The organism is Streptomyces sp. NPDC020422 (genome assembly GCF_044386705.1).
Lineage (GTDB): Bacteria > Actinomycetota > Actinomycetes > Streptomycetales > Streptomycetaceae > Streptomyces.
This window is the reverse complement of record NZ_JBIRVJ010000001.1, coordinates 332,370-389,501: the sequence shown is the minus strand read 5'-3', so window position 1 is coordinate 389,501 and position 57,132 is coordinate 332,370. Positions and strand designations below refer to the sequence as shown.

Below are 57,132 nucleotides of genomic sequence, written 5' to 3'. Positions count from 1 at the left end.
CTCTACGTCACCGACTGGTTCCACAAGCACGTCGTCGACTGGGTCCAGGAGGAGGACCGCAACGGCAACTCGCCGACGCGGCGCACCGAGTACCAGTTCATCGGCGACCCGGCGTGGGCCTTCGACGACGAGACCGAGATGATGCGGCCGAAGACCCGCACCTGGTCGCAGTGGCGTGGTTACGAGCGGGTCCGCACCTACATCGGCGTGGCGCCCGACCGGCGCTCGCAGACGGAGACGCTGTTCTTCCGCGGCCTCGACGGCGACCGTGCGACGCCCTCCGGCGGCACCAAGTCGGTCAAGGTGCGGGACTCCGAGGGCAACGAGATCCCGGACCACCGCCTCTTCGCCGGCCAGACCCGCGAGGTCCTGGCGTACGACGGCGAGGGCGGCCCGCTGGAGGCGGCCACCACCTACACCCCGTGGCTGCACGGCCCCACCGCGACCCGCCTGCGCAAGGGCGCGGTCCCGGAGGAGGACATCGAGCCGCAGGAGTCGTACGTCCAGCAGACCTCGGACGTCGCCTCCCGCATCCTCCTCTCCGACGGCCGCGGCTGGCGCCGTACGGCGATGCACACGGACTACGACGACCGCGGCTTCGCCCAGTCGGTCTCGAACCGCGGCGACATCGCCGACCCGTCGGACGACAGCTGCACCCGCTACGAGTACGACGAGGACCCGGCGCGCTGGATCCTCGCGCGGCAGAAGCGGGTGGAGTCGGTCGCGAAGGCGTGCGACGCGGCGAACGTCGCGCGTCCCGAGGACGTGACGTCGGACGTGCGGATGCACTATGACGCGGCGGGGAATGTGCAGTCGACGGAGTCGCTTTCGGGCTACTCGGGCGGCACGCCGCAGTACACGACGGACGGCAGCGCCGAGTACGACGCGTACGGGCGGCCGACGGCGACGACGGACGTGTTCGGCAAGGTGACGCGGACGGCTTACACGCCGGCTTCGGGCCAGATCGTCTCGAAGGTCGTCACGACGAACCCTCTGGGGCATACCGACACCACCGAGACGGACCAGGGCCGCGGTTCGGTCCTCGCCCAGACGGACGCCAACGGACGCCGTCAGGTGATGCGGTACGACGCTCTCGGTCGCCTTCTCAAGGTCTGGTCCCCGGACCGCGACCCGCTGACTAAATCGCCCGACGGCGAGTTCTCGTACGACGTCCGCACCGACGGCCCGGTGGTCATCACCAACAAGGCCCTGCTGGACGACGGTACCTACCGCACCAGCTACGACATCTACGACGCGAGCCTGCGCATCCGCCAGACCCAGATGGAGGCGCTGGGCGGTGGCCGGGTCATCTCGGACACCTTCTACAACAGCCTCGGCCAGGTCTGGAAGTCCAACGGCGCCTACTACACGGACGGCGCTGCCTCCGGTGTCCAGTGGGCTCCGAAGGACAACGAGGTCCCGTCCTCGACGATGACCACGTACGACGGTTCCGGCCGCGCGACCGCGCAGATCTCCCGCAAGTTCGGCGTGGAGACCTCACGGACCACGACCACGTACGGCGGCGACAACATCACCGTCGACCCGCCGAAGGGCGAGACCCCGACCCGGGCCTTCCTGGACGGCGCGGGCCGCAAGACGGAGCTGCGCTTCTTCAAGGCGGACTCGCCGACGGGGGCGTACGACACGACGCGGTACACGTACAACCGGCGCGGGATGCTGGAGTCGGTCGTCAGCCAGGCGGGCGACCGGTGGTCCTTTGAGTACGACATCCGCGGTCGCCAGACGAAGCAGACGGACCCCGACAAGGGAACGTCGACGGCGAAGTACGGCCAGGGCGACCGGTTGGAGTCCGTCACCGACGCCCGCGGCAAGACCATCGCGCCCGAGTACGACGTGCTGGGCCGGGTCGTCGCCACGCACGAAGGCTCGGTGACGGGTCCGACGCTGACGTCGACCACGTACGACACCCTGCCAGGGGCGATCGGGCTGCCAGTCACCTCCACCCGCTACGTGGGCGGTAATGCCTACAAGCAGGAGATCACGGGCTACGACACCGAGTACCGTCCGACTGGGTCGAAGATCACCATCCCGGCCTCGGAGGGTGCGCTCGCCGGCACTTACAGCTTCTCCACCGGCTACCGGCCGAACACCGGTCTCACCGCCTGGACGATGCAGCCGGCGGTGGGTGGCCTGCCCAGCGAGATCACCACGCAGACGTATAACCACTTCGAACTGCCCACCATCATGGGCGTCGGAGGGAAGACGTTCGTCGGCAAGGTCGACTACTCACCCATGGGCGACGTGCTGCGCACAGAGTCGGGACCGGCAGGCTCCCAGGTCTACCAGACGAACTACTACGACGAGCAGACCCGCGACCTTCTGCGGACCGTCAACGACCGCGAGGTGTCCCCGAGCCGGATCAACGACACGACGTTCGAGCGTGACGACGTCGGCAACATCCTGAAGATCACGGACAAGGAGGGGGCTGAGGCCACCGCCGACGTCCAGTGCTTCACGTACGACTACCTGCGCCGGATGAACGAGGCGTGGACCGCCACGGACGACTGCGCCGCGAAGCCCGGATCCGCAGGACCCGGCTCCGCCCCCTCTGTGGGAGGCCCGAACCCGTACTGGACCTCGTACAGCTTCGACGCGGCCGGCAACCGTACGAAGGAGATCCAGCACTCTCCCACCGGTGACCTCACCAAGGACGTCACCCGCCTCTTCACCTACGGCGTTCCGGGTCAGGCCCGCGCCAACCAGCTGACCAAGGTCGACACTTCCGGGCCGGGAGGCTCGCGCACCGAGTCGTACACGTACGACGAGGCGGGCAACACCCGTACCCGGACGATCCAGGGCGACACCCAGACTCTGGAGTGGGACGTCGCCGGCCAGCTGGCGAAGGTGGTCAAGGGAACCGAGTCGACGGAGTTCGTCTATGACTCGAGCGGCAGCCGTCTGATCAAGCGCGACAAGACGGGCACCACGCTCTACCTGCCGGGCACCGAGGTGAAGCTCACTGCCGCGGGCAAGCTGGAGGCCACGCGCTACTACGCCCATGCCGCGGGACCGACCATGGTCAAGACGGCAAAGGACGGCGTGATCACCACGTCGTACCTGTTGGGCGATCAAAACGGCACTGCCACCACATCGGTGGACGCCTCGACCTCTGCCATCACCCGCCGTAAGTTCACGCCCTTCGGCGAGACTCGGGGTTCCGTCCCGGCCGTATGGCCGGGCAAGAAGGGCTTCGTCGGCGGAGAGACCGACGAGACCACCGGCCTGGTCCACCTGGGCGCGCGCGAGTACGACCCCGCGGCGGGACGGTTCCTGTCAGTCGACCCTGTGGTCGACTACAACGAGCCCAAGCAGATGAACCCGTACGCCTACGCGAACAACTCGCCGGTGACGTACAGCGACCCGAGCGGCCTCTCCATCGCGCCGCCTGTGATGCCTGTCATGGACTTCACGGCGGCAGAAGAGGCCTGGGCCCGCATGGTTCAGGGCAAGAGCGCGCTGGACGTGGCTCTTGAGGTCGCCATGGGCATCCTCAAGGACGTCTCGGGCTACAACGACATCAAGGCGTGCCTCAGCGGTGACATGTGGGCCTGTGGCAGCCTGGCCCTCGACGCGGCACTGCCGTTTGCCGGCCGGGCCAAGCGCATCCTGAAGGCACTCGACCGTGCCTGGGAGGCCTTCAACAGCTGGGCCTCGAAGCTCGCCCTTGCGCGCGACATCATGCGCAAGGTCGAGCGCTACCAGCAGGCCATGGCCAAGTACGCCGAGGATCTGGCCGAATGGAAGCGACAGGTCGAAGAAGCCGCCGAACGCGCGAGAAAGCTGGAGGAAGAGGCCGCGGCGGCCCGCAGAGCCGCCCAGGAGGCCGCAGCCGCAGCCGCCAAGAAGGCCGACGAAGCCGCGGCGACAGCAGCGAAGCAGGGCAAGTCCTCGGCACAGAAGGCGAAGAAGGCGGACGGCGACGGCAAGTCGTCGAAGTCCTCCGAGTCGAAGAAGGCGGACGAGCCGAAGAAGTCGGCCGGCAAGGAGACCGACACCGGATCCGAGCAGGGCACCGCCTGCAACAGCTTCGTGCCCGGCACGAAGGTATTGATGGCGGACGGTTCGGCCAAGGCGATCGAGGACGTCGAAATCGGCGACGAGGTCGTCGCGACGGATGAGGAATCCGGCACCACTGCGCCCCGGCCGGTTGTCGCCCAGATCATCGGAGAGGGCCAGAAGCACCTCGTCGAGATAACGATCGACACCGACGGCACCAAGGGCGACGCCGAGGAGAAGATCACTGCCACCGACGGCCACCCCTTCTGGGCACCAGCCCTGGGCACGTGGCTGAAGGCCACGGACCTGGAGGCCGGCGAGTGGCTCCGGACCTCCTCCGGCACCTGGGTCCAGGTCACCGAGGTCAAGCGCTGGACCCAGCACAAGAAGGTCCGCAACCTCACGGTCGCCAGCGAGCACACGTATTACGTGCTGGCTGGGGCGACGCCGGTCCTGGTCCACAACTGCGGAGGGATGAAGGCCTCCGAGAAGGTCAAGTCCCTGATGGCGGCGGGCAAGACCAGGGAGGCGGCCGATGTTCACTATGAAGACATGGTCAGGGCCAAGACCGGTGGAACGTCCCAGGACATCGACGGGCGCGAGATAGATGTCGTCACCAGCGACGCACTCATTCAGGTGAAGCGGACGTGGAGTGCCGTCAATAAGCCGAAGAACTTCCTCAGCAAATCCACGCGGAAGCAGATCAAGGAGACCATGGCCAGAGCCGAGGCCAGGGGTATGCGATGGGAGTACTGGTTCAAGTACGGCGTACACGACGACGTGCGAAGTTATATTGAAGGAAAGGGCGGAATCGTACGTATCGGACTGGGAGACTGATCTTCGGTGGCACGGTTCTTCAATGTTCGCGGCTTCCTCGACTGCGACTACGATGACCTGCCATCAATCCGGGAAATCATCGACGGGTACCGAACCGAGGGACATCGGTTTCACCTGTCGGACAGCGCGGTCGCGCTGTATCTGGATGGATGGCTGTTCCAGAAGAGGGAGATCAACTGGATCGCCCATGCGTTCTTCGGCGCCTCGATGAAAGCGGGAGGCGTGGACCTCGTATACGACCAGTTGGAAAACATTGCAAGACTCATCCCCGAGGTCAGTGGCGTCTTCTTCGTCGACGACGAGGAAAACGGGCCCACCCTCCGATGGGACGTAGCACAGAGTGAGGTCGTCAAACGCCACACCCCTGTCTCTCCGTCCGATCACCCCTGACGGGCGCAGCCCTGCGCTCTGACTGGTAGCACACACAGAGGCCCCGCCAGGCACGTCCTGGCGGGGCTTCCGCGTGGGGGCGGGACGGGATGGTCCCGTGCGGTCAGACCGCCGGCACCGCGTAAGACAGCAGCGACGCGAAGTTCCCCGCGTACGCGTCGTGCGGCGCGTTGCCCTCGAGGCGGAGCAGGGCCTCGTCGTTCTCGCGGAGCGAGGACTGGTCCAGGTTGTGGGAGCCGGTGAAGGTCCACTTGGTGTCCGGGTGGCCCGCGTAGTTGCCCTCGACCAGCAGGTACTTGGAGTGGACCAGGTAGCCGTCCGCCGTCTTCAGCTGCTTCAGCGTGATGTTGGCGCGGCCCTTCAGCGTGTCGACCTCGTTGCTCTCGGCGAACACGATCTGCACCTGGCAGCCCTGGCCCGCCAGGGAGACGAGGGCGTCGGCGACGGCGTCGCGGTGGAGGGCGAAGGCGGCGACGCGGACGATCGAGCGGTGGGTGGTGGGGGTGCCCACCGTCGTGTTGCCGGTGCAGGAGACGTTGTTCAGGACGTCGACGATCACGTCACCGGTCTGCTGCGGGAAGAAGTAGTACTTCTCCGTGCCGACCTTCGCCGTCGTGTAGTAGTTCGCGTTCTTCACGCCCGCCGCGAGGTCGTTGAAGTAGTTCACGTACGCCGTGTACAGGTCGGCGTTGCCGACCACCGTGTACGCGTTGTTCCAGTACTTGGCCGTGTTCACCGCCGTCTGGTTGGCCGAGGCCTGGATCACCACGTCCTCTCCGACGCCCACCGTGGGCCCGACCCGCGAGAACGTGAAGAACTTGTTGTGGTTGATCGGGTTCACGCCCCCGGTGGCGATGCACGCACCGCCGGCCGTGCAGACGTCCACCCAGGACTGGGCCGTCTTGTCCTTGCCCAGCGCGCCGATCAGGGACTGCGCGGCGGCCGAGTCGCTGTACTTCGCGTCCAGCACGACCCGTACGTTGACGCCCCGCGCGTGCGCGTCCGTCAGGGCGTTCGTGTAGTCCTGGTCGGTCAGGGCGTAGAGGGCCGCGCGGATGAGCCGGCCGGGCTCGGTCGCGTGGATCGCGCCGATGATGTGGTCCTTGACGGCGTTCTGCTCCGCCACCGTGCCCTTGGGGTTGTTGAACACCGCCCCCGTGGTGATCGGCGCGGGGTCCTCCGCCACGGCGGTGCCGGTGCTCGGCAGAAGCATGGCACCGGCGAGCAGGAGGGCCGCGCCTATGCGCCGTTGTGCAGCTGTGAAGATCGGAATCACTCCTCGGTCGGGCACGTCGATGCCCGTCGTCGATGGGTCGGACGAACCCCGCGCCAAGATCCACCGCGCGGGTGCGCGACAGCGTAGACCCCGCCCCCGGGGCCCGGAAACGGGCCCCCGCGGAGGCCCGCGCCTCCCGCCCCGGGGGCGCGACCAGGGCCAAGGGGGGGGGAGCGCAGCGGAGGTGCGTCGCCGGAGCGCGGCCGCGCGAGCTCCCGCCGGACGGGTGTTAACGACGCATAGAACTTTGAAGTGGCATTGGTTTCTAAACATGCTTTACCTGACGACGCAGTCGCCCGCCCCTCCCGGCGGCGGGCGCTCCGACGAACCGAAAGGCATGTCCGTGAAGCCGATGAAGCACAGGCCGCGCGCCTCGGTGGCCCTCGGGGTCGCGGTGGCGGCGATGGCCGTCGCCATGACCCCGGCCACCGCCGGGCCGGCGGGGGCGGCGCCCGAGCCCGCCGTAAAGCTGGTGTTCGACAAGAACCCGAGCGACCCGTCGAACTCCCGGCTGCTGCTGTACCGGAAGACCTCGGCCCGGGGAACGGCGAAGTACCGGCTGGTGGCCGGATACCGGGCGGGATCGGGCACTGGCGTCAAGGACGACTGCGCGACCGGCAAGGGCTGGATGCCGAACGGCGACTGGCGGATCAGGTTCAAGTCCCGTACGTACGACGGGGAACTGGTCAAGGGCTACGCCGTCTACCTGGAGGACATGCCCTGCACCACGGGGAAGCGGAAGAAGCGCACCGAGATGTTCATCCACTCGGAGATGAACCGCGACGGCTCCCAGGGCGGAACGGAGCGGCGCCGATGGGACGGTGACTCCGACTACCGGTCCAACGGCTGCGTCAAGTTGCGTCCCGATCACATCAAGGCGCTCTTCGACCACCTCGCGTCGGGCTGGCCCACCCATCTGCGCGTCGTCGCCTGAGCACCCCGCCCGCGCCGGTAGGCTCGCCCCCGGGACGGTTCCTGCGACGGAGGGGGCGCACCGGTGGCAGAGGGAGGGCGACGCGCCCGTCTGCGCGCCGAGATGTCCGCCGACGTGCGGAGGGCGGCGCGGAACGTCATCGTCGAGAGCGGGGTCGAGACCCTGACCCTCACCGAGGTGGCCCGCCGGGTGGGCGTGACCCCCGCGGCGCTCTACCACCACTTCGAACGCGGGCTGCCGGACATCGTCGCCCATGTCGCGGACGACATCGTCGACGACCTCGTCGACGAGCTGACCGAGGCGGCCGGAGGCTGTCCGCGCGACAACTACGGGATGCGGATGATCGCTCCCAGCCGCGTCCTCAGGTCCTGGGCGATCAGCCGCCGGCGGGAGTTCTCCTTCCTCTTCGGCACCCCCGCCCGCGCCGCCGGGGACGCGCACGCCGTCCTCACCACCCGCTGGGTGCGCCGGCTGGCCGGTGTCTGGGGGCCGGCCTTCGTGGAGCTGTGGGCGGCCCACCGCTATCCGGTGCCCTCCCCCGAGCAGCTGGACCCGCGCCTGCTGCGGCAGATGCGGGATTACGTGGAGGACACCGGCGTGCCCCTCCCCCCGGAGGCCGCGGCGGTCATGCTCGGCTGCTGGCGCTCCCTCTACGGGCAGGTCGCCCTGGAGGCCTTCGGGCACTTCGAGCCGCTCTTCGGCGACCAGGAGCCGATGTTCGAGCTGCTCATGCGCGACATCATGCGCAATCTGGGGCTGAGCCACCAGTACGAGCCGCCGGCCCCCACCCGGCTCTGAGCCCCCTCACTCCGTTCCCCCCTTCCCTCCCCTTCCTGGGCAGGCCGCCCTGAGTCCGGCCTGCCCGGGAACAAGACGTCACCGTCTCGCAGACGAAAGAAGGACCCTCGTGAAGAAGCCCCTCATGAAGAGGACCACCGTGAAGAAGACCCCCGTGAAGAAGTCCCTGCGCCTGACCCTCGGCCTTGCCGCCGTCGCCGTCGCCGTCGCCGGGTCGCTGACGGCCCCCGGGTCCGCGGGCGCGGCCGCGCCCCTGGACCCCTGGTCGTGCACGCCCGGCGCGTTCTGCGTCTACTCGGGCGCCGACGGCACCGGCAAGGCCTGCGGCTGGCAGGTCGACGACCCCGACTGGCGCAAGGGCAGCACCGTCTGCGCCTGGTCGAAGGACACCCGGGTGCGGTCGGCCCGCAACCGGGGGAGCAGCGGCGCGCCGGTGGCCGCCTTCACCCGCGTCGGATACGCGGGCACCAAGGCGTTCTGTCTCGCCTCGGGCCGGAAGATCAACCTGCCCGCCGCCGGTACGTACCTGGCCAGCCACACCTGGGCGTGCTGAGTCGCCCGCCGGTGGTCTACGGCGCCATCTCGTAGGCGCCGGACAGCGCCTCCACCCGCTGCCACACGCGGCCCGTGCGGGCTTCGTCGACGACCGGACGGCGCACGGCGCCGAGCGCCCAGTCCTGCTGCCGTCCGGTCGCCGAGTCCTTGCCGTGCAGCTCGACGGCGTGCGCGGAGAAGTCCCGTACGAGGACGGCGAACAGCTCGTCGAGGACGTCCTCGTCGAGGGTGGTCAGGGCGCTCTGCTCCAGGACCAGCTGCCCGTGCACGACGAGGGCGAAGAGCTGGCCGACGGCGAGGAGCAGGTCGAGGTCGCGGCTCTGCGCCTCGTCGGGGGCGGCCGTGGTGACGAACTCGCAGAGCGCGTCGGCCTGTTCGCGGAAGCGGGCGACGTTGGGCAGGTGGGCGTACGCGTCGAAGGCCGGGCGCCAGTCGTGGAAGCGCACCGAGCCCAGGCCGCGGGCCGGGCCCTGCCGGAAGAGGAAGGTGTCGTCGGCGGCGTCGAGACGGGTCGGGACGGGCTCGTAGCCGACCGGGTCGAGCAGGTGGTTGCGCATGAACTTGAGGATCAGCGCCAGGTTGACGTGGACCGTGCCCTCGAGCTTGGGCAGGCCGCGGATCTCGACGGCGGCCTGGGCGAAGTAGTTGTCCTTCTCGAAGCCCTTGGCGGCGATGACGTCCCACATGAGGTCGATGACCTTCTCGCCCTCGGTGGTCACCTTCATCTTCGTCATCGGGTTGAAGAGGAGGTAGCGGCGGTCGTCGGGGCCGGCCGAGCGGAAGTAGTCGACGGCCCGGTCGCTGAACAGCTTCATGCCGACGAGCCGGACGTACGCGTCGGTCAGCTCGCGCCGCACGTGCGGGAAGGCGGTGACGGGGCGGCCGTAGAGGATGCGGTTCTGCGCGTGGGTGACGGCCTCGTACATCGCGTGCTCGCAGATGCCGATCGAGGCGGTGCACAGGTTGAACTTGCCGACGTTGACCGTGTTGAGGGCGGCGTCGAAGGCGGCGCGGCCGGTGTGCAGGACGTCCTCGGCGGCTACGGGGTAGTCCTCCAGGCGGAACTCGCTGACGAACTTCGAGGAGTCCACGACGTTCTTCACGAGGTGGTACGCGGGGTGCCGGCTGTCGGCGGCGAAGAAGACGTAGCCGTCCGGGCCCTCGACGTCGGTGCGGCGGCCGAAGACGGAGACGAGTCCGGCGGCGTTGCCGTTGCCGATGTAGTACTTGGAGCCGGTGGCGCGGAAGCCGCCCTGGCCGTCGGGCTCCAGGAGCATGTCGGTGGAGTAGATGTCGGCGCCGTGGGACTTCTCGGAGAGACCGAACGCGAACACCTCGCCCTGCGCGAGGAGTTCCGCCGCGCGTGCGCGGGCCTCGGCGTTGTCGCTCTGCCAGACGGGGCCGAGTCCCAGGATGGTGACCTGCCAGGCGTACCAGTAGTCCAGGCCGTAGAAGCCGAGGATCTCGTTGAGGGCGGCGATACGGGCGGTGTCCCAGCGCTTGTCCTGGTGTCCGTCCGCGGCGGCGGACGGCGTCAGGAAGGTCGCGAAGAGGTTCTCCTTCGCGGCGAAGGCGAGGAAGTCGCCGAGCCAGGCCCGGGTCCGGTAGTCCTCGATCAGGCGGCGCTTGCCGCGCTCCTCGAACCAGTCGACGGTGGCGCGCAGCAGGCGGCGGGTCTCCGGGTCGAAGTGTGCGGGGTCGTAGGTGCGCGGGTTGAACAGCAGCGTGTCGGCCATGGTGGGGTCGCCTTTCGGCTGGTGGGTCGAGGGTGGTGGAGGGGGCTGGGGCGGGACGGTCAGTCCGCCGGCCCGAAGCGCCGCAGCGTGGCGAGGACGTCGTCGAGCCAGTCGAGCATCATCCGCTCGTACGCGATGCCGCCGCGCAGCACCGCGTGCTGGAGCTCCCGCTCGGCCTCGCTCACCCCGGCCGCGCGCGCGTCGGCGCCGGTGAAGTCCCGCACCTCGCCCGCGAGGTACCGGGCCAGCCGCTCCTCGTGGGCCTTCCGGTGCCGCAGCACCTCGTCGACGAGGGCGGCCGGGTCGTCGAAGGCCGCACCGCGGATCTTCACCGCGAGGTCGTGCCGGACGCTCTCGGGCTCGATGGGCTCGTGCAGCCACGAGGAGAGCGCGGCCCGCCCGAGATCGGCGACCGAGTACTCCCGCTTGTCGGGACGCCCCTGCTGCGGGACGTCCCGGGCGTCGACCCAGCCGTCGTTCTCCATGCGCTTGAGCACGCGGTAGATCTGCTGGTGGGTGGCGGTCCAGAAGTACCCGATGGACCGCTCGAAACGCCGGGCCAGCTCGTAGCCGGAGCCCGGCTTCTCCAGCAGGGAGACGAGGATCGCGTGTTCGAGCGCCATGGACGGGATCTTGCTATGCAACGGGTTGCATAGCAAGATTCACCGCCCCGGTGAGACGCGGCTCACGAAGCCCCCTCCCCCGTCACACCCCCTCCGGAATCCCCTCCTCGAACCGCAGGTGGCGCGCGGCCGAGCGCTCCAGGACCTCGTTCCCGCGGTCGGTGTCAGGCACGGGCGTCTCCGGTCAGTTCGGTCAGGGGGTACGGCCGACGGGGCTGCCAGCCCAGTTCGTCCACGGCGCGGCGGCCGGAGACGACCTGGCTGAGGGCGAGGGCCTCGGCGAACGGGCCGCCCAGCTCCTCCACGGCGAGGTCGAGGGGCCAGGGTTCGGCGCGGCCGGGGCCGCCGGCGGAGATGTCGGCCGCGGCGGCGAGCGCGGCGACGGGGACCGCCTCGTGGGCGACGCCGTGCAGCAGTGTGCCCTCCTCTGCGCGGTGCAGGGCGAGGACGTAGAGCGCGGCGAGGTCCTCGACGTGGACCATGGGCCAGCGGGTGTCGACCGCGCCGACGTAGCGGCCGGTGCCGTGCGCGCGGGCCCAGCCGGTCATGAGCGCGGGGATGCCGCCGCCGTTGCCGTAGGCGATGCCGGGGCGGATGACGACGGCCCGTACGCCGTCGTCTGCGGCGGCGAGGACCTGCCGTTCGATGCGCGGACGGTAGCCGAGGATGCCGATCGCGTCGGTGGCCGCGTCCTCGTCGACGGCGGTGTCGCCGGTGGCGCCGAGCACCCGGACGCCACTGGTGTAGACGAACGCCCGACCGGTGCCGCGCAGCGGTTGGAGCAGGCCCTGCACGGCGGCGGCGTCGACGGCCTCCTCGCCGGTGGGCGCCGCGATGTGCAGGACGGCGTCGATGTCGTCCGTGACCGCCGCACGCAGCGACGCGGGGTCGGTCAGGTCGCCCACGCGCGCCGGCACGTCGGGGGCGAACCGGGCGGCGTCCTTCACCAGGCGGACCACGTCGTGGCCGGCGAGCGCCAGCCCCTCGACGACGGCGGAGCCGATGTATCCGGTGGCGCCCAGGACGAGGACCCTCACGCTGGTTCCCTTCACTCGCGTACGGTGCCGGGGCGCCGTTGGGGAGGCGCTCCGCGACGGTGCGTAACGAGGTCAGGTCCGCGGGGGTTTCGGGCCTTGTTCCCGCGCGCACGCTCCCTTGACACTGCGCGCACGCCAGCGCTGGACGGCCTGGCCGCGGAACTCGGTCGGGCTCGTGCCGTACGCGGCGCGGAAGGCGCGGCTGAAGACCGCGGCGTTGGGATAGCCCCAGCGGGCGGCGATGGCGTGCACGGGGTGGCCGAGGAGTTCGGGGCGGGCCAGGTCGGCGTGGCACCGTTCGAGACGGCGGCGCCGGATGGAGGCGGCGACGGTCTCGCCCTGACCTGCGAAGAGCAGGTGGAGCCTGCGTACGGAGATGTGGTGGTGGGCGGCGATGGCGGGCGGGGTGAGGTCCGTGTCGCCGAGGTTGTGGTCGATGAAGGCGTTGATCCGCGCGAGCAGGGCCTCCGCCCGTGCCTCCGCGGGGAGTTGGTCGCAGACGTCGAGGTGGGAGGCGAGGCAGGCGGAGAACAGGTCGACGGTGACCTGGTCGAGGCGGGCGCGTTCGTGTGGCGCGCAGTCGGGGCCGTGGGCGGCGACCGTCCTGAGGAACTGGGCGAGGACGGCGCCCATGCCGCTCTCTCCGTCGAGGCGCCTGGCGAGCAGTCGGTCGACCCGGTCGGGGCGCAGCGGCAGGGCCTGCTTGGGCACCTGGAGGACGATCGCGCCGATCGGCTCGGTGCCCTCGGTGGTGCCGGACTCGAAGGGGCGGGAGGTGTCCCACAGCACCATCTGGCCGACCGGCTGCGTGGACTGGGTGCGCTGCTGGGAGAACCAGGTGGTGCCGCGGGTGAGCAGTGCGAGGTGGTACTGCTCGGGGTCGCTCTGCCGGATGAGCGCCGGTGTCCGCCGGGAGCGCAGGGGTGTGTACGAGAAGGTCGCCACCTGGACGCGGCCCAGGTCGAGACCGGCCATCTCCCCCTGGAAGGGGTCGCCGTTCTCCGGTTTGATGGCTATCGGCGCCAGTTCACGTGTGACGAGGTCGGAGAACCACTCGAACCGGTCCTCCTCCGGCAGGCCTGCGGAGCTCGCTCGTGCCCACATCTCGAACACCCCCTTGTTCGCTGTTCTTTCCTGCGCAGTCCTGCGCTGTCCTGCGCGGTCCTGCGCTGCCGGCACCACGCTAGGTCACGAACGGGGGCCGCGCCCCACCGTGCCACGCGAAGTGGCGGCGGAGTGCGGCCCCGGGGGTGGTTCGGGGGGAGGGGTCAGGCGGGCACGACCGGAGTGCCCGTCAGTTCGACCCCGGCGCCCCGCAGTTCGTCGAGCGCCCGGGCGGTGGAGGCGGGAGCGGCGCCCACGGTGTGGTCGAGCAGGACGCGTACGCCGAATCCGGCGTGGACTCCGCCGAGGGCGGTCGCCTTCACGCAGTGGTCGACGGAGACGCCGACCACGTCGAGGGTGTCGACCCCCTCGGCGCGCAGCCAGTCGCCGAGGGCGGTGCCGTCGGCGGTGGCGCCTTCGAAGCCGCTCTTCGAGGCGGAGTGGGCGCCCTTGAAGAAGACCGCGTCGACCGCGCCGGAGAGGACGACGGCCTCGAAGTCCGGGTGGAACTCGCTGCCTTCGCTGCCGGCGAGGCAGTGCACGGGGAAGGAGTCCTCGAAGTCGGGGGTCTGCGAGAAGTGGTCCCCCGGGTCGATGTGGTGGTCGCGGGTGGCGACCACCCGCACATAGCGGTCGCCGTCCTGCTCCTTGACGAGTTCCGCGATCGAACGTGCCAGTTCGTCAGCCCCCTTGACCGGGATCTTCCCTCCCTCGCAGAAGTCCTTCTGCATGTCGACGACGATCAGCGCGCGGCCCGCCATCGGTCCTCCTTGTTCGTGTGGGGGTACGGGTCAGCCGGCGAGCAGGTCGAGCACCTGGAGCTCGTCGACGGAGAGCTCCGGGATGTCCACGTCGTGGCTGAGCGTGGTGGCGGAGCCCACCGCGTGGCGCGGGGCGTCGGCCTCGGCGGCGCCGGCGACGGTGCCGAGGGCGACGCCCGCGAGGGCGAGGGCGGTGAGGGAACGCGCAGTGAGGTTCATGCCCGGTTAACGATCTTTATGACGGTTCGGTCACTACGCAGTGTGCACGATCTGGATCAGGTTGCCGCAGGTGTCGTCGAGCACGGCGATCGTCACGGGGCCCATCTCGGTCGGTTCCTGGGTGAACCGGACGCCGAGCGCCCGCAGCCGCTCGTACTCGCCCCGTACGTCGTCCACGGCGAACGCGGCGGCCGGGATGCCGTCCTCCACGAGCGCCTCCTTGTACGGCTTGACGGCGGGGTGGACGTCCGGTTCGAGGAGCAGTTCGGTGCCGTCGGGGGCCTCCGGCGAGACGACGGTCAGCCAGGCGTACTCGCCGAGGGGGACCTCCGTCTTCTTCTCGAAGCCCAGCACGTCGGTGTAGAAGCGCAGGGCCTTCTCCTGGTCGTCGACGAAGACGCTGGTCAGGTGGATCCGCATGGGGTGCTCTCCGGTTCGGCGTCGAGGGGTGCGGTGGCATCGCCGCGTACGGCACCTGTCTACCAAGGGAGCGGGCCGAAGGCCCCGGACGCGGCCGAGCGGAACACTGTGGTGGAGTCGGTAAGACGCCGTCACCGAATCGTGAAGGTCGCGGGGGATGCTCGGTGCAGTCGAGCGCACGTCGCGCTTTCTCACCTCGGGGGCACCACACCATGAGCACGATCCGAAGAGCCACTCTCGTCGCCGCAGCCGTCTCCACCGCGCTCGTCCTGACGGCCTGTGGGCCCTCCGAGGACGGCGCCGCGGGCGGCGGCGCGGGTCCGGCGACGTCCACGTCGCCCGCGAGCCCCCCGAAGACCGACGCCCCGGCGAAGAGCGCGGCTCCCACGGCGACCGCCACGCCGACGAAGACCGCGGCGCCGATCAAGACCGCCGCCCCGACGAAGACGGCGAAGCCCACGACGGACCCCGACTACGACGTCTTCCCGTGCAGCACGTTCGACGTGACGTTCTCGGCGAGCCTGGCCGAGCCGACGACCGGCAGCTATCTGCTGAAGATCACCAACAAGACCGCCAAGCCGTGCCGGGTGCTGGGCCACCCGATCGTGACCTTCGGCGGCCTGGACGGGACCGCCATCGAGCGGGGCACGGCGCCCTCGCCGGAGGAGTCGATCCGCCTGGAGCCCGGCAAGTCCGCCTACGCGGGGCTCATGGGCGGCCCGCACGACGGCAAGGGGCACACGGTCGAGTCGATCGCGATGACGATGAACACCGAGTCCGACCTGGAGCAGAAGCCGCTCAAGGCCTCGACGCCCGGCCTGTACGTCTCCCCCGACAAGAACTCGGTGGGCGCCTGGTGGGACAACGCCGAGGACGCGCTCAGCATCTAGCCGGCGCGTCCGGTCAGCGCACGCCCCGGGTGCGGAACTGGACGCTGATGCGGGGGCCGACGGCACGGGTGGTCTTGGGGACCGCGTGTTCCCAGGTGCGCTGGCAGGAGCCGCCCATGACCACCAGGTCGCCGTGGCCCAACGGCAGGCGCAGGGCCGTCGGTCCCCCGCCACGGGGCCGGAAGGCGAGGTCGCGGGGGTCTCCGAGGGAGACGATCGCGACCATCGTGTCGTGGGTGGCGGAGCGCCCGGTGCGGTCGCCGTGCCAGGCGACGCTGTCGCGGCCGTCGCGGTACAGGCACAGGCCCGCGGTGACGAAGGGTTCGCCGAGCTCGTGCATGTAGTGGGCGCCGAGGCTCTCGCGGGCCTCGGTGAGGACGGGGTGCGGGAGCGGGGCGCCCTCGCGGTAGTACGCGAGGAGGCGCGGGACGGCGACGACGTTGTCGTACATGGCCCGCTCCTCGGCCTGCCAGGGCACGTGCTCGGCGAGCTGCTCGAACAGGGCGTCGGCCCCGTGGAGCCAGCCGGGCAGGTGGTCGATCCAGGCGCCGGAGGCCAGCTCGGTCCGGCGGACGCCGAGGAGCGGACCGAGTCCGATGTCGTCGCCCTGGTCGAAGAGGGATCCCTGGAGGCCGGCTTTCATGAGTCCAGGGTAGACCCTTATCGAACGCGTGAGCGAATCAGTCGGCGGGGTGGTCGGTGAGGTGGCGGTAGCTGCGCGGATTCGCCGCCAGGAAGTCGGCGAAGGACTGCGGCGGGTGTCCGGTCAGGGTGAGGACGGCGTCGGAGACCGTGTCCATCTCGTCGGTCGCCACCGCCTCGTACGAGGTGACCCAGCCCTCGACCTGCCAGTCGGGGGCGTCGTAGCCGGCCCGGGAGGCGAAGGCCTCGTCGCGGGTCTCCGGGACGTAGCGGACGGGACGGCCCGCGGCCCGGGCGAGGGTCGCGGCGATCTCGGCGAAGGAGAGTGCCTCGGGGCCGGTCATGTCGTACGTGGCGCCGTCGTGCTCCGCGCCGCCGAGGAGGACGGCGGTGGCGGCGTCGGCGATGTCGTCATGTGCGACGGGGGCCACCCGGCCGTCGCCGGCGGGTCCCCGCAGGATCCCGTCGGCGCCGGTCATCGCGGCCAGGTCGGCCTGGTACATGCTGTCGCGCAGGAAGGTGTGGCGGACGCCGGTGGAGTTGATGTGCTGCTCGGTGTACCAGTGGTCGCGGGCGTACGTGAAGGTCGCGTGCGGGGCCGCGCCGAGGTACGACAGGTAGACGACCCGGCGCACCCCGGCGGCCACGGCCGCGTCCACCGCGGTGGCGTGGGTCCTGACCCGGCCCGGCCCCTCGTGGGCCGAGACCAGGAAGAGGGCGGCCACGCCGTCGAGGGCCCCGCGCATCGCGGCGGCGTCGTCGTAGGACGCCGTCCGGGTGTCGGCGACCGGCAGCCGGGAGAGCTTCTCCCGGTCGCGCCCGAGCGCCCGTACCGCGGCCCCCGCCTCGGCGAGGCGCCGGGTCACGCGCCTGCCGATGCGTCCGGTCGCTCCGGTGACCGCGATCAGCTCCGTCATGGGCGTGGCCCCTTTCCGCCGTGCGTCCTTCCGCCGTGTCCTGCCCCCATTCGACCGCGGGCACGGCGGCGGCGCACGCGTTACGCGCGGCCGGCGGTCATGTCCATCAGCCGGGCGAGGACCCGGCCGCCCGAGGCGCTGACGCCGTCGTGCTCCCACTCGTTGGTGACCCAGGCGCGGGCGGCGCCGATCGCCCGGACCGTGCCGAGGGAGATCCCCGCGTCCACGTACATGTCGTCGTGGTAGACCACGGCCGCCAGCGGGACCTCGTTGGCGGCCAGCCGGGCGGGGTCGTACAGCGGGGGCCAGTCGGTGCGCCGGGCGAGGAGCTCGGCGGCCTCGGCGAACGGGCGCAGACCGCTCACCTCCTCGAACATCCAGGGGTGGATGGTCTCGCCGGTCAGGAGCAGCGGGTCGGCGTCCTCGGCGAACTCCGGGAACGCGGCGAGGGCCCGCTCCGCCGCCCAGGCGGTGGGCCCGGTGCCCTGGGCGTAGATCGACTCGTGCAGCACGGCGAAGAGCGGGTTGTCGGTGAAGCCGGTGAGGGCCGCCACCTGGTGCAGGAAGGTGTCGGTCGGGCCACCGTCGCCGGTCTCGTCGAGGGCCTCGTCGAGCAGCCAGTGCAGCCGCTCGAAGCCGTCGCCCATGCCGAGGGCGAGTCCGAGGCTGCGCAGCCGCCGGACGGTGAGCCGGTCGCCGCCGGGCAGGCGCACGTCGGTGGCGGTGAGCAGGTCGGCGAGCTTGCGGAGCCGGGCGGCGTCCTCGGGGTAGCGGGCGTAGAAGTCGAGGACGCGGTCGCGCACCCGCGGGTAGGTGTGGGCGTAGACGTCGTCGGCGGTGGCGGTGAGGCCGGGCAGGCCTCCGGTGATGTGGCAGGAGCGCAGGCCCTCGGGCGCGAGGGAGAGGTAGGTGAGGGTGACGAAGCCGCCGTAGCTCTGCCCGAGGGTGTCCCAGGGGGTGTCGCCGCAGAGCCTGCGGCGGATCAGCTCGGCGTCGCGGACGATGGCGTCGGCCCGGAAGTGGGCGAGGTGGCCCGCGAGCCGCGCCGGGTCGCCGAAGCGTGCGGCGGTGCGGGCGGTGACGGGGGTGGAGCGGCCGGTGCCGCGCTGGTCGAGCAGGAGGACGCGGTGCGTCCTGAGCGCCTGGTCCAGCCAGCCGGGCGAACCCGCGGTGGGGCGGGGGGACTTGCCGCCGGGTCCGCCCTGCAGGTAGAGCAGCCAGGGCAGGGGCTCGGCGGCCCGGGCGGGGTCGACGACCTCGCGGGCGAAGACCCGGAGGGTGGGCCCGCCGGGGGCGTCGTGGTCGAGCGGGACGTCGAAGACGTGGTCGGTGGTCGCGTACGCGGGGTTCATGACGGCGTCCTCCTCACAGGCCCCGGGCGGGCGACAGCGTGTACGTACGGGACGAGGTGTAGAACTCCAGCGCGGCCTGTCCCTGTTCGCGCGGGCCGAAGCTCGATGCCTTGGTGCCGCCGAAGGGGAGGTGGAAGTCGACGCCGGTGGAGGGGGCGTTGAGCCGGACCATGCCGGTGTCGAGGCGGTCGAGGGTGTGCAGCGCGGTGCCGAGGTCGGCGGTGTGGACGGACGTGACCAGGCCGTAGCGGGCCGCGTTGGTGAGGCGAACGGCGTGGTCGAGGTCGCTCGCGGTCAGCAGCGCGGCGACGGGGCCGAAGACCTCCTCGCGGAGCAGCCGGTGTCCGGGCGGGGCCTTCTCGACCAGGGTGGGGGCGGCGTACCAGCCGGGGCCGTCCGGCACGGTGCCGCCGGCGAGGAGGGGCAGGTCGCGCCAGGCGGCGGTGACGTCGGCGCGGGCGCTCTCGTCGATGAGCGGGCCGCAGACGGTGCCCTCGTCGGCCGGGTCGCCCACCGGGACGGCCCGCAGGGCCTCGGCGAGCGCCTCGCGCAGCGGGCCGAGGGCGGTGCCGACGGCGATCACCCGGCTGGTGGCGGTGCACTTCTGCCCCGCGTAGCCGGCGACGGAGGCCGCGATGTGGGCGGCCGCCTGGCCGAAGTCGGCGTCGGGCAGGACGATCGCCGCGTTCAGTCCGCCCATCTCGGCCTGGACGGGGATGCCCCGGGCGGTGGCGGAGCGGACGACGGCACGGCCCACGCTCGACGAGCCGGTGAACGAGACGACGTCGGCGGCGGAGACCAGTGCGCCGCCCTCCGTGGCGCCGCCGGGGACCACGGTGAACACCCCCGCGGGCAGGGCCTGTTCGACGAGCTCCGCGAGGCGCTGGGCGCAGGCGGTGGCCTCGGGTGCGGGCTTGAGGACGACGGCGTTGCCGGCGGCGAGGGCGGGGGCCGCCTTCCAGGTGGGGATGGCGAAGGGGAAGTTCCAGGGGGTGATGAGCCCGGCCACGCCGTGCGGGCGGCGCCGGGTGAGCAGCAGGCCGGGTCCGGCGACCGTCTCGTGGACGGCGCCCGTGGCGGCGAAGGGGGCCTGCGCGTAGTAGCGCCAGATCGCCGCGGTGCGCGCGACCTCGGCGCGGGCCTCGGCGAGCGGCTTGCCGACCTCGCGTACGGCGAGCGCGGCGAGCTCGGCCGCGGCGGCCTCGACGGCGTCGGCGACGGCGCCGAGTGCGGCGGAACGGGTGGCGGCGCCGGCGAGCTGCCACGCGGTCTGGGCGGTGCGGGCGCGTTCGACGGCGTCGGCGGCGGCGAAGGCGCCGGGGGCCGTGAGCCGGACGAGGACGTCGGCGGGGTCGGCGGGGTTGCGGGAGATGACGGTCATGCGGCGAACCTTCCGGGTGGAGAGGGGGTGTGGGGGCCGGCCGTGTTCCACGGTGTTCAAGGGCTTGCGCAGTACAATTTCACATTACTATGTTACGGGTCACATTCCAGCCGCCCTTGGCTGTTCGACTCTCCACTCGGAGTGACCCTGATGGACAAGCACACCCGAAACGCCCTCGCCGCCGCCCTGTTGGCTGCCCTCACCCTCGGTGCGACCGGCTGCTCCGGCGCGGGCGGAGGCGCAGGTGCCGGCGGACACCGCGGCGCCAACCCCGCGACCGGCACCAACGGCCGGATCCTGGGCGGCACACCCGCCAGGGGCGGCACCCTGACCGTGCTGTCCAACCAGGACTTCACCCACCTCGACCCGGCCCGCAACTGGGTCATGGGCGAGATGGACTTCGGCACCCGGCTGCTCTACCGCACCCTGCTCACCTACAAGGCGGAGCCCGGCGCCAAGGGCGGCGAACTGACCCCGGACCTCGCCGAGGACCTCGGCACCTCGTCCAACGGCGCCAAGACCTGGACCTTCCGGCTGAAGAAGGGCCTGAAGTACGAGGACGGCTCCCCCGTCACCGCCCAGGACGTCAAGTACAACGTCGAGCGCTCCTTCTCCCCCGAGCTGCCCGGCGGCCCCGACTACGCCGCCCGCTACCTCGCCGGCGCCGAGGGCTACCAGGGCCCGGCCACGGGCAGGCACCTCGACTCCGTCAAGACGCCCGACGACCACACGATCGTCTTCGAACTGCGCAAGCCCTTCGCCGAGTTCCCCTACGCGACCGTGCTGCCCACCTTCGCCCCGGTGCCCAAGGCCCAGGACAAGGGCCCCCAGTACGACAACCGCCCGTTCTCCTCCGGCCCGTACAAGGTCGAGTCGTACGCCAGGGACAAGCAGCTCGTCCTGGTCCGCAACCCGCACTGGGACCCGGCGACCGACACCGTCCGCAAGGCGTACCCGGACCGGATCGTCGTCACCATGGGCCTCAAGGCCAACCAGATCGACGACCGGCTCGTGGCCGCCTCCGGCGCCGACGCCTCGGCCGTGCCCTGGGACAAGCTCCGCCCCGAGTCCTCCCCCAAGGTGCTCACCCGGCCCGAGGTCAAGGCCCGGCTGCTCGCCGAGTCGACCAGCTGCACCGAGATGGTCCAGATGCACACCGGCCGGGCCCCCTTCGACGACGTCCGGGTGCGCAGGGCCGTGCAGTACGCGCTCGACCGCGAGGCCGTCCTCACCGCCTCCGGCGGCCCCGCGCTCAACGACCCCGCCACCGCCCTCATGCCCGGCTCCCTCTTCACCGGCGGCAAGCAGCCCGACACCCTCGGGATCCCGCTGACCGGCGACGTCGAGAAGGCCAGGCAACTGCTCAAGGAGGCCGGCAAGCCCGAGGGCTTCACCACCCACATCACCGTCTCCAACGGCGACAAGGGCGTCGGCGAGGCCGTCCAGCAGTCCCTCGGCCGGGCCGGCATCAAGGTCGTCATCGACACGGTCGACCCCTCCGCCTTCTACGACACCATCGGCGACACCACCTCGCGCACCGACCTCGTCTACACCGGCTGGTGTCCGGACTACCCCTCCGGCTCCACCTTCCTGCCCTTCGTCTTCGACGGGCGCTTCATCAAGGTGAAGGGCAACTCCGGCAACCACTCGCTCTTCCGCGACCAGGCGACGATGCGGCGGATGGACGAGATCGCCGCGATGACCGACGCCGCCCGCGCCAACAAGGCCTGGCAGGAACTCGACGGGCAGATCCTCGCCAAGGCCCCGACCGCCCCCGCCGTCATCGAGCGCAAGCCGCTCCTGATCGGCCCGAACATCGCCGGGGCCTTCGGCCACACCTCCTTCGGCGGCCAGATCGACTACGCGACGATCGGCCTCAAGGACCCCGCGAAGAGCGGAAGCTGAGCGCCGACGTGACCGCCTCCACCCTCACCGCGACCCCGGACCCGGCGGCCCCGCAGGACCTCCGCGAGGGCGGCCCCTGGCGGCAGGCCCGCGCGGAGCTGCGCCGGCGCACCTCCGCCCTCGTCTCCCTCGTCGTCGTCGCGCTCTTCGCGCTCATGGCACTCGCCGCCCCGCTGCTCAGCGCCCTGGGCGGCTGGCGCCCCGACGAGTTCGACAAGTCGGCCGTCGACCCCTACCTGGGCGGACTGCCCCTCGGACCGCTCGGCGGGATCTCCGCCGAGCACTGGCTCGGCGTCGAACCCGTCACCGGTCGCGACCTGTTCGCCCGGGTCGTGCACGGCGCCCAGGTCTCCCTGCTCATCGCCTTCGCCGCGACGGCGATCGTGGTCCTGGCCGGGGTCGCGGCGGGCGTCGCCGCCGGCTACTTCGGCGGGCGCACCGACACCGTGCTCTCCCGGCTGATGGACCTCACGATGTCCTTCCCGTCCCTCATCTTCATGATCGCGATGATGTCGGTGGCCCGTGACGTCAACCGGATCCTGCTCATGACCCTGGTCATCGGCCTGTTCGGCTGGCCCGGCATCGCGCGGATCGTGCGCGGCCAGACCCTCTCGCTCAAGCACCGCGAGTACGTCGACGCGGCGCGGGTGAGCGGCGCCGGGCACTGGCGGATCCTCACCCGGGACGTGCTGCCGGGCGTCGCCGGGCCGGTCATCGCGTACACCACCCTGATCATCCCCGGGATGATCGCCACCGAGGCGGCGCTCAGCTACCTGGGCGTCGGGGTGCGCCCGCCCACCCCGTCCTGGGGACAGATGATCGCCGAGAGCGTCGCCTTCTACGACACCGACCCGATGTACTTCGTGGTGCCGAGCCTCTGTCTCTTCCTCACCGTCCTCGCCTTCACCCTGCTCGGTGACGCGCTGCGGGACGTGCTCGACCCGCGCGGAGGCCGCTCGTGATCCTCTACGTCGCACGCCGGCTGCTGGGCGTCCTCGGGGTGCTCACCGCCGTCGCCGCCATCACCTTCGTCATCTTCTACGTGCTGCCCTCCGACCCGGCCGCCGCGGCCTGCGGCAAGGCGTGCAGCGCCGAGCGGCTCGCCGCGATCCGCGCGCACATGGGCCTGGACGAGCCGCTGTGGCGCCAGTTCGCCGACTTCGTCACCGGCATCTTCACCGGCCGTACGGTGGGCAGCGGACCGTACGCGCTGCAGTGCGACTTCCCGTGCCTGGGCTACTCGTACGAGAACAGCCAGCCCGTGTGGGACCTGCTGGTGGACCGGCTGCCCGTCTCCACCTCGCTGGCGCTCGGCGCGGCCGTGCTCTGGCTGATCCTCGGGCTCGGCGCGGGGGTGCTCGCCGCGCTGCGCAAGGACACGCTCACCGACCGGGTGCTGATGGTCGGTGCCGTGGCGGCCGCCTCGCTGCCCGTGTACTTCACCTCGGTGATGCTGATCTACGGACTGATCCGGGTGGGCGGGCTGCTGCCCTATCCGCAGTACGTGCCGTTCGGCACGGACCCCGCGTCCTGGGCGACGAACCTGCTGCTGCCCTGGCTGGCCCTGGCGATCCTCTACGCGGCCATGTACGCGCGGCAGAGCCGCGGTTCGATGATCGAGTCCATGGCGGAGCCGTACATCCGCACCGCGCGGGCCAAGGGGCTGCCGCACCGGACCGTGGTCGTCAAACACGGGCTGCGGGCCGGGATGACGCCGATCCTGACCATCTTCGGCATGGACCTCGGCGGGCTGCTCGCGGGCGCCGTCATCACCGAGTCGATCTTCGGCCTGCCGGGGATCGGGCGCCTCTTCTACGGGGCGCTGGCCACCGGAGACCAGCCGGTGATCCTCGGGGTGACGCTGCTCGCGGCCGCCTTCATCGTCGTCGCCAACCTGTGCGTCGACCTGCTGTACGCCGTGGTCGACCCGCGAGTGAGGTACTGATGAGCACCCCCGAACCCCTGCTGTCGGTCGGCGATCTGACGGTCGTCTTCCCGACCCGGCACGGTCCCGTGCGCGCCGTGGACGGGCTCTCCTTCGACGTGCCGCGCGGCCGCACCCTCGGCATCGTCGGCGAGTCCGGCTCCGGCAAGTCCGTGACCTCGCTGGCCGTGATGGGACTGCACACCGGCGCCGAGGTCTCCGGCTCGGTCACACTGGACGGGCAGGAGCTGGTCGGACTCCCGGAGCGCGCCCTGAACCGGCTGCGCGGGCGGCGGATGGCGATGATCTTCCAGGACCCGCTGTCCAGCCTGCACCCGTACTACACGGTCGGCGAGCAGATCGCCGAGCACCACCGGGTGCACTTCGGTTCGCGCCGGGCGGTGGCCCGGCAGCGGGCGGTGGACGCGCTGGCCGAGGTCGGCATCCCGGAGCCGAAGCGCCGGGCGGGCGAGTACCCGCACCAGTTCTCCGGCGGCATGCGGCAGCGCGTGATGATCGCCATGGCGCTGGTCTGCGAGCCCGACCTGCTCATCGCGGACGAGCCGACGACCGCGCTCGACGTCACCGTCCAGGCCCAGATCCTGGAGCTCGTCGCCCGCGTCCAGCAGGACCGGGGCCTGGGCGTCGTCATGATCACCCACGATCTGGGCGTGGTGGCCCGGGTCGCCCACGAGGTGCTCGTCATGTACGGCGGGCGGGCCGCCGAACAGGCCCCGGTGGACGCCCTGTTCGCGTCGCCCGCGCACCCGTACACCCGGGGGCTGCTCGACTCCCTGCCGCGGCTCGACGACCCCGACGACGTGCCGCTGCGGGCGATCCCGGGATCCCCGCCGTCCCTGCTCTCCCCGGCGCCGGGCTGCGCCTTCGCTCCGCGCTGTCCGCGCGCCTCGCTCGGCACGGGCGAGGAGCGGGCCCGCTGCACGGCCGAGCGCCCGGCGCTCACCGGCCCGGTGGACCATCCGGTGGCCTGCCACTTCCCCGCGTACGAAGGCGTCGTCCGATGAGCACACAGCACACACAGCCCGCGCCCCCGCTCCTGTCCGTGCGGGACCTGACCATGACCTTCCCCGGGCGCGGCGTCCGCGCCGCCCGGGTCAGGGCCGTCGACGGGGTGAGCTTCGACCTCGCGGCCGGGGAGACCCTGGGCCTGGTCGGCGAGTCGGGCTGCGGCAAGTCGACGACCGGGCGGATGATCGTGCGGCTCCTGGAACCGACGGCCGGCTCCGTCACGTACGACGGGCGCGACATCAGCCGGCTGCCGCAACGGGCGCTGAAACCGCTGCGGCGCGAGCTGCAGATGGTCTTCCAGGACCCGCACTCCTCGCTCAACCCGCGCCAGACGGTCGCGCGGATCATCTCCGATCCGCTTCTGGTGCACGGGAGTTCGGCGACGGACGCGCGCAAGCGGGCGGTGGAGTTGATGGAGCTCGTGGGGCTCATCCCCGAGCACATCGACCGCTATCCGCACGAGTTCTCCGGTGGTCAGGCGCAGCGGATCGGCATCGCCCGCGCGCTCGCGACGGGTCCCCGGCTCGTCGTGGCGGACGAGCCGGTGTCGGCGCTGGACGTCTCGGTGCAGGCGCAGATCGTCAACCTGATGGAGCGGCTCCAGGCCGAACTGGGCCTCGCCTATCTCTTCATCGCCCACGACCTGTCGGTGGTGAAGCGGGTCTGCGACCGGGTCGCCGTGATGTACCTGGGCCGGATCGTGGAGATCGGCGCGAAGGACCGGGTGTACGAGGCGCCCGCGCACCCGTACACCCGGGCGCTGCTCTCGGCGGTGCCGCTGCCGGATCCGGCGGCCGAACGGAGCCGGGAGCGGATCACCCTGCTCGGCGACCCGCCGAGCCCGGCCGCTCCCCCGCCGGGCTGCACCTTCCATCCGCGCTGCCCGAAGGCGCAGCCGCTCTGCAGGACGGAGGCTCCCCCGCTGCGGCGCGTCACGGCCGGGGAGCAGAGGGAGGTGGCCTGCCACTTCCCGGAGCCGGACGGGGGCGTGCCCGCCGGCGGGTGAACCGGCTTCGCCCGACGCGGAGCCGTGGAGAAGTGGATCCGCGGGGGTACGGGGGCGCAAGGCCGCGGGGCGCAGGGCCGCAGGGCCCACAGGGCCGCAGGGCCGCAGGGCCGCAGGGCCGCGTTCAACGGCTCGGGGTGTCGGCGTCGGCGTCGGCGCCGAGCCCGCGGTCCCGCCGCCCCGCGGCCCGTTCCCCGTCGAGCCGTCGCACGCGGCTCTGTCCGAGGCTGCCGGTGTGCTCCGGGGGGACCGGCAGCGTCGCGGGCCTCGCCTTCCCCCGGCCGCGCCGCCCGCCCGCCCGCCTGCCCCTCTCCCGTGGCCGGATTCAGTTGGTCGCGGGCCGCAGCCGGTCGACGGGGTGGGTCTCCACGTAGGTGCCGACGGCGTCGTCCTTGTAGGCCTTCCACAGGGCGGCACAGCGCGCCGGGTCGAGGTGGACCACGGACTGGCCCTTCACCATGCCCGTCCCCTTCACCGGCGCGTTCATGAAGGTCATGTCACCGGCGCGGACCTCCCGCATGTTCCACACCAGCGTGCGCATCTCGTCGTCGCCGAAGCGCTCGTCGACACTGACGGTCTCGGTGAAGATGTCCAGCGTCTTCTTGAGCTGGAGGGGGTCCTTGAGCGACGCGGAGGTCATCACCTTCTCCAGGACCGTGCGCAGGTAGTTCTGCTGCCGGTGGGTGCGGTCGAAGTCGCCGTTCGGCAGGCTCTTGCGCTCCCCCACGTAGTCCAGGGCCTGCTCGCCGTCCATGTGCCGGCGCTCGCCGTCGGACATCAGGATGTCGACGCCGCCGACGGCGTCGGTGAGCTTGCGGAAGCCGTTCCAGTCGATGACGGCGAAGTGGTCCACGCGCACGTCGGTGAGGCGCTGCACCGTGTCGATGAGCAGCGGCGGCCCGCCCCAGGAGAAGGCCGCGTTGAGCTTGGCGCGGCCCCGGCCCGGGACGTCCACCCAGGAGTCCCGGGGCAGCGAGACGACGTAGGCGGCGGAGTGGTCGGCCGGTATGTGCACCAGCATCATGGCGTCGCTGCGCTGGTCGCCGTACTTCCACAGCGAGCCCTTGGCGTCGCTGCCGGTCGTGGGGACGTCCGAGCGCGAGTCGAGCCCCATGAGGAGGAAGTTCTGGCCGCCCTTGGAGGCGGCGGGTACCGGCGCGTTCGTGGGGAAGGTCCGCGGGATCCGCTGCACCCGGTCCGTGTAGTGCTGGTACGCCCAGTAGCCGACGCCCGCGGTGAGCAGCACCGCCGCGACGAGCAGCGAGAGGGCGGTGAGCAGCACCGTCCTCGCCCTGGGGCGCCGTCGTCTCCGTATCGTGCCCTCGGCCTCCACTGACCCGCTCATCCGGTACGGCTCCCCCTCCGCTGGACCCCTCGACTCGCCCCGCCCGGGGCGTACTTCAGGCCACCAGGATGCCGAAGATCGGCGGGGCGCGGGGCAAGTCACGGGAACCGGGTGGGAGCGGAACGGGGTGGGTGTCGGGCTGTTCCTCCCGGGTGGTGAGCTCTTTCGACCCGGAGCACGAGCTGCCGGCCCCGGCGCGGGAGGGCAAGGGGCCGGGTGGGTCGGGGCGACACGGGACTGCCCGGGGTGCCGTTCCCGACCCCGCAGACGCGCGCGGAGGCGCCCGCGGCCCCTCGGGGGCGGCGGGCGCCTCTGCCTGCGTCGACGAGTCCCGTGGGGCTACGCGCCGCCGCGCCGGACCCGGGCCGCCTTGCGGGCCTCGGCCGTGCGCCGGGCGTCGGCGGACTTGCGGGAGGCGTTCTTGGTGCGGCCGGGCCGCCCGGGGACGGTGCCGATGCCGCGGAACTCGGCACCCCGCCGGTCGCGCTCGCCGGAGCCGGGCGCGCCGCCCTTCGGGGTGCCGGACACGGCCTTGGCGCCGGTGATCCGGCGCAGCTCGGGGTCTCCGGGGCCGGCCTTGGCGGTGCGCGCCCGGACGCCCGCCTCCGCGAGGAGCTTCGCGAGATCGCGGCGCTGGTCGGGCAGGGCCAGGGTGACCACGATGCCGGCGGCTCCGGCCCGTGCCGTGCGCCCGGCGCGGTGCAGGTAGTCCTTGGCGTCGGCGGGCGGGTCGACGTTGACGACGAGGTCGAGGTCGTCGACGTGGATGCCGCGGGCCGCGACGTTGGTCGCCACCAGGACGGTGACCGCTCCGGTCCTGAACCGCTCCAGGGTGTCGGTGCGCTGGGGCTGCGACTTGTCGCCGTGCAGCGCGGCGGCCCGCACCCCGCCGGCGACGAGCTGCCGGGTGAACCGGTCGACGGAGGCCTTGGTGTGCAGGAACATGATCACGCGCCCGTCGCGGGCGGCGATCTCGGCGGCGGTGGCGAACTTCTCGGCCCCGTGGACATGGAGCACGTGGTGCTCCACGGTGGCGGCGCTCGCGCCGTCCTGGTCGGCCGCGTGGACCACGGGGTCCTGGAGGTAGCGCCGGACCAGCGTCTCGACGTCCTGGTCGAGGGTGGCGGAGAAGAGCATCCGCTGTCCGCCGGACGGCACCTGGTCGAGCAGTTCGGTCACCTGGGGAAGGAACCCCATGTCGGCCATCTGGTCGGCCTCGTCCAGCACGGTGATCGCGACCTGGTCGAGCCGGCAGTCCCGGCGTTCGACCAGGTCCCGCAGGCGCCCGGGGGTGGCGACGAGGACCTCGGCACCGGCCTTCAGCTCGGCGGCCTGCCGGCCCGACTGCAGACCGCCGACGACGGTGGCGAGGCGCAGCTTCAGAGCCTGGGCGTACGGGGTGAGCGCCTCGGTCACCTGCTGGGCCAGCTCGCGCGTCGGGACGAGCACCAGGGCGAGCGGCTTCTTGGCGTCGGCGCGCCGGCCGGCGGTGCGGGTGAGCAGCGCGAGACCGAAGGCGAGCGTCTTGCCCGACCCGGTGCGCCCGCGGCCGAGCACGTCGCGGCCCGCGAGGGCGCTGGGCAGGGCGGCGGACTGGATCGGGAACGGGATGGTGACGCCCTGGGCGGTCAGGGTCGACAGCAGCGCCTCGGGCAGAGCCATGTCGGCGAAGCGCTCCGCGGCCGGGAGCGGCGGGGTGCCGGTGGGCTCGGTGAGCCCGGCGAGGCCGGTGGGATCTCCCGTACGGGCGGAGCGGTCCATGGATGCGGTGCCTTCTTCGGTAGGGATGCGGTGCCCTCTTCGGTGGGGTGCCCTGTTCCCTGGGGTGCCAGGGGTCCCACCAAGGAAAACACGGTGGGAGGGGCCGGGCCGAATCGCGGTGGTGCGGGAGGACCTCCCCGGTGCGGGAGGGGCGCCCGCGTCAGCCCGCTGCGGCGTCTCCGCGGCCTCCAGTGCCGCTGCCGGTTCCGCGGGTTCCGTGGAGCCGACGGTGGTGCGGGGCAGCGGGGCGCGGACCCGGGTGCCGCGGCTCCGAGACCTCGGCAGGGCCGTCAGGGAGGTGCCATCGACCGAGGCCCCGAAGTGGGTGGTACGTGAAGCTCCGCGCCGTGCCCCGCAGGGGATGGGCGGCCAGGAGGGACCTCGCTCGCCGTGCTGCTGCCGGTCGTCCTCGTGGGCGTCGGGCAGTATCCGTACGTGCCGACGTCCGCCGACGTCCGCCGACGGCCCGCCCGCCGGTCCGACGGGTGGGCCGGGCCGCGGCGGACGGGGGCACGCCGGAGCTGCTCCTCGCCTTCGGGGTGCTGCCGGTCCCGGTCGTCATCGGCTACCGGGCGTGGAACTGGTGGGCCTCCCGGGGCCGGGGGACGGCGCGTGACGCGGGCTGGTTCGGCCCGGGCCGGGGACCGGACGCGGTCCGGAGCGGCGGGACGGGCCCGGGGAGCCGGTCAGCCGGTCAGCCGGTCAGCCGGTCAGCCGGTCAGCCGGTCACGGTGATCTGCTGGGCCGGGGCGGTGGTGTCGGTCAACTGGTAGGTGGCGCTGAAGGTGGCGGACTGGTTGCCGGTCGGGCAGAGGAAGCCGCCGGTGACGGTCGCGGGGACGGGCGCGTTGGCGATGGCCAGGCTGGAGGGGGCGCCGTTGGTCCAGGTGCCGTTGACGGCGGTCGGGCCGCTCGGCGAGGCGGTGATGGTGCAGCTGGCGAGGCCGCTGGTCTTGAGCACCACGCCGCCCTTCGGGATGGTGAAGCCGCCGGTGACGGGGGCGCCGTTCTGGACGGAGAGCGACCAGGCCCCGTTGGTGGCGTTGCTGGTCACGGTGACGCTCACGCCGGTGATGCTGGTGGTGCAGCTGCCGAAGGTGGGCGGGTTGACGGGCACGGAGACGGGGCCGGCGTCGTTGTGGTTGCCGGGGGCGGCGGGGACGGTGTTGTTCGCTCCGGTCGTCGGCACGGAGGCGGAGACGGTGCAGGTCATGGTGGTCGACCCGGCGACGAAGGTGGCCTTGCCGGTGAGCTTGGCGGCGAAGGAGTGGCCCGCGGGGAGCAGCGTGGTCGAGGCGGCCTGGGTGCCGGTGGCCCCGAACGCGAGGGCGGAGGCGGCGGCGAGGCCGGTGAGCGAGACGAGCAGCTTGGACATGGGGATCTCCTCGGTGTTCGACGGTGGGGTGCGAGGAGGTGCGGATGCGCGAGGTGCGGATGCGTGGGGTGCGTACGCGTGATGCTGGGGGGATCGCGCAAAGTGACTTGAGAGTAGAACCGGCCGGTAGGGGTGTCCAGGCAGGATTTCCGCCACTACTGACGTTCCGTCAGGAACGTTGGCCCGACCCGGTACTTGACACCGACAGGGCCGGGACCGGGTCGGCGCCCCGGGTTGACCCCCGCCCGGACTGGCCCCATGGAATCCACGGTGAAGGCCGACGGCGGTGAACTCCGGGCGGAGGACACGGGAGGCGAGGGACTGCCGATGGTCCTGGTCCACCCGGGTGTGGGCGACTCCACGATCTGGGACCCGGTCCTGCCGGCGCTCGCCGCGCGGCACCGGGTGATCCGCTACGACGCCCGCGGATACGGGCGCTCGCCGGCGCCCTCGACCCCCTACTCGCCGGCCGCCGACCTGTCCGCGGCGCTCGACCATTTCGGCCTCGGGCGCGCGCGGTCCTGGTGGCCTCCAGTATGGGCGGCGCCGCCTCGGTCGGCCTGACGCCGGACGGGCCGGGACGGGTGGCGGGACTCGCGCTGCCCGTCCCCGGGTCACCGGCTACGACGGCATGGACGAGACGGAGCCCTACCTGGCGGTGGAGCGGCCGGCGAAGGCCGGCGACATGGAGGGCATCGCGCGTCCGGGGATGGGCATGCGGGGCCGGGCCGGCGGCGGCACCCCCGAGTCCGCCCCGGTCGTGGCGGCGCACTTCCGGGCCGTGCTGCCCGCCTGGTTCGCCCATGTCGGCCACCGGCGGACCGACCCTCCGGCCTTCGACCGGCTCGGCGAGATCGCGGTGCCGACGGCGCCGGCCCTGGGCGAGCTCGACCGGCCGGAGGTCGTGCGCCGCAACGAGGAGATGGCGGCCAGGATCCCCGGCTGCCGGCTCGCCCGGCGGCCGGCTCGCCCGACTGGCCGCCTGGTCACCTGACCACCTGGCCGCCTGGCCGCCTGGCCGCCTGGGCGCCTGGCCGCCTGGCCGCCTGCGACCACTCTCCGAAGCTGCGGGAGCCGGAGACCGCCACCCGGCTGATCGAGGAGTTGTACGCCGAGGCCGCCGCCTGAACCCGCCGCGGCCGCGCACCGGGAGCGGGGTGCCCCGCGTGCGACGCCGCCCCCGGAGCGGAGCCGGGTCCGGGGGCGGCGGAGAGCGGCGATGTCGGCACACGACGCTCTCCCGGTGCGGGGTCCGAGAGCCCCCACGGCTCCCGATCAGGACGACCCCGACCCCTCGATCCTGCCTCGCCCCGCCCCCCGGTTCCGCGATCTTCGGGCACCTCCCACCCGATCCGGGGAAGCCTCCCGTTTCCCTTGACGCCGCCACCGGATCCGTAACTCGGCGTTTCCCGCACGGTGGTTGACGGCCGCAGGGGCGTACTGCGAAGGTCTGGCCCCCCACCACCAGACCGCCAAGGAGTTGTCGTGCACCTGATAACCCGCCCGCCCGAGCGGCCCCGCGGCCGGCGCCGCTCCCTCCTCGCCGCCCTCCTCTGCGCCCTGGCCCTCGTACTCGGCGTCCCCGCCACCGCCCACGCCGCGGTCCTGCAGCAGCTCCCGCAGAACGCCGACGGGCTCGACCAGACCTTCGCCCCCGCCTACGACTACGACACCGACGGCTGCTACGCCACCGCCGCCATCGGCCTGGACGGCACCGTCAACCCCGGTCTGAAGCCGGGCGGCACGGTCAACGGCCACTGCCACGACTACGCCCAGCTGGCCGCCGCCAACAGCTACTCGCGCAGCAAGTGCAACAACGGCTGGTGCGCCGTGATGTACGCGAGCTACTTCGAGAAGGACCAGGCGACCTGGGGCCCGCTGGCCATCGGCCACACCCACGACTGGGAACACGTGGTGGTGTGGATCAGCGGCGACCAGGTCCAGTACGTGTCGGTCTCGCAGCACAGCGGCTACGAGGTGGCCGCGCGCTCGGCGGTGCGCTTCGACGGCACCCACCCCAAGGTCGTCTACCACAAGGACGGGGTCTCCACCCACTGCTTCCGCTTCGCCAACCCGGACGACGACCGGATCGAGAACGCCACCGGCGCCTGGTTCTACCCGCGGCTCGTGGGCTGGAACGGCTACCCCGCCGGGCTGCGCGAGAAGCTGACGGGCGCCGACTTCGGCTCCGCCACCCTCAAGATCAGGGACGTCGACTTCGCGGGCGCCCTCGGCCGGGCCAAGCCCGCGGGCATCCCCTTCGACCCGAACGCCTGACGCCCCCGGCACGAGCGGGCGGCGGGCGATCAGGCCGTCCGGAGGCGATCCGGCCGTCCGGAGGCGACCACCCCGCGCGGAGGCGATCAGTCCGTGCGCGGGCGTCCGATCCGGACGGAGGCGATCCGGCCTAACTGCGGAAAGCGTGTCCGGAATCGGACAACTGGAGGAACCCGACAACGGCCCCAGCGGAGCAGGCGGTGATACTGGAGGGCCCACGAGATCAGCGAGAAGGAGGGCCGGGTGGAGTTCCGCCTGCTCGGAACGGTGTCCATCGCGGCCGAGGCAGGTGAGCTGCCGCTCGGCCCCGCCAAGCGGCGCAGCGTACTCGCGGCGCTGCTGCTGCGCGCGAACGCCGTCGTGCCGGTGGACCGGCTGATCGACGCGGTGTGGGACGAGCTGCCGCCCGCCCGGGCCCGCACCGTCGTCCAGGGCCACGTCTCGCGGCTGCGGGCGCTGTTCGAGCAGGGCGGGGCGGGCGAGTACGGGGTCGAGCTGGCCACCCACGGCCAGGCGTACGAGCTGCGGATACCCGAGCACCTCCTGGACGTCCACCGCTTCGAGGAGCTGGTCCAGCTCGCCGGCCACCAGAAGCACCCCGGGGACGCGGTACTGATGCTGCGCGAGGCGCTCGCCCTGTGGCGGGGGCCCGCGCTGACCGGGACCGTGGCCAGCGAGCCGCTGCTCGTCGCGGCGCGGGCGCTGGAGGAGACCCGGCTGGTGACCGTCGAGCAGCTGGCGGCGGCGTACGGGCGGCTCGGCGAGCACGCCAAGGCGGCGGCCCTGCTGCGCGCGGAGGCGGTCGCCAACCCGCTGCGCGAGTCCATGGCGGCGGCGCTGATGCTGTCGCTGTACCGGGCCGGGCACCAGTCCGACGCGCTGGACTGCTACCACCGCACCCGGACCCAGCTCGCCGACGAGCTGGGCGTCGACCCCGGTCCCGCGCTGCGCGCCGCCTACGAGGCCGTGCTGCGCGGGACGCCGCCGGCCGCGCCCGCCACCCCCGGCGACGCCCCCGTCGCACCGGAGCCCGCCGAGTGGCCCGACGCCGCCGCCGCGGCCGCCGCCGAACGGCCCGCCGCCGCACCGGCGCTGCCCGCGCCCGACCTGCTGCCCCGCGCCCCGCGCGGCTTCCTCGGCCGGGCCAGGGAGCTGGCCGCGCTGGACACCGCCGTGGAGCGCGCCCGGGTCGCGCTGGTCACCGGGCCCGCCGGGGTCGGCAAGACCGCGCTCGCCCTCAACTGGGCGCACCGGCGGGCCTCCCACTACCCCGACGGGGTGCTCTACGCCGACCTGCGGGGCTTCAGCCCGGACGACGGGGTCGAGAGCGCCGACGTGCTGCGGGAGTTCCTGCCCGCGCTCGGGGTGCCGCCCCGCCAGGTGCCGGAGTCGCCGACGGCGGCCGCCGCGCTCTACCGCTCGCTCACCGAGGACCGGGCGCTGCTCGTCGTCCTGGACAACGTGCGCAGCGCCGACCGGGCCAGGCCGCTGCTGCCGGCCGGTGCGCGCAGCGCGACCGTGGTCACCTCGCGGCTGCGTCTCGGCGGTCTGGTCGTGAGCGAACTGGCCCGCCCGGTGCCCCTCGGTGTGCTCGGCCTCGACGACTCCGCGGCCCTGCTCGCCGCCGCCGTCGGCGGGGACCGGGTGGACGCCGAACCGGCCGCCGCACGCCGGCTCGCCGACCTGTGCGACGGGCTGCCGCTCGCGCTGCGCGTCACCGCCGCCCAGCTCGCCGCCCGCCCGCACTGGCGGCTCGCCGACCTGGCCGCCGAACTCGCCGACGAGCAGCGCCGCTTGTCGCTGCTGTCGGTGGACGACTCCGAGGGCGCCGACGGGCAGGGCGTGTCCGCCGCGCTGCGGCTGACCGTGCAGGGCCTGCCGGAGGAGGCCGGCCGGCTGTTCCGGCAGCTCGGTGTGGTGCCCGGCACCGACCTGGACCGGCATGCCGCGGCCGCGCTGCTCGACCGGACGCCCGCCGTCGCCGCCGAGGCCCTCGACCGCCTCTGCGACGCGCATCTGCTCACCGAGTACGCGCCCGGCCGGCACACCCTGCACGATCTCGTACGGCTCTACGCCCGCGGCCTCGACGCCGACGAGGACGCGCTGCTGCGGCTGCTCGACCACTACACGGTCACCGCCATGGCCGCCGCCCGCGCCGCGGAGCCGGACGACCAGCCCTGCTGCGTGCTGCCGTCCAACGCGCGGCTGCCGCGCACCGCGGCCCGGTTCGCCGGCCGGGACGCGGCCCTGCTCTGGTACGCGGCCGAGCGCGACAACCTCGCCGCGGCCGTCGCCGCAGCGCGCGCGGCCGGCCTCCACGACCGGGCCTGGCGGCTCGCCGTCCTCCAGTGGCCGTACATCCTCTGGCACAGCCACGACGGCTGGGTGCCGCTCCTGGAGGCGGCGGCCGACTCCGCCGCCCGGGAGAAGGACCCCGACGCCGAGTCCCGTGTCCGCGCCCTGGTCGGCTGGGTCCTCACCCAGGAGAACCGTCTCCCGGAGGCGCTGGTGCACCTGCGTCTCGCGCCCCCGCTGGCCGCCCGCGCGGGCGAGCCGTCCAGCGAGGCGACGGCCCTGGTCAACCTGGCCGTCGCCCTGGACCGCTTCGGCGTGAGCGACGAGTCCCTCGCCCACACGGCGAGGGCCGCGGCCCTCGTGCGCGGCAGCGGGGACGTGATGACCGAGCTGCTGGCCCTGGAACACCGCGCCCGCCAGCTGCTCTCCATGGGCGACCCGGCCGGGGCTCTGGCCTGCGCACGGGAGGGCCTCGCCCTGGACGGCGACCCCGTCAACGGCCTGGTCGGCGTACGGCAGTGCCTGCTGACCGTCACCGCGGGCACGGCGCTGCTCGACCTCGGCCGCGCCGAGGAGGCGGAGTCCCTGCTCGTCCAGGCCAGGGAACGGGCCCTGGCGCACGGCTACAAGGAGAGCGCGCAGCGGGCGGAGGCGCAGCTGCGGCGCGTCGACGAGGTCGCCGCGGCGGGTGCGGCGGCGACGGAGCGTTAGCCGCGCGTTAGCGCGGTGGCAACGGGACGCCAAGCGCCGCCGTGAATGTGGTGGAGACCAGTGAAACGGCCGGGTAACCGGCCGTCTACCAGCACATTCTTGGGGGAAGGGCAGGCATTCGAGCATGCTCACCAAGCGCGTGGCAGTGACCGTCCACGCTTCCGATCCGCTCAGCCGGGCCGGACTCATCAGCCATTTACAGCGTCAGCCGACGATCGAGGTCGTCCCGGAGCGCACGTCCGACGAGCCGGGCGAGCGGTCCGACGTGCCGGCCGTCGCCGTGATGCTCGCCGACCGGATCGACGAGTCGGCCACCACCGAGCTGCGCCGCGTGCTGCGCGGCGGCGACCAGCGGGTGGTCCTCGTCGCCGGCGAACTGCGCGAACCCGATCTGCTCGCGGTCGTCGAGTACGGGGTGCGGGCGATCCTCTGGCGCCACCAGGCCACCGAGCAGCGGCTGCTCAACGCCGTGCACAGCGCGGCGCGCGGGGACGGCGAGCTGCCGCCCGACCTGATCAGCCGCCTCCTGAACCAGGTGGGCCGGCTCCAGCGGGCGACGTCGACGGCGTCCGCCGGGGCGGCGCCGCTGTTCGGGATGGCGCCGCGCGAGGTGGACGTCCTGCGGCTGCTCGCGGAGGGCCTCGACACCCGCCAGATCAGCGAGAAGCTCGCGTACTCCGAACGCACCGTCAAGAACATCCTGCACGCGTTGATGACGCGGCTCCATCTCGCCAACCGGGCTCATGCCGTGGCGTACGCACTCCGCGAGGGCTACATCTGATGATCCACGAGATCGACGAGGCGCTCGGCGGCCTCCTGGGCCCCGCCGTCGTCGGGGACGTCTCCTTCGAACCGCCCACCCGCGACTGGGCGGCCCGTCGCAACGCGCCGACCCTGAACGCCTATCTGTACGACATACGGGAGGACGTGGCCCGCCGTGAGCGCGGCGCGTACGCGGAGCGCGACGCCCGCGGGGCGGTGGTGCGCCGCCGCCAGCCGCGGCGCTGGTTCCGCCTGTCGTACCTGGTGACCGCCTGGACCTCCCGGCCGGAGGACGAACACCGACTGCTCTCCGGGGCGCTCGCCCTGCTGCTGCCCCACGAGGCGCTCCCGGAAGCGCTGGTCCCCGACGTGCTGCGCGGGCCCGCGGGCGCTCCGGCGATCCCGCTGACCGTGGCCGTGCCGCCGCACGAGTCCCGCTCGCTCGCGGACATCTGGTCGGCGCTCGGCGGCGAGCTCAAGCCCTCGCTCGACGTGGTGGTCACCACGCCGTTCCCGGTCGTCCCGGTGTACGACGTGGCGCCGCCGGTCACCGAGGCGGTCGTCACCGTGCGCGGGACCGCCGGGGTGCCGTCGGACTCCGTGCCGCGGACGACCCGGCGAACGGAGTACCGGCCGTGAGCGGGCGCCTTCTGACCAACCGGCTCGCGGCCCTGCGCGCCCGTGTCGTCTCCCTCGTGGAGGCCGGCTCCGCCGACGACCCCACGGCGGGCGATCCGCTGCGCGGCCTGTACGTCACGCGCGAGACCGCCCTGCGGGCGGTGGAGGCACGGCCGACGGAGGAGGTGCCCGGCACGGGGTGGGACGAGCCCGTGCCGGGCGACCCCGACGACCGGCTCCCCGCGCTCGCCCGCCGCTTCGGACTCGACGCCGTGGACGCGCGGATCCTGCTCACGGCCCTCGCGCCCGACGTGGACCGGGCGTTCGAGCCGCTGTTCGGATATCTCAACGACGACGTGGGCCGACGCCGGGCGACGGTGGCGCTCGCCCTCGGGCTGGCCGGCACCGGTCCGCACGAGCCCGCCGCCCGTGACCGCTTCCACCCCGGCGCCCCGCTGTGCGCCGGGGGGCTGCTGGTGGTCGAGGACGAGGACCGGCCGCTCCCCGGCCGGGCGCTGCGGGTGCCGGAGCGGGTGGTGGCGCATCTGCTCGGCGACGACGGCAGACTCGACGCGGAACTCCTCGGCGCGGGAGTGGAGTTGCTGCCGCCGGCCCCGGACGGGCACGCGGCGCCCGCCGACCCGTCGGCGGGACTCGCGGCGCGGGTCCTGGCCGCCGCTCCGGTGGCCGTGCACCTGCGCGAGCGGAGCCCCGGCGCCGCCGACGCCGTGGCGGCGGCCCTGTGCGCCTCGGGGCGGCCGGTGCTGCGGATGCGGGCCGGTGCCGACGGGACCCGGGTGGCGCCCGCGCTGCTGCGGGAGGCCCGGCTGCGGGGCGCCGTCCTCGTGGTCGAGCCGCTGCCCCGGGAGGCCGGTGCGCTGGTGCGGGCCCTCGCCGCGCCGGACGTGACCCTGGTCCTCGCGGGCCCCGACGCACCGGACCCGCGCTGGGCGCCGGAGGCGGAGCTGCTCGCCGTCGAGGCGCCCGCGGCAGCCACGGGCTCCGCCGAGCTGTGGCGCGCCGAGCTCGGCCCCGAGGAGCCCGGGTTCGACCTGGCCGAGGCGGTCGCCCCGTACCGGCTCGGCGGCGGCCTGATCCGCCGGGCGGCCCGTTCGGCGCGGGCCCTCGCCGCGTTCGAGGGGACGGAGCTGACGGCCGCGCACGTGCAGCGCGGGGCGCGCCTGATGTCGGCCCCGCTGCTCGACAGCCACGCCCGCCGGGTCCGCCCGGCGGTCGGTTTCGCCGATCTCGTCTTGCCCGAGGAGCCGTTGCGGCTGCTGCGCGAGCTGACCGGGCGGGCCCGGCACCGGGACCGGGTGCTCGGCGACTGGCGGCTGCGCACGGGCGGCGGTCGCGGACGGGGGGTCGTCGCGCTGTTCGCCGGCGAGTCCGGCACCGGCAAGACGCTGGGCGCGGAGGTCGTCGCGGGCGAACTCGGCCTGGACCTCTATGTGGTGGACCTGTCGTCGGTGGTCGACAAGTACGTGGGCGAGACCGAGAAGAACCTGGAGCGGATCTTCGCGGAGGTCGACCGCACCGACTGCGTGCTGCTGTTCGACGAGGCCGACGCGGTCTTCGGCAAGCGCTCGGAGGTGCGCAGCTCCCACGACCGCTACGCGAACCTGGAGAGCGCCTATCTGCTCCAGCGTCTGGAGGCCTTCGACGGGATCGCCGTGCTGACCACCAACCTGCGGGCCAATATCGACGAGGCGTTCACCCGCCGGCTCGACCTGGTGGTGGACTTCCCGTTCCCCGACCCGGAGCAGCGGCTCTCGCTGTGGCGGGCGTGTCTGGCCGGCGCCCCGCAGGCGCCCGACGTGGCGGACGCGGTCGCCGACTGCGCGAAGGAGTTCGAGCTCGCGGGCGGCGCGATCAGGTCGGCTGCCGTGACCGCCGGCTATCTCGCGGCGGGCCGGGGCGGACCGGTGACCGGAGACGACGTACGGGCGGGGGCCCGGCGGGAGTATCTGAAGGCCGGCCGGCTGCTGCCGGGCGCCGGGGCGCCCTGGGCGCCGTGACGGGGTGAGGTGAGGAGGCCCGCCGGCGGGGGAACGGGCGGGCCTCCTCGGTCTGTCAGCCGCGCCAGACGACGCCGCCGCCGAGCATGGTGCGGATGGTGGCCCAGTCGGCGGTGCCGGTGACCGGGAGGCCCATGGCCGCCTGGTAGTCGCGGATGTGCGCGGTGACGTTGTCGTCGTACCGGGTGGCCGGGCCGGGTACGGAGGGGTTGCGGAAGTAGTCGATGCCGAGGCCGGCGTTGGTCCGGGCGACGTCCATGTCATGGGCGTCGAACGTCCCGTTCATCGCCCAGTAGAAGGCGGCCATGAGACGGGTGGTCTCCCAGCTGGTGCCGCCCTTCTTCACCATGTCGGGCGTGACCCCCTGCATCCACAGCGAGGTGAGGGTGGCCGGGCCCAGCATGCCCTCCTTCTCGGTGTCGAGGATCCTGGTGGGGTTCTTGCCGCTGTTGTCGACGGCGTGCTGGTAGCAGACGAGCGCGGCGCGGGTCGGCGCGTCGATCACGCCGCGGCTGATGCTGCCGCGGGGGCTGCAGGAGTTGTCGAGGGCGATGAGCCGCTCCTGGGCGAACTCCACCACGGTGTGCCGCTGGTAGCCGGTGCCCCAGGGCGGCCCGGTCTTGGCGGGTGCCGTCGTCGTACGCGGCTGCTGGACGGAGCCGCCGCCCTGGTCGCCGCCACCGCCACCACCGCTGCCTCCGGTGCCGCCGCCACCGCCGCCGCTGCCGTCGACCGGGGGCGGGGCGCCGGTGTCGGGGTCGCCGCCGTCCGCCGGCGGCGGCGCGCCGCCGGGGCCCGTGCCCGCGGACTCCCCGCTGCCCGGAGGCGGCGGCGGGGCCGGCGGGAGGTTCTTCCCGTCGCCCTGCTGGACGGGGTTCGGAGCGCCCGAGGCGAGCAGCTCCTTGGCCGAGCTGCCGATCTTCGGCGAGAAGCCGAACCAGAGGACCGCGAAGGCGATCACGGCGGCGGTGAGCAGCCCGCCGACCGACATCAGCCAGGCCCCGAACACGGGCCGCTGGACGTAACTGCCCTCCAGGTCCTGCCCGGTGTCGTCGCCCGACCTGCGCAGCGCGAGGGTGAAGCGGTGGGACTGCTCGCCGCCGGTCCACCGGATGTCCCGCGGGCGCAGCGTCAGCTCGGCGAAAGCGGCGCGGCCGGGGTCGATGCGCACGGCGTTCGGCGCCAGGTCGAAGTCGAGGCTGTCGGTCTCGTCGCGGGCCACCAGGGAGGCGGTGACCGGCGTGTTGCCGAGGTTGTCGACGGCCGCCCTGGCGCGGCCGCGGAACCGGCCGGTCAGGGCGGGCGGCAGGAGTTCGGCCCGCACCTCCGTGAAGGGCGCGATGGTGAGCTGCCCCTCGACGACGTCGCGGACGGCGGTGTTCTCCCGCGGCTCGACCCGCACGCCGTACGCGGCGGGCCCGGCCTCGGCGTCCGGGCTGCGCGGCGGGGCGAACGAGATCTCCGCGGTCCCCTCCGCGCCCGGGTAGAGGCGCAGCACATCGGGTTCGACGCGGCCCCAGCCCGCGGGCCTGCCGACGAGGGAAAGGCGGTACTCCTCGACGGTGTCGCCGGTGTTCCGCACCCGCAGCCGGGCGGTGGCCCGGGAACCGGGTTCCACGGCGACGGCGGCCGGGTCCAGAGAGGTCCAGATGGTCATGGGCGGCACGCTACGGGCGGGCCGGCGGGTCCGGCCTGTCCGAAGGTCCCCGGGCGGGGGCAGGCCGCGCTGCCCTTCCGTACGGCCTGCCCGACCGGGTGTCCGCGGAGGCAGCGATCGCTGCCCTCGGCGCCGCCCGTTCGACCACGCGCCGGGGTGCCGGGCCGGGAGAGGCTCGGAAGCGTCACCGCCCCTGTCCAGTCCTCCGTACCCTCCGAGGAGCGCACGCACCCATGCCCACCTACCTCTCCCCCGGCGTCTACGTCGAGGAAGTCGCCAGCGGCTCCCGCCCCATCGAGGGTGTCGGCACCTCCGTCGCCGCGTTCGTCGGCCTCGCGCCGACCGGGCCGCTGAACGAGCCGACGCTGGTGACCAACTGGTCCCAGTACGTGGCGTCCTTCGGCGACTTCACGGACGGGTACTACCTCGCGCACTCCGTCTACGGCTTCTTCAACAACGGCGGCACCGCCGCGTACGTCGTCCGGGTCGGCGGCGGCGACGCCCCCGGCGCGGGCACCGGTGCGAGCGGCGGTACGGAGGCCCCCAAGGAGCTGCTGCCCGGCACGGCCGTCGCGCTGGGCGCCTTCCGGGTCGCCGCGATCGCCGCCGGCTCCGGCGCGGACGGCACGCTCACCGTCGAGGTGCAGGAGGCCGAGGGCGACGACGAGCGCTTCAAGCTGGTCGTCAAGGACGGCGAGAAGGCCGTCGAGAGCTTCGACGTGAGCGCCAAGAAGAGCGCCCGCAACTTCGTCGTCACGCAGGTCAGGCAGCGGTCCAAGACGATCGTGGTCGAGGAGGCGGCGGGCGCCGCGCTCGCCCGGCCGGACGCGCAGTCCGTGACGCTCGCCCCGCCCACCGCGGCCGTCGCGGCCGTTCCCGCGGCCCGCTCCGGCCAGGCGCAGTCCCTGGAGTCGGGGCAGTTCATCGGCGACTCGGCGGACCGCACCGGCTTCGGCGGCCTGGAGGCCTTCGACGAGATCACCATGGTGGCCGTGCCGGACCTGATGGCCGCCTACCAGCAGGGCCTCGTCGACCTGGAGCAGGTCAAGGCCGTCCAGCTCGGCCTCATCGCCCACTGCGAGCTGATGGGCGACCGGATGGCGCTGCTCGACCCGCCGCCCGCCATGAACGCCCGCGACATCCGCAAGTGGCGGCAGGAGACCGCCGGTTACGACTCGCGCTACGCGGCCCTCTACTACCCGTGGATCAAGGCCTTCGACCCGGCCACCGGCCAGACCCGCACCGTCCCGCCGTCGGGCCACATGGCCGGCGTGTGGGCCCGCAACGACTCGGAGCGCGGGGTGCACAAGGCCCCGGCCAACGAGGTCGTCCGCGGCGCCGTCGACCTGGAGCTCCAGATCACCCGCGGCGAGCAGGACCTGCTCAACCCCGTCGGCGTCAACTGCATCCGGGCCTTCCCCGGCCGCGGCATCCGCGTGTGGGGCGCCCGCACCCTGGCCTCCGACCCCGCGTGGCGCTACCTCAACGTGCGCCGCTACTTCAACTACCTCGAAGAGTCGATCCTCATCGGCACCCAGTGGGTCGTCTTCGAGCCCAACGACCAGGCCCTGTGGGCCCGTATCCGCCGCAACATCTCGGCGTTCCTGGTCAACGAGTGGCGCTCGGGTGCGCTCTTCGGGCAGCGGCCCGAGGACGCGTTCTACGTGAAGTGCGACGAGGAGACCAACCCGGCGGAGTCCGTGGACCTCGGCCGGGTGGTGTGCGAGATCGGCATCGCGCCGGTGAAGCCGGCGGAGTTCGTGGTCTTCCGGCTGGCGCAGTTCCAGGGCGGCGGGGGCGAGCTGGAGGAGTAGGGAGGACGGCCTCCTCGCCGCCCCCCTTCCCCCGGCCCCGCCTCTCCCCCTGACGCAATCAAGAGAACCAAGGAGTGACCCCTCGTGTCCCTGCAGCCCGGTGACGCCCTCACCACCCACAATTTCGGCCTCCAGATCGACGGCGTCATGGTCGAGTACCTCCAGGAGGTCAGCGGTCTGTCGATGGAGCAGGACGTCATCGAGTACCAGCAGGTCTCGGCTGACGGGAAGCCCGTCGTGAAGAAGATGCCCGGCGTGAAGAAGGCCGGTCAGTGCACGGTCGTGCGTGGCATGACGCAGAGCGCCACCTTCAACGAGTGGATCAACCAGTCCATCGCCGGCGACATGGGATCGGCGCGCAAGAACGCGACGATCATGATGATGGACTACCAGAACAACCCGGTGAAGCGGTACAACCTGCGCGCCGCCTGGTGCAGCAAGGTCGACACCAGCGGCGTCAAGGCGGGCGACGCGGCGGCGCTGACCGAGACCGTGACCATCGTGTTCGAAGAGCTGGTCATCGAGTGATGCGACGCGAAGGCCCCTCCGAGGCGCAGCGGGAGCCGCTGCGCACGGATTTCGAGTTCGAGCTGCCGCGCGGTTACGTCGACGAGTCCGGCACCGTCCACCGCCGCGGTGCGATGCGCCTCGCGACGGCCCGGGACGAGCTCGTCCCGCTGCGCGACGTACGGGTACGGGAGAACCCCGCGTACCTGTCGGTCGTCCTGCTGGGCCGGGTCCTCACCCGGCTCGGCACGCTGCCGGCGGTCCACGACGGGACGGTGGAGAACATGTTCGCCTCCGACCTGGCGTTCCTCCAGGACTTCTACCGCCAGATCAACGCGGAGGGCCACACCCGGGCGGCCGTGGCCTGCCCGCACTGCGCGGAGTCCTTCGAGGTCGAGCTGGCCGGGAGCCGCCTGGGGGAATCGTGACGTACGCGGCCGACCGCCTCGAGGAGGAGACCGCGTACCTCGCCTACCACTTCCACTGGTCCCTCGACAGCGTCCTGGACCTCGAACACGGGGACCGACGGCGGTACGTCGAGCGGGCGGCGGCGCTGGTGGAGCGGGCGTAGGCCCTGGCGGGCCGGGGCGGGACGGGACGGACAGGGCAGGGCAGCACAGGACAGGACAGGAGACGGAAGGGAATGGGAATGTTCGGCAGGTGGAAGGCGCGCCGCGGGGCGGGCGGCGACACGTCGGGGGCCTCCGCACCGACCCCGTCGCAGCCCGGCCCGGGAGACGCGTGGGCGGCCCTCCCGCCCCTCCAGCGCGCCCTTCCCCCGGCCCGCCCGGTCGCCGACCCGTCCTTCGCCGCCTCCCTGGCGACCCACTCGGACCCGTCGTTCCAGCGCGCCCTGGGGCACGGCAGCGTCGTGTCCGCACCGGGCGGTCTGCTCCTGGACGCGGTCCGGGTCCTCCCGGACCGCCCCTCGGGGACGCCCCTTCCCGCCATGCGGCTGCCGGTGGCGGCGGGGCCGGACGGGACGGTGCTGCCGGACACCGGTACGGAGCCGGCGCCTGCCTCCGGGCTGCCGCGGGCGGCCGCACCGCAGGTCGGCGGGACACCCGGCCCGACGGCCCGGGCAGCCGCTGCGGGAGCGGCGCTCCCGAGGCCGGTCGGGCAGGCGGCGGAGTCCCCGACGGCTCCCGTGGCGACGGCCGTCGAGCGGACCCGGGCGACAGCGAGCCCGACCGGAAGCGCGCCCGTCGGGGTCGTGAACCCCAGCGGTGACGCCTCGACGCCCGTCCAGCGCGCCGAGTCGACCCCTGCTCAGCCGAGGCCCGCCGGCCGGGAGCGCACCTCGGGCACCGGGAGCCCCAAGGCTCCGGCGAAGCGCGCGCCCGTCGGGGGTACGAACCCCGGCGTCGCCACCCCGGGCGCAGGCGCCCAGACGCCTCCTCGGCCGGCACCCGCCCGCCGCGAGACCGCCTCGGGCACCGTCATCCCGGACGCTCCGACGAAGCACTCGCCCGTCGGGGCCGCGAACCCCGGCGTCGCCACCCAGGCCGCCGTCGAAGGCACCCGGACGCCCTCCCGACCGACACCCACCGGTACGGAACGCACCTCGGGCACCGCCACCCCCGGCGCCCCGACGAACCACGCACCCCTCGGGGCCGCGGAACCGAGCACCGGCGCCCCGGCCGCCGTCGAAGGCACCCGGACGCCCCCGCAGCCGACGCCCACCGGTACGGAACGGGCCTTCGGCACCACCGCCCCCGGCGCCCCGACGAAGCACGTGCCCGTCGGGGCCGCGAACCCCGGTACCCGGATCCCGGCCGCGGGCGAAGGCACCCAGCCGACGCCCACCGGTACGCAACGCACCTCGGGCACCACCGCCCCCGGCGCACCGACGAACCACGTGCCCCTCGGGGCCGCGAACCCCGGCAGCGGTGACTCGGCCACCACCCGGAGCGCGCGCACGGAACACACACCCATCAGGGCCGTGCCTGCGACCCCTGGCGCCTCGGCGCCCGTCCAGCGCGCACAGGCGCCCACGAACCCGGCGTCCACCCGGCGCACCCCGGGCGCCCCCGCCGCCGGCATCCCGGCCGCCGTAGAGCGGCCGCAGCAGGAACTCGCCTCCCCCGCGGGGCCGGTGGAGACGGCTGCGGCGGCGCCCAGCCGCCCCGCTGCCGCCGCGCCCGTGCGGCAGACCGCCGGGACCGCCCCTGCCCCCGCCGGGGCAGCGGGCCGCACGGTCGTGGCCGGTACCGCCGGTCCTGCCGTGCCGCCAGACCGGGGCGCGTCGGTGGCGGGTCCCTCCCCCGCCCCGAGCGCCCCCACCGTCCAGCGGGCCGCGCACCCCCTGCGGCCCGCTGGATACGGTGACTCCACACCGCCCGTCCAGCGAGCGACGGCTCCCGCGCCCGTCCGTCCGGCGCACGGCTCGCTGCTCACCGCCGCCCGTGCCACCGGTGACACGGCACCTCGGCGGCTCCTGACGCCGGTCGTCGCCCCTGCCCCGGAGACCCGAACGACCGCGCCGGCCCCCGTGACCGAGGCCCCGGCCGCGCCGAAGGCGCCGACCAGCGGACCTGGCCCCAGCGCACCCGCCGCGCCCACCGACACCGCCGCCGCGCCGGTCTCCTCCGCGGCCACCGAGACCGGCATCGTCCGCGCACCCAGCTCCTCCTCCGCGGCGCGGCCCCCCGCTGCCCCGGGCCCGTCTCCCCTCGACGGGCCCGGGGTCTCCACCGCGCAACCGGCCGCCCCTTCGCGACCCGCCGTGCGCCGCTCCCGGCGCGCGCCGGGGGCGGACTGGAGCACGGCGGGACCGACCGCCCCCGTCCGCAGGGGACTTGGGGAGCCGATCCAGCGCGCCGTACCGGACGTACCCGTGCGCCCGGCCGAAGCGAAGCCCCGGCGATCGCCGATCGGTGCGCCGATCGTTCCCGCGCCCGAGGTGCGTACGCCGGCCCCGACACCGCCCGACACGCCCCCGGCGCCCGAGCCCACCCCCGTACCCGAACCCGAACCCGTGCCCCAGCCCGCCCCCGCGCCCGCGCCCGCCGTCCGCGAGCCCCGCGCCGACCTCCCCGTCCAGCGCATCGCGGTGCCGCGCGCCCCGCTGTCGCGGCCGGCCGGTCTGCCGTTGGCCACCGCGCGGCCCCTCGCCTCGCGCGCCGCCGCACCCACCGCGCCCACCGCGTCTGCCGGTCCCGCCGGGCCCGCGGTTCAGCGCGCCGTCGCACCCACCTCGCCAGCCGTCCAGCGTGCCTCCGTGCCGGCCGTGCCCGCCGTGCCCGCCGTGCCCGCGGTCGTACCCCCGCCTGCTTCCCGTACCCCGCAGCCCGTGCCCCCGCCCCGGCCGCCGGTGACGGTCCAGCCGACCCCGACCCCGACCCCGGCCCCGGCCCCGGCCGCGCCGGCCCCGGCCGCGCCGGTCCCGGCGGCCGCGCCCGCCCCCCGGCACCTCCAGCGCACCGCCGCCGCCCCGGCCGTCCCGGCCGCGCCCGCCGCTCCGCGGGTCGGCGCGCCGGCGTCCGGGGCCGAATCGCCCGCGCAGCTCGACGAGTTGGCCCGGCGGCTCGTCACGCCGCTGTCGCGGCTGCTGCGGGCCGAGCTGCGGGCCGATCGGGAGCGGGTGGGGCGCTTGCGTGATCACGGGCGCTGAGCGAGCGCCGTCCCTGTCCGCCGTCGTCCATCCTCCCCACCGAGTCCGAGAGAACTCCCATGCCCCAGCCCCAGGACCCCGCCTCCACCATCTTCTTCAGGCTCACCATCGACGGTCAGGACCTCGGTCTGTTCAACGGCTGTGACGGTCTCGCCTCCGAGGTCGAGGTGGAGCAGCGCCACGAAGGCGGGAACAACGGCTTCGTGTGGCAGTTGCCCACCCGTGTCACGTTCTCCACCATCCGTCTCACCCGCCCCCTGACCCCCGACACCGCCCGGGTCGCCGCCTGGATCTCCTCGCTGGCCACGGGCATCACCCGGCCCACGGCACAGATCGCGGCGCTGCGGGCGGACAAGTCGGTGGTGGCCCAGTGGGGTCTGGTGGAGGTGCTGCCGGTGCGGTGGACGGGGCCGAGTCTGGATCCGGGGAACCCGTCCGTGGCGACGGAGACCCTGGAGATCGCGCACCACGGGTTCACCGACGCGGGAGGGGCCTGAGATGGCCGCGCCCTCGGGCGGCAAGGCGGCGCGCGGTCTCTCGCGGGCCTCGTTGTCGATCCACCAGCCGCCGACGGACCTGGGCGGGGCGATGGGCGGCGCCATCGGCGAGGTGCGTTTCCAGTTCAACCCCGATCAGCTGCGGCTGAGCCGGTCGGCGGACTGGCACACCGAGCCCGCGGTGGCGTACACCCGTGGCGCGCCGCCGAAGTTCACCGGCAGCAGGCCCGCCTCGCTGGAGCTGGAGGTGTTCCTCGACGCCTCGGGGACGCCGAGTTCGACGGCGGTGCAGAACCAGGTCGAGCTGCTCCTGTCGTGCTGTGAGGTGACGGCGCAGAGCGTCGACTCCAAGGCGCCGAGCCCGCCGTGGGTGCGGTTCTCGTGGGGGTCGTTCTCGACGGTGCAGTTCGTGGCGTACGTGACGAACGTGTCGGCGACGTACACCCTGTTCAGCCCGAGCGGCGTGCCGATCCGCGCCACCTGCGCGCTGTCCCTGACCGAGGTCGCCTCGGAGACCAAGAAGCAGAACCCGACGTCCGGCGCGCTGTCCGCGCGCCGGGTGCACCGCACCGTCGCCGGGGACTCGCTGGCCTCACTGGCCTGGCGGGAGTACGGCGACGCGACCCGCTGGCGGGTGATCGCCGAGGCCAACGGCATCGACGACCCGATGCGGCTGAGCCCCGGCACGGAGCTGCTGCTGCCGTCCGCCGCCGAGCTGCCGACGCGGGTCCCCGCATCCCCTCTCCCATCGCCGACCGAGGGCGCCGCATGAGCGAGAAGACCTTCACCACCGTCCTGCACGTGCAGCTGGACGGGGTGACACTCCCCGACGCGCTCGCCGTGCGGCTCACCGAGGGCTGGGTGGACGCGAGCGTCAACGTGCCCTCCGCCTTCCAGCTGACCTTCAGCGACAAGGACGGCACGCTGACGGAGAAGTTCCCCTTCCTGAAGGTGGGGGCGATGGCGGTGCTGTCCCCGTTCACCGACGGGCGGCTCGGCGCGCCGATGCTGACCGGCGAGGTCACGGCCCTGGAGACGGACGCGGCGCCGACGCTCGGGCGCTATCTGATCGTGCGCGGCTACGACCCCGGGCACCGGCTGCTGCGCAACCGCCGGGTCGAGGGCTATCCGAACATGACGGCCTCCGACATCGTGCGCAAGGTCGCGGCGCTGAACCGGGTCCCGCTGGGGCGGGTCGACGCGACGCCCACCGTGTACGAGCTGGCGACGCAGCCGAACATCACCGACTGGGACTTCCTGTCCCGGCTCGCCCAGGCGAACGACGTCCGGCTGTCGGTCGACCCGGCGGGCCGGCTGACCTTCGCCGCGCTGCCGCCGGCCGCGTCGGCGCCGGCGGACACGACGCCGGCCGCGCAGAGCCCGTACGTCCTGGACTTCGGGCACAACACGCTGCACAGCAGGGTGTCGGTGACGGCCGCGGGCCAGGTCGGCCGGGTCGACGTGCGCGGCTGGGATCCGCGCACCAAGCAGGCGCTGTCCTCCCCCACGCCCGCCGTGAGCAGCACGGAGATCGTCTCCGACATCACTCCCGCCCAGCTGGCTGCGCCGTTCGGCGAGGCCGAACTCACCCTCGCGGACCGCCCGTTCACCACACAGTCGGAGGTCGGCCAGGCGGCCCGCGCGCTCGCCGACGACGTCACCGGCTCGTTCGCGGAGGTGGAGGTCGCGGTGACCGGCAACCCGGAGCTGAAGCCGGGGCAACCGGTGGCGGTGAAGGGCGCGGGCTTCCCCTTCGAGGGGCGGTACACGGCGACCGGGGTGCGTCATGTCTTCGCCTCCGGGCGGCAGTTCACGTCCTGGCTGACGGTGTCGGGCCGCCAGTTCCGCTCGCTGTACGGGACCGCTTCGGGCGGCGGCGAACCGGCGCCGCCGATGCCGGGAGTGGCGGTCGCGCTGGTCACCAACACCAAGGATCCGCTGTCGCTCGGCCGGGTCCGGGTGCGTTTCCCGTGGCTGTCGGCGACGTACGAGAGCGACTGGTGCCGGGTCGCCCAGCTGGGCGGGCGCGGCGGCGGCGGCCTGCTGCTGCCGGAGGTCGACGACGAGGTGCTGTGTGCCTTCGACCGCGGCTCGCTGGAGCATCCGTACGTCCTGGCGGGGCTGTACAACGGCGTCGACCGGCCCACCGAGGCCACCGACCGGGTGCCGCCGGTCGACCCGACCAGCGGGCGGGTGCAGTGGCGCGCCCTGACCTCCCGCACCGGGCACACCCTGGAGCTGCGGGAGGAGGGCGGCGGCGGGACGCGCGCCTCGCACGGCATCCGGCTGCGCACCGCGCAGGGGAAGCTCAGCATCGAGCTGAACGAGGCCCGGACGACGCTGACCGTGGACAGCGACGGCACGGTCACGATCAGCGGCGGCCGGGGCGTGACGGTGGAGTCGGGGGCGGATCTCACGCTCTCCGCGACGGGCCGGATCAGCCTCGACGCGGGTGCCGGGATCGAGCTGCGCGCCGGCGCCGGCATCGATCTCGGCGCCGTCGCCGGGATCGGGATCGGCGCGGGCGCCGGGGTCGACATCAAGGCGGTGACGCGGTTCAAGGCCTCGGCGCCCCAGGCCGTCCTCAACGCGCCCGCCCTCATCACGTACACCGTCCCGATGCCCAACCCGGTCGTCGCGGCCTCCCCGCTGTGACGCGGCCGGGAGCGGAGAGAGGTTCTCATGAGTGAGCGTTTCGTCGGCGCGGGCTGGGCCTTCCCGCTGCGCACCGGCCCGAGCGGCTCGATCGCCCTGGTCCGGCGCGACCGGGAGATCGAGGAGTCGATGCGCCTGGTGCTTGCGACGGCGCCGGGCGAGCGTCCGATGCGGCCCGAGTTCGGCTGCGCGGTCCACGAGTTGGTCTTCGCGCCGGTGAACGACGCGACGACGGGGCGGATCCGGTACGAGGTGCTGACCTCGCTGGAGCGCTGGGAGCCGCGCATCGAGGTGGAGGAGGTCACGGTGACCCCGGCCCCCGGGGACCCCGCCACGCTGCACATCGACGTCCGCTACCGGGTGCGCGGCACCAACAACCCGCGCAATCTCGTCTTCCCCTTCTACGTCATCCCCTCCGAGGACTGAAAGAGCCGCCATGGCCCTGCCCGCACCCCATCTCGACGACCGGCGCTTCCAGCAGTTCGTCGACGACGCCAAGCGCTACATCCAGCAGGCGTGTCCCGAGTGGACGGACCACAACGTCTCGGACCCCGGCGTCACGCTCGTCGAGGCCGTCGCGCACATGGCCGACCAGCTGGTCTACCGCCTCAACCGGGTCCCGGAGAAGAACCACCTGGCCTTCCTCGACCTCCTCGGCATCACCCTCTTCCCGCCGGCCGCGGCCCACGCCGACGTCACCTTCCGGCTCTCGGCCCCGCAGCCCGAGCCGGTGCTGCTGCCCGCCGGCACGGAGGTGTCGACCGGGCGTACGGAGACGGAGGAGGCGGTCGTCTTCGCCACCACCGACGACCTGACCGTGGTCCCCTGCGAGCTGGACCGCTTCCTGCGCCAGCCGGCAGGCGCCGCGCCGGAGGACCGGACGCAGGACCTCGCCGGCGGCTCCGACGTGCCGGCCTTCACCCCGCTGCCCGCCGTCGGCGACCTGCTGCTGTTCGGCCTGTCCGCGGCCGTCCCCGGCTGTGTCCTGGTGCTCGGCCTGGACAGCCGGGTGGACGGCGTGGGCGTGGACCCGCGGATGCCCCCGCTGGTGTGGGAGGCGTGGACGGCGACCGACGGCTGGGTCGGCTGCGAGGTCGACGAGGACACCACGGGCGGCCTCAACCGGCCGGGCGAGGTGGTGCTGCACGTCCCGTACGGGCACGCCGTCTCCCGCCTCGGCCGGCACGAGGCCGGCTGGGTGCGCTGCCGGGTCGTGCCGTCGGCGGAGGGCCAGCCCGCGTACAGCGAGTCGCCGACGGTCCGCGCGGCGAGCGCCTTCACCATCGGCGGTACGGTGCGGGCGGCCCACGCCGAGACGGTGCGGGACGAGTCGCTGGGCGTCTCGGAGGGTGTGCCGGGGCAGCGGCTGCGGCTGAGCCACGCACCGGTCGTCCACCGCCCGCCGCTGCTGCTCCAGGTGGCGGAGTGGGTGGCGGAGGACGAGCGCGAGGAAGCCGGCCAGGGCGGCTCCGGGGACGCGGACGGGGCGGGATGGCGGGAGTGGGCCGTCGTCCCGGACTTCGCGAACTCGCGCCCGCGCGACCGGCACGTCACCCTCGACGCGACGACCGGCGAGATCGCCTTCGGCCCGAGCGTGCGCCAACCGGACGGCACGTTGCGGCAGTTCGGAGCCGTGCCGCCGAAGGGCGCGGCGATCCGCGCGGTGCGGTACGGCACCGGGGGCGGCCGGGCCGGGAACGTGGCCCGCTCCGCGATCAGCGTGCTGCGCAGCTCCATCCCGTACATCGCCCGCGTCGAGAACCGCGAGGCGGCGCGCGGCGGGGTGGACGGCGAGACCGTCGAGGAGGCCCGTCGGCGCGCGCCGATCGCGCTGCGCGCCCAGGAGCGTGCGGTGACCGCCCGCGACTACGAGGAGCTGGCGCGGCGGGCCGCGCCCGAGGCCGCGCGGATCGCGTGCCTCGCGGCGGACGCGGCGCAGGCCGGGGACAACGCGGTGCGGGTGCTCGTGGTGCCGCAGGCGGTGCCCGACCGGGGCGGCCGGCTGCGGTTCGAACAGCTCGTTCCGGGTGAGGAGTTGCTGTCCCGGGTGACGGACTTCCTGGACGAGCGGCGCCCGTTGGGCACCCGGCTCGCGGTCGGGCCGCCGTTCTACCAGGGGGCGACGGTGGTGGCGACGCTGCACGCCTTCCGGGCCGTGAAGGCCGAGAAGGTGCGGGCCGACGCGCTGGACGCGCTCTACGCGTATCTGGACCCGCTGACCGGCGGGGTGCACGGCGAGGGGTGGCCGTTCGGGCGCCCGCTGCGGGCCGGGGAGATCTTCGCGGCGCTCCAGCGGGTGCCGGGCGTGGAGCTCGTCGACGAGGTGCTGCTCCACCCGGCCGACCCGCTGACCGGGCGCAGGGGCGAGGCGACGGACCGGATCGAGCTGGCGCCGTCCGCGCTGCTGTTCCCGTTCGACCACCACGTGCGTGTGATCGAGGCCCGGTGAACGCGCCCGTGACGAGCGGTTCCGCCCGGGGTACGGTGCCGGGTCTGGCGACGCCGTACCCGCTGGGCGAGGCGCTGCCCGCCGTGTACGCGGAGGACGACTTCGGCCGCCGGTTCGTATCGGGCCTCGACGTGGTCCTCGCGCCGCTCTTCAACGTCCTGGACTCGCTGGAGGCGTACTTCTCGCCGGCGCTGGCCCCCGCCGACTTCGTCGACTACCTGGCGACCTGGGTCGGCGCCGAACTCGACGGCTCGGAGCCGCTCCCGACGCGCCGCCGCGCGGTCGCCGCGGCCGTCGCGCTCCACCGGGTGCGCGGCACCCGGCGCGGCCTCGTGGCGGCGGTACGGCTCGCCTTCGGCACCGCGCCGGAGGTCGTCGAGAGCGGCGGCGCGCACTGGTCGGTCCGGCCCCTCGGCCCGTTCCCCGGCACGCCCGAAGCCGGGCTCCACGTCACCCTCAGGGTCGCCGACCCGAGCGCCGTGGACCCGTACCGGCTGCGCGAGGTCGTGGCGGCGGCGCGCCCGGCCCATCTCCCGTTCACCACGTCGGTGACCCCGTCATCCGCACCCGAAGGAGCCCCCACCCCATGAGCGACACCCCCCGCCCCTGCCCGGACTGCGCCCGCCCGGTCCGTGCCGCGGACCAGTCCTTCTGCGACGCCTGCGGCGCGTTCCTCCGCTGGGACACCCCGGCGACCCGGGGCCCGTCGGACGGCCCCGAGGAGGACGCGGTCGGCCCCGCGGCCGCAGCCCCTCCGGCGACGACACCCGCTTCCCCGGCGCCCACGAGCGGCCCGGCCTCCGAGGCCGTCACGGAACCGCTGCCGGCGGTGGGGAGCGATGGGGCGGCCGGGGGTGGTCGCCCGGATGGGGCCCGCGCGGGGGCCGGGGGCGGGGCCGGAGCCGGATCCGGATCCGAGTCCGGCTCCACGAACGCGTCCGGAAGCGGGACGGGGTGGGGGTCGGGGTCCCAATCGGGGTCCGGGTCGGAGTCCGAGTCGGAGTCCGAGTCTGGGTCAGGGCCAGGGCTGGGCTCGGGTGCCGATGCGGCCTCGGGATCCGGGGCCGGCTCGGGCTCGGGGTCCGGTACGCGGGCTGGGTCCGGTCCCGGGTCGGCCTCGGGTGCCGGTTCCGGCCCGGGTTGGGGCTCGGGGCCGGAGTCTGGTTCGCGCTCCGGTTCCGGTTCGGCCGCGGGTGCGGCCTCGGGCTCGGGCTCGGGCTCGGGCTCGGCCTCGGCCTCGGGTGCCATGACCGGCTCGGCCTCGGGCTCGGCCTCGGGCTCCGGCTCCGGCTCCGGCTCCGGCTCCGGCTCGGAGCCTGGTTCGCAGCCCGCATCCGGTACCGGTTCAGCCTCGGAGTCGGGTTCGCGGCCCGGATCCGGTACCGGCTCGGCCATGGGGGCCGGTTACGGCTCGGGCTCGCGCTCGGCCCTGGGCTCGGGGGCCGGTGCCGGCTCCGGGGCCGGGGCCGGGGCCGGTGCCGACGGTCCTGCTCCGGGTCCCCGCTCCGGTCCTTCCCCCGTCTCCCCCCGCGCCGCCGACGGACCCTCCGACACCGTCGTCCGTGCGCTCCTCGTCCCCGTCCCCGACAGCGGTCCCTCCGCGCCGGCCCCCGTGCTGCCCGCGCTGCCGGACGCGCCGCGGCCGACGGTGCGGGCGGCCGAGGTGCCCGTGGCCGTGCAGGGGGGTACGCCGTGTCCCGCCTGCGGGACCGCCAACTCCCCCGGCCGGCACTTCTGCCGCCTCTGCGCGACGCCGCTCGTCGAGCGGCCGGCGACCGTGGCCGAAGGCCCGTATGCCGGGCAGCGTCCCCGGCTCGCGAAGGACCGCGGGCGGTTGATCGCGCGGGCCGTGGCGACGGCCGCCGTCGTGGCCCTGGTCGTCGGCGGGATCATCGGCGGGCCGCCCGCCGCGCGGGCGGTGCAGGACCACTTCGCCGACCGCGCTCCTGTCCACCCCGCCGCCTGGCGGGCCTCCCACGCCGCCGCGAAGCAGGGCGCCGCGATGGCGGGCGACGGCTACTCCAACACCTGGTGGGGCACGGGGTACGCGGGTGACTCGGCGGGCCAGTACCTGGAGGCGCTGTTCGGCGAGCCGACGGATCTGCTGGCGGTCCTGATCACGCCGGGCAGCGGGAAGAACACGACCCGGGCGGACGGCCAGGCCGCTCCTCGGACGTTCGACCTGGTGGTCACCGACTCGGCGGGCGAGACGCACGTCTCGCAGCACCGGATCAACGACGGCGGCACGCAGAAGATCGAGCTGCGGGTGCGCGACGCCGTGTCCGTGCGGCTCGTCGTGCGCACGGCTTGGCGGGCGGATCCGAGCCGTCAGGTGGCCGTCGCCGAGCTGGAGTTCTTCGGCCGCTCGTTCTCCTGAACCGCCCGCCCGCCGGCCCCTACCGCCCGGCCGACAGCCCCGGGCCGGTCTTGAGCGCCACGCAGAGCCAGTAGTGGAGCGCCCCCGCGTTCGGTTCGACCGGGCCCGCGGGGCGGGCGGCCACCTCGGCGGCCAGCTGCCAGTAGCGGGCGATCAGCGGGTCGGCGCCGCGGATCATGAGTCCGGCGAGGCGGCGCCGGAAGGCCCGGGTGTCACGGGCGCCGAGCGCGGTGGCGTACGCGGCGACGAAGCAGTCGAGCGCCTCGCCCGCGTGCGGCGCCCTGCTGTCCCGTACGTCCGCGGCCGCGAGGGAGTACGCCTCGCCGAGGCCCTCGTAGAGCGCGGCCGGCCGGTGGTCGAGTCCGGCCAGGTGGACGGTGGGGGCGGGAACCTCGGCGACGAGCGCGTGCAGCCGGGCGAAGGCCAGGACGTGGGCCGGGGTCGGCTCCTCGGGCGGCTCGGGCACGGCCGCGTCGACGACCGCGGCGGCGAGCCGGGCCGGCATGCGTACGGGCAGCGTGCGGCGCCAGAACCGGGCCAGCGGAGTCGTGTCGGGCGGCACGGACAGGGCCCCGAGGAGCCGCAGGCGCTCCGCGCGCTCCTCGGGGGTGCAGTCCTGGAGGAGCCGGAGGGACGCCTCCTGCCAGCGCAGGGCGACGAGTCGGCCGCCGACCTCCCGCAGCCGCCCGGCCACGACGTCCTCGAGGGAGTCGTCCCGGTCGAGCACCCGGCCGACGTCCGAGACGGGCAGGTCGAGGGTGCGCAGGGAGCGGATCAGCCGGAGCCGGTCCAGGGCCGGCGGTCCGTAACGGCGATGGCCCCCGCCGCTGCGGCCGGCCTCGGGGAGCAGCCCGCGGTCGGAGTAGAAGCGCACGGTCTTGACGGTGACGCCCGCCCGTTCGGCGAGTTCCCCGATGCTCCACATGTCCTCCGGAGACATCGTCCGCACCTCCCTTCCGGCCGCGCGACCAGGCTAACGTCCGCGCCCGTTGACCGTTCGGGCAGCCCGTGGTGCCTCCACGCCTCTGGCTGGGGCGGCGCCCGGTCGCGTAGGCAGGAGGGACCGCAACCCCGCGCAGGAAGAGGCCTCCCTTGCACGACCACGAGAAGGCGCGAACGGCTCCGGCCGCAGCCGCGCGCACGTCCGCCGACCGCCGTCGCCCGTCGGGGCCGGGAACCCCGCGTGAGGGGCTGCTCTCCCTCCAGGCCACGGCCGGGAACGCCGCCGTCGTGCAGCTGTTGCGCGAGGGGGGACACTCCGGGGCGCAGGAGCGGCACCAGCACGGCGCCGGCTGCGGCCACGGCCAGGCCGAAGGGACGCAGAACCGCACGGCCGTTCAGCGCGCCCCCGCGGCGAGCACCGGGGTCGCGGTCCAGCGCGCCCCGTCCGGTGGCCACGCGCAGGGCGAGCACATCTTCAACGCCCTGGACGACCTGGCCAAGAAGTGCGGCACGGTCCTCGCCGATCGCGTCGACCGGCGGCTCACGATGCTCTCCGTCAACAAGACCGCGCTCTCCCACGGGCAGAACATGTCCCTGTGGAACTCGACCGCGCAGCGCGAGCTGCTGCGCGAGGCGGCGGACAAGGCCTCGGCACTGCGGGACAACCGCGACTACCGGTCGGCGACGAGGGGCGAGCCGATGAACGCCCAGGGACAGGACCCCAATTCCATCAGGTACAGCGCCTTCTCGGACCAGGTGCGCGCCGCCCTCGCCACCTGCGGCACGCCGCAGTGGAACGACGGCGCCGCCCTCGTGGCCCTCAAGGCCGATCTGATCCGGAACATCACCGACCAGGTGGCCCGGGCGGTGAAGCGCGACACGGATCTGCCCGAGAACCGGCGCAGGGGGTTCGACGACTGGTACCGGGCAACCGAGACGCAGATGGACACGCTCTTCGCCCACATCATCGGCACCGGCCGGGCCGTGCACGCGGCGCTGATGTCGACCGTCCACGCGGCGTTCGGCTTCGAGGAGGGGGACGAGATCGGGGACGAGATCTACACGATGTAGCCCCGGCCGTCGTCCCGGTCCGCACTCCTCGCCTGAACTCCCCGCTTGGACGCGCCGCTTGGACTCGCCGCTTGGACTCGCCGCTTGGACTCGCCGCTTGGACTCCTCGCTTGGACTCCTCGCCTGAACTCCTCGCCTGAACTCCTCGCTTGGACTCGCCGCTTGAACCTCCTCCAAGGGGAGTTCCTACCGTTCCCGCGGCCACGAGGAACGTGAGGAGACGAAACGATGACCGTTTTCGTACTGGTGTCGGGCCCCTTCACCGGGGGCTGGGTGTGGCAGGAGGTCGCGGAGCGGCTGCGGGCGGCGGGGGCCGAGGCGCTCCCGGTGGCCCTGACGGGCATGGTGGACGGGCCCCCGGGCGGGCCGGAGACGGACCTGGAGACGCACGTCGCGGACGTGCTGCGGGCCATCGACGGCATCGGGGGCGGCGACGACGGCGTCGGTGGCGCCGACGCGGCCGAGGTGGTCCTCGTCGGGCACGACTACGGCATCCACCCCGTCCTGGGCGCCGCCGACCGGCGGCCGGAGCGGGTGGCGCGGGTGGTGTACCTGGACGCGGGGCTGCCGATGGACGGGGACGCGGCGCTCGCGCTCGTACCCGAGGGGACCGTGGAGCGGGACGGGTTCGTGGC

Annotated in this window: 49 protein-coding genes (2 of these 49 running past the window's edge); 32 read left to right on the top strand and 17 right to left on the bottom strand. The window is 73.6% G+C overall.

Translation table 11 applies throughout. The annotated features are described in order from the left end of the window. Positions 1-4,854 carry the 3' portion of a restriction endonuclease fold toxin gene (locus ACH414_RS01840; protein WP_398940559.1) on the top strand. Its footprint begins 2,247 nt before the window's first position, so 4,854 of the gene's 7,101 nt are visible here — the last part of the coding sequence; its start codon lies off the left edge, out of view; its stop codon occupies positions 4,852-4,854. A 6-nt stretch (positions 4,855-4,860) separates the two neighbouring features. Further along, on the top strand, positions 4,861-5,244 hold the full coding sequence (locus ACH414_RS01835) for a hypothetical protein (protein ID WP_382534445.1): 384 nt from the start codon (positions 4,861-4,863) through the stop codon (positions 5,242-5,244). A 103-nt stretch (positions 5,245-5,347) separates the two neighbouring features. Here ACH414_RS01835 and ACH414_RS01830 read toward each other — a convergent pair whose 3' ends face one another. Next, entirely contained in the window at positions 5,348-6,457 is a 1,110-nt protein-coding gene (locus ACH414_RS01830; RefSeq protein WP_398940558.1) for a phosphatidylserine/phosphatidylglycerophosphate/cardiolipin synthase family protein, read from the bottom strand. Positions 6,458-6,872: 415 nt separating this feature from the next. Between ACH414_RS01830 and ACH414_RS01825 the strand changes: the two genes are divergently transcribed. The 3 genes from ACH414_RS01825 to ACH414_RS01815 all read left to right on the top strand — a co-directional run bounded on the left by ACH414_RS01825 (position 6,873) and on the right by ACH414_RS01815 (position 8,805). Next, entirely contained in the window at positions 6,873-7,454 is a 582-nt protein-coding gene (locus ACH414_RS01825) for a L,D-transpeptidase (protein WP_398940557.1), read from the top strand. 63 nt (positions 7,455-7,517) lie between these two features. Then, positions 7,518-8,252 carry a TetR/AcrR family transcriptional regulator gene (locus tag ACH414_RS01820; RefSeq protein WP_382534439.1) on the top strand — a complete coding sequence of 245 codons (735 nt, stop codon included), beginning with the start codon at positions 7,518-7,520 and terminating at the stop codon, positions 8,250-8,252. Positions 8,253-8,376: 124 nt separating this feature from the next. Further along, positions 8,377-8,805, top strand: a complete 429-nt coding sequence (locus ACH414_RS01815; protein ID WP_391768123.1) for a peptidase inhibitor family I36 protein — start codon at positions 8,377-8,379, stop codon at positions 8,803-8,805. Between the two features lie 16 nt (positions 8,806-8,821). On the opposite strand, the gene ACH414_RS01810 is transcribed toward ACH414_RS01815, so the two are convergent. From ACH414_RS01810 to ACH414_RS01780, 7 genes are all read right to left on the bottom strand, one after another. Further along, positions 8,822-10,543, bottom strand: coding sequence for an acyl-CoA dehydrogenase family protein (locus ACH414_RS01810; RefSeq protein WP_398940556.1), 1,722 nt, complete (start codon positions 10,541-10,543; stop codon positions 8,822-8,824). A 59-nt stretch (positions 10,544-10,602) separates the two neighbouring features. Then, a complete protein-coding gene (locus ACH414_RS01805; RefSeq protein ID WP_382534433.1) occupies positions 10,603-11,166 on the bottom strand; it encodes a PadR family transcriptional regulator in 564 nt (187 codons plus the stop codon). Between the two features lie 164 nt (positions 11,167-11,330). After that, a complete protein-coding gene (locus ACH414_RS01800; RefSeq protein WP_382534431.1) occupies positions 11,331-12,218 on the bottom strand; it encodes an NAD-dependent epimerase/dehydratase family protein in 888 nt (295 codons plus the stop codon). Positions 12,219-12,275: 57 nt separating this feature from the next. After that, positions 12,276-13,307, bottom strand: a complete 1,032-nt coding sequence (locus ACH414_RS01795; protein WP_382534429.1) for a helix-turn-helix domain-containing protein — start codon at positions 13,305-13,307, stop codon at positions 12,276-12,278. 164 nt (positions 13,308-13,471) lie between these two features. Then, positions 13,472-14,068, bottom strand: coding sequence for an isochorismatase family protein (locus tag ACH414_RS01790; protein WP_398940555.1), 597 nt, complete (start codon positions 14,066-14,068; stop codon positions 13,472-13,474). A 30-nt stretch (positions 14,069-14,098) separates the two neighbouring features. After that, positions 14,099-14,287: a hypothetical protein gene (locus ACH414_RS01785; protein ID WP_382534425.1), complete on the bottom strand. Its 189-nt coding sequence runs from the start codon at positions 14,285-14,287 to the stop codon at positions 14,099-14,101. Between the two features lie 33 nt (positions 14,288-14,320). After that, positions 14,321-14,707 (bottom strand): VOC family protein, encoded by a 387-nt coding sequence (locus ACH414_RS01780; RefSeq protein ID WP_382534424.1) that lies wholly within the window; start codon positions 14,705-14,707, stop codon positions 14,321-14,323. 212 nt (positions 14,708-14,919) lie between these two features. Here ACH414_RS01780 and ACH414_RS01775 point away from each other — a divergent pair, with 212 nt between their 5' ends. Continuing rightward, a complete protein-coding gene (locus ACH414_RS01775) occupies positions 14,920-15,597 on the top strand; it encodes a DUF4232 domain-containing protein (RefSeq protein WP_382534423.1) in 678 nt (225 codons plus the stop codon). 13 nt (positions 15,598-15,610) lie between these two features. Here ACH414_RS01775 and ACH414_RS01770 read toward each other — a convergent pair whose 3' ends face one another. The 4 genes from ACH414_RS01770 to ACH414_RS01755 all read right to left on the bottom strand — a co-directional run bounded on the left by ACH414_RS01770 (position 15,611) and on the right by ACH414_RS01755 (position 19,889). Continuing rightward, positions 15,611-16,240 (bottom strand): alpha-ketoglutarate-dependent dioxygenase AlkB, encoded by a 630-nt coding sequence (locus ACH414_RS01770; protein ID WP_398940554.1) that lies wholly within the window; start codon positions 16,238-16,240, stop codon positions 15,611-15,613. A gap of 37 nt (positions 16,241-16,277) precedes the next feature. Beyond that, a complete protein-coding gene (locus ACH414_RS01765) occupies positions 16,278-17,156 on the bottom strand; it encodes an SDR family oxidoreductase (protein ID WP_382534420.1) in 879 nt (292 codons plus the stop codon). Between the two features lie 80 nt (positions 17,157-17,236). After that, a complete protein-coding gene (locus tag ACH414_RS01760; RefSeq protein WP_382534418.1) occupies positions 17,237-18,508 on the bottom strand; it encodes an alpha/beta fold hydrolase in 1,272 nt (423 codons plus the stop codon). A 13-nt stretch (positions 18,509-18,521) separates the two neighbouring features. Beyond that, the gene (locus ACH414_RS01755; protein WP_398940553.1) at positions 18,522-19,889 is read right to left on the bottom strand and encodes an aldehyde dehydrogenase family protein; all 1,368 of its coding nucleotides are present in this window, start codon (positions 19,887-19,889) and stop codon (positions 18,522-18,524) included. Between the two features lie 150 nt (positions 19,890-20,039). Between ACH414_RS01755 and ACH414_RS01750 the strand changes: the two genes are divergently transcribed. From ACH414_RS01750 to ACH414_RS01730, 5 genes are read left to right on the top strand one after another with little or no spacing between them, the layout of a single operon-like run. After that, a complete protein-coding gene (locus ACH414_RS01750) occupies positions 20,040-21,794 on the top strand; it encodes an ABC transporter substrate-binding protein (protein ID WP_386561974.1) in 1,755 nt (584 codons plus the stop codon). A gap of 8 nt (positions 21,795-21,802) precedes the next feature. Further along, complete coding sequence (locus ACH414_RS01745; protein WP_398940552.1) at positions 21,803-22,756, top strand: ABC transporter permease; 954 nt, start codon at positions 21,803-21,805, stop codon at positions 22,754-22,756. Further along, positions 22,753-23,739, top strand: a complete 987-nt coding sequence (locus ACH414_RS01740) for an ABC transporter permease (protein ID WP_398940551.1) — start codon at positions 22,753-22,755, stop codon at positions 23,737-23,739. Before ACH414_RS01745 ends, ACH414_RS01740 begins: the two co-directional genes overlap by 4 nt. After that, positions 23,739-24,743, top strand: a complete 1,005-nt coding sequence (locus tag ACH414_RS01735; RefSeq protein WP_398940550.1) for an ABC transporter ATP-binding protein — start codon at positions 23,739-23,741, stop codon at positions 24,741-24,743. Before ACH414_RS01740 ends, ACH414_RS01735 begins: the two co-directional genes overlap by 1 nt. Further along, a complete protein-coding gene (locus tag ACH414_RS01730; RefSeq protein WP_398940549.1) occupies positions 24,740-25,753 on the top strand; it encodes an ABC transporter ATP-binding protein in 1,014 nt (337 codons plus the stop codon). Before ACH414_RS01735 ends, ACH414_RS01730 begins: the two co-directional genes overlap by 4 nt. 325 nt (positions 25,754-26,078) lie before the next feature. On the opposite strand, the gene ACH414_RS01725 is transcribed toward ACH414_RS01730, so the two are convergent. The 3 genes from ACH414_RS01725 to ACH414_RS01715 form a co-directional block, all read right to left on the bottom strand. Further along, positions 26,079-27,098 carry an LCP family protein gene (locus ACH414_RS01725; protein WP_382534404.1) on the bottom strand — a complete coding sequence of 340 codons (1,020 nt, stop codon included), beginning with the start codon at positions 27,096-27,098 and terminating at the stop codon, positions 26,079-26,081. Positions 27,099-27,437: 339 nt separating this feature from the next. Further along, complete coding sequence (locus ACH414_RS01720) at positions 27,438-28,859, bottom strand: DEAD/DEAH box helicase (RefSeq protein WP_398940548.1); 1,422 nt, start codon at positions 28,857-28,859, stop codon at positions 27,438-27,440. A gap of 718 nt (positions 28,860-29,577) precedes the next feature. Then, a complete protein-coding gene (locus ACH414_RS01715; RefSeq protein WP_382534400.1) occupies positions 29,578-30,234 on the bottom strand; it encodes a hypothetical protein in 657 nt (218 codons plus the stop codon). Positions 30,235-30,492: 258 nt separating this feature from the next. On the opposite strand from ACH414_RS01715, the gene ACH414_RS01710 reads away from it, so the two are divergent. The 7 genes from ACH414_RS01710 (at position 30,493) to ACH414_RS01680 (ending at position 38,915) form a co-directional block, all read left to right on the top strand. After that, entirely contained in the window at positions 30,493-30,798 is a 306-nt protein-coding gene (locus tag ACH414_RS01710) for an alpha/beta fold hydrolase (protein WP_398940547.1), read from the top strand. 67 nt (positions 30,799-30,865) lie between these two features. Then, positions 30,866-31,228: a hypothetical protein gene (locus tag ACH414_RS01705; RefSeq protein ID WP_398940546.1), complete on the top strand. Its 363-nt coding sequence runs from the start codon at positions 30,866-30,868 to the stop codon at positions 31,226-31,228. Positions 31,229-31,719: 491 nt separating this feature from the next. Next, positions 31,720-32,511, top strand: a complete 792-nt coding sequence (locus tag ACH414_RS01700; protein WP_398940545.1) for an NPP1 family protein — start codon at positions 31,720-31,722, stop codon at positions 32,509-32,511. A gap of 243 nt (positions 32,512-32,754) precedes the next feature. Continuing rightward, complete coding sequence (locus ACH414_RS01695; protein ID WP_391768113.1) at positions 32,755-35,517, top strand: BTAD domain-containing putative transcriptional regulator; 2,763 nt, start codon at positions 32,755-32,757, stop codon at positions 35,515-35,517. Positions 35,518-35,641: 124 nt separating this feature from the next. Then, positions 35,642-36,298: a response regulator transcription factor gene (locus tag ACH414_RS01690; RefSeq protein WP_382534392.1), complete on the top strand. Its 657-nt coding sequence runs from the start codon at positions 35,642-35,644 to the stop codon at positions 36,296-36,298. Then, complete coding sequence (locus ACH414_RS01685; RefSeq protein WP_382534390.1) at positions 36,298-36,918, top strand: DUF4255 domain-containing protein; 621 nt, start codon at positions 36,298-36,300, stop codon at positions 36,916-36,918. Before ACH414_RS01690 ends, ACH414_RS01685 begins: the two co-directional genes overlap by 1 nt. Next, positions 36,915-38,915 carry an AAA family ATPase gene (locus tag ACH414_RS01680; protein ID WP_398940544.1) on the top strand — a complete coding sequence of 667 codons (2,001 nt, stop codon included), beginning with the start codon at positions 36,915-36,917 and terminating at the stop codon, positions 38,913-38,915. The genes ACH414_RS01685 and ACH414_RS01680 overlap by 4 nt, the downstream gene beginning before the upstream one ends. A 55-nt stretch (positions 38,916-38,970) precedes the next feature. Here the strand turns inward: ACH414_RS01680 and ACH414_RS01675 are convergent, their stop codons facing one another. Beyond that, the gene (locus tag ACH414_RS01675) at positions 38,971-40,572 is read right to left on the bottom strand and encodes a peptidoglycan-binding protein (protein WP_398940543.1); all 1,602 of its coding nucleotides are present in this window, start codon (positions 40,570-40,572) and stop codon (positions 38,971-38,973) included. A 233-nt stretch (positions 40,573-40,805) separates the two neighbouring features. On the opposite strand from ACH414_RS01675, the gene ACH414_RS01670 reads away from it, so the two are divergent. The 12 genes from ACH414_RS01670 to ACH414_RS01615 all read left to right on the top strand — a co-directional run bounded on the left by ACH414_RS01670 (position 40,806) and on the right by ACH414_RS01615 (position 54,484). After that, positions 40,806-42,386, top strand: coding sequence for a phage tail sheath family protein (locus ACH414_RS01670; protein ID WP_382534385.1), 1,581 nt, complete (start codon positions 40,806-40,808; stop codon positions 42,384-42,386). 84 nt (positions 42,387-42,470) lie between these two features. Continuing rightward, the gene (locus tag ACH414_RS01665) at positions 42,471-42,914 is read left to right on the top strand and encodes a phage tail protein (protein WP_382534383.1); all 444 of its coding nucleotides are present in this window, start codon (positions 42,471-42,473) and stop codon (positions 42,912-42,914) included. Next, positions 42,914-43,321: a hypothetical protein gene (locus ACH414_RS01660; protein ID WP_398940542.1), complete on the top strand. Its 408-nt coding sequence runs from the start codon at positions 42,914-42,916 to the stop codon at positions 43,319-43,321. Before ACH414_RS01665 ends, ACH414_RS01660 begins: the two co-directional genes overlap by 1 nt. Then, positions 43,318-43,464 (top strand): DUF6760 family protein, encoded by a 147-nt coding sequence (locus ACH414_RS01655; RefSeq protein ID WP_382534381.1) that lies wholly within the window; start codon positions 43,318-43,320, stop codon positions 43,462-43,464. Before ACH414_RS01660 ends, ACH414_RS01655 begins: the two co-directional genes overlap by 4 nt. A 78-nt stretch (positions 43,465-43,542) precedes the next feature. Next, entirely contained in the window at positions 43,543-46,506 is a 2,964-nt protein-coding gene (locus tag ACH414_RS01650) for a hypothetical protein (RefSeq protein WP_398940541.1), read from the top strand. 59 nt (positions 46,507-46,565) lie between these two features. Then, positions 46,566-47,003 (top strand): phage tail protein, encoded by a 438-nt coding sequence (locus ACH414_RS01645; RefSeq protein ID WP_382534378.1) that lies wholly within the window; start codon positions 46,566-46,568, stop codon positions 47,001-47,003. A 1-nt stretch (position 47,004) separates the two neighbouring features. After that, the gene (locus ACH414_RS01640; protein ID WP_382534376.1) at positions 47,005-47,775 is read left to right on the top strand and encodes a LysM peptidoglycan-binding domain-containing protein; all 771 of its coding nucleotides are present in this window, start codon (positions 47,005-47,007) and stop codon (positions 47,773-47,775) included. Beyond that, entirely contained in the window at positions 47,772-49,658 is a 1,887-nt protein-coding gene (locus ACH414_RS01635; protein WP_382534374.1) for a VgrG-related protein, read from the top strand. The genes ACH414_RS01640 and ACH414_RS01635 overlap by 4 nt, the downstream gene beginning before the upstream one ends. Before the next feature lie 27 nt (positions 49,659-49,685). Further along, positions 49,686-50,084 carry a GPW/gp25 family protein gene (locus ACH414_RS01630; RefSeq protein ID WP_382534372.1) on the top strand — a complete coding sequence of 133 codons (399 nt, stop codon included), beginning with the start codon at positions 49,686-49,688 and terminating at the stop codon, positions 50,082-50,084. Positions 50,085-50,094: 10 nt separating this feature from the next. Then, complete coding sequence (locus ACH414_RS01625; RefSeq protein ID WP_398940540.1) at positions 50,095-52,107, top strand: putative baseplate assembly protein; 2,013 nt, start codon at positions 50,095-50,097, stop codon at positions 52,105-52,107. An 8-nt stretch (positions 52,108-52,115) separates the two neighbouring features. Beyond that, entirely contained in the window at positions 52,116-52,697 is a 582-nt protein-coding gene (locus ACH414_RS01620; protein ID WP_382534368.1) for a phage tail protein, read from the top strand. An 803-nt stretch (positions 52,698-53,500) separates the two neighbouring features. Beyond that, positions 53,501-54,484: an NADase-type glycan-binding domain-containing protein gene (locus ACH414_RS01615; protein ID WP_398940539.1), complete on the top strand. Its 984-nt coding sequence runs from the start codon at positions 53,501-53,503 to the stop codon at positions 54,482-54,484. 19 nt (positions 54,485-54,503) lie between these two features. Here the strand turns inward: ACH414_RS01615 and ACH414_RS01610 are convergent, their stop codons facing one another. Continuing rightward, complete coding sequence (locus ACH414_RS01610) at positions 54,504-55,424, bottom strand: MerR family transcriptional regulator (RefSeq protein ID WP_382534364.1); 921 nt, start codon at positions 55,422-55,424, stop codon at positions 54,504-54,506. A gap of 152 nt (positions 55,425-55,576) precedes the next feature. Here ACH414_RS01610 and ACH414_RS01605 point away from each other — a divergent pair, with 152 nt between their 5' ends. Beyond that, the gene (locus tag ACH414_RS01605) at positions 55,577-56,497 is read left to right on the top strand and encodes a hypothetical protein (protein WP_386561949.1); all 921 of its coding nucleotides are present in this window, start codon (positions 55,577-55,579) and stop codon (positions 56,495-56,497) included. Between the two features lie 228 nt (positions 56,498-56,725). After that, positions 56,726-57,132 carry the beginning of an alpha/beta hydrolase gene (locus tag ACH414_RS01600; protein WP_398940538.1) on the top strand. The gene runs 1,093 nt beyond the window's last position, so only the first 407 of its 1,500 coding nucleotides appear in the window; the start codon lies at positions 56,726-56,728; its stop codon lies off the right edge, out of view.

Excerpts from the sequence above, each read along its gene's own strand:
- ACH414_RS01830 (WP_398940558.1), bottom strand. The coding sequence starts at position 6,457 with ATGCTTCTGCCGAGCACCGGCACCGCCGTGGCGGAGGACCCCGCGCCG.
- ACH414_RS01825 (WP_398940557.1), top strand. The coding sequence starts at position 6,873 with ATGAAGCACAGGCCGCGCGCCTCGGTGGCCCTCGGGGTCGCGGTGGCG.
- ACH414_RS01815 (WP_391768123.1), top strand. The coding sequence starts at position 8,377 with ATGAAGAGGACCACCGTGAAGAAGACCCCCGTGAAGAAGTCCCTGCGC.
- ACH414_RS01810 (WP_398940556.1), bottom strand. The coding sequence starts at position 10,543 with ATGGCCGACACGCTGCTGTTCAACCCGCGCACCTACGACCCCGCACAC.
- ACH414_RS01805 (WP_382534433.1), bottom strand. The coding sequence starts at position 11,166 with ATGGCGCTCGAACACGCGATCCTCGTCTCCCTGCTGGAGAAGCCGGGC.
- ACH414_RS01795 (WP_382534429.1), bottom strand. The coding sequence starts at position 13,307 with ATGTGGGCACGAGCGAGCTCCGCAGGCCTGCCGGAGGAGGACCGGTTC.
- ACH414_RS01790 (WP_398940555.1), bottom strand. The coding sequence starts at position 14,068 with ATGGCGGGCCGCGCGCTGATCGTCGTCGACATGCAGAAGGACTTCTGC.
- ACH414_RS01785 (WP_382534425.1), bottom strand. The coding sequence starts at position 14,287 with ATGAACCTCACTGCGCGTTCCCTCACCGCCCTCGCCCTCGCGGGCGTC.
- ACH414_RS01780 (WP_382534424.1), bottom strand. The coding sequence starts at position 14,707 with ATGCGGATCCACCTGACCAGCGTCTTCGTCGACGACCAGGAGAAGGCC.
- ACH414_RS01775 (WP_382534423.1), top strand. The coding sequence starts at position 14,920 with ATGAGCACGATCCGAAGAGCCACTCTCGTCGCCGCAGCCGTCTCCACC.
- ACH414_RS01770 (WP_398940554.1), bottom strand. The coding sequence starts at position 16,240 with ATGAAAGCCGGCCTCCAGGGATCCCTCTTCGACCAGGGCGACGACATC.
- ACH414_RS01765 (WP_382534420.1), bottom strand. The coding sequence starts at position 17,156 with ATGACGGAGCTGATCGCGGTCACCGGAGCGACCGGACGCATCGGCAGG.
- ACH414_RS01760 (WP_382534418.1), bottom strand. The coding sequence starts at position 18,508 with ATGAACCCCGCGTACGCGACCACCGACCACGTCTTCGACGTCCCGCTC.
- ACH414_RS01755 (WP_398940553.1), bottom strand. The coding sequence starts at position 19,889 with ATGACCGTCATCTCCCGCAACCCCGCCGACCCCGCCGACGTCCTCGTC.
- ACH414_RS01750 (WP_386561974.1), top strand. The coding sequence starts at position 20,040 with ATGGACAAGCACACCCGAAACGCCCTCGCCGCCGCCCTGTTGGCTGCC.
- ACH414_RS01735 (WP_398940550.1), top strand. The coding sequence starts at position 23,739 with ATGAGCACCCCCGAACCCCTGCTGTCGGTCGGCGATCTGACGGTCGTC.
- ACH414_RS01730 (WP_398940549.1), top strand. The coding sequence starts at position 24,740 with ATGAGCACACAGCACACACAGCCCGCGCCCCCGCTCCTGTCCGTGCGG.
- ACH414_RS01725 (WP_382534404.1), bottom strand. The coding sequence starts at position 27,098 with ATGAGCGGGTCAGTGGAGGCCGAGGGCACGATACGGAGACGACGGCGC.
- ACH414_RS01720 (WP_398940548.1), bottom strand. The coding sequence starts at position 28,859 with ATGGACCGCTCCGCCCGTACGGGAGATCCCACCGGCCTCGCCGGGCTC.
- ACH414_RS01715 (WP_382534400.1), bottom strand. The coding sequence starts at position 30,234 with ATGTCCAAGCTGCTCGTCTCGCTCACCGGCCTCGCCGCCGCCTCCGCC.
- ACH414_RS01710 (WP_398940547.1), top strand. The coding sequence starts at position 30,493 with ATGGAATCCACGGTGAAGGCCGACGGCGGTGAACTCCGGGCGGAGGAC.
- ACH414_RS01705 (WP_398940546.1), top strand. The coding sequence starts at position 30,866 with ATGGACGAGACGGAGCCCTACCTGGCGGTGGAGCGGCCGGCGAAGGCC.
- ACH414_RS01690 (WP_382534392.1), top strand. The coding sequence starts at position 35,642 with ATGCTCACCAAGCGCGTGGCAGTGACCGTCCACGCTTCCGATCCGCTC.
- ACH414_RS01685 (WP_382534390.1), top strand. The coding sequence starts at position 36,298 with ATGATCCACGAGATCGACGAGGCGCTCGGCGGCCTCCTGGGCCCCGCC.
- ACH414_RS01675 (WP_398940543.1), bottom strand. The coding sequence starts at position 40,572 with ATGACCATCTGGACCTCTCTGGACCCGGCCGCCGTCGCCGTGGAACCC.
- ACH414_RS01670 (WP_382534385.1), top strand. The coding sequence starts at position 40,806 with ATGCCCACCTACCTCTCCCCCGGCGTCTACGTCGAGGAAGTCGCCAGC.
- ACH414_RS01660 (WP_398940542.1), top strand. The coding sequence starts at position 42,914 with ATGCGACGCGAAGGCCCCTCCGAGGCGCAGCGGGAGCCGCTGCGCACG.
- ACH414_RS01650 (WP_398940541.1), top strand. The coding sequence starts at position 43,543 with ATGTTCGGCAGGTGGAAGGCGCGCCGCGGGGCGGGCGGCGACACGTCG.
- ACH414_RS01645 (WP_382534378.1), top strand. The coding sequence starts at position 46,566 with ATGCCCCAGCCCCAGGACCCCGCCTCCACCATCTTCTTCAGGCTCACC.
- ACH414_RS01640 (WP_382534376.1), top strand. The coding sequence starts at position 47,005 with ATGGCCGCGCCCTCGGGCGGCAAGGCGGCGCGCGGTCTCTCGCGGGCC.
- ACH414_RS01635 (WP_382534374.1), top strand. The coding sequence starts at position 47,772 with ATGAGCGAGAAGACCTTCACCACCGTCCTGCACGTGCAGCTGGACGGG.
- ACH414_RS01630 (WP_382534372.1), top strand. The coding sequence starts at position 49,686 with ATGAGTGAGCGTTTCGTCGGCGCGGGCTGGGCCTTCCCGCTGCGCACC.
- ACH414_RS01625 (WP_398940540.1), top strand. The coding sequence starts at position 50,095 with ATGGCCCTGCCCGCACCCCATCTCGACGACCGGCGCTTCCAGCAGTTC.
- ACH414_RS01615 (WP_398940539.1), top strand. The coding sequence starts at position 53,501 with ATGGGGGCCGGTTACGGCTCGGGCTCGCGCTCGGCCCTGGGCTCGGGG.
- ACH414_RS01610 (WP_382534364.1), bottom strand. The coding sequence starts at position 55,424 with ATGTCTCCGGAGGACATGTGGAGCATCGGGGAACTCGCCGAACGGGCG.